A 45,113-nucleotide genomic window follows, 5' to 3' on the forward strand; every position below is an offset into this window, starting at 1 on the left:
CCCCGTCTCCCACTTCCGCGCCGTCCGAACGCTCATCCCCGCCGCCGCAGCCGACGACTCCTGGCTCTTCCCATCCATGCGCTTCCGCCTTAGCAACCGAACCTGCTCGTCTGTGACCACCCGCCGACCCTCCCTCCCCGATGGGTGGCAGGGGCATCTACGGCCAGGGGACCGGCAGTTCTAGTTGTCGTTGTACCGGCAGAAGTAATTGTCGTTGATCAGCCAGGTGTAGATTGTCTGCTCGCTCACTTCGAGCTTTACTGCGACTTCTGCGACCTTCCGAGGCGATCGCGATGATCACTGCGCAGACCCACGAAACTCTGATCCGAGGCGATGAACTTGCCCAACGAACCTCGCGGGAGCGGATTGCGACGGGAACCGCTCTGCGCATAGTAGCTATCTCGAGTCCGCGTCCTACAGGGTACGGCGCGACCTACTCATGCAACCGCCAAGAGATCCATTGAGTTGTCTCCGCGGTCGACTCGAGAATGAAGGACTCGAACTGCGTGATTTCTTCAGGCGGGATGACTGTCGTCGGAATCTCGAAGACGGTCTTTATAGTGAGGTTCCCGTCGATGATCTCGGAGCTTCGCTGAAGGCTTCCGAATTTGGACTCGAAGGTGAGATCGGGCCCCGCAAAATCGATATTGCCACAACAATGAGCGAACGTTTCTTCCGAGGAGTAACGAAACCCGAGCAAGACATAGGGGTGATGCTTGTTCGTCGAGATCATCCCGCGCGCGTAGAAGATGAGCCACGGATCGAATCTGTAGAACTCTCCCTCCGCCAACTGGAACTCGGCTGGCGATTGCGTGGAGAATTCAATCTCAAAGGGTGTCGCCGCATCCGTCAGTGACCGAAAGGTGAAGTTCGGTGCGGAAGAGCCGCCATGTGACTCTCTGTATTCGCGCCCGACCCGAGCGTCACGGTCTGCTCGCGAGAGAGCGAGAATCTGGGTTCGGTAGAGTGCTGAACCGGGCCCCGAATAGCGGCGCACGTCGCGCAGGCTGAGGCTTCCATCGGCCTGGAGGGTCAAGTCTCGCTGTAGGTGAATCTGCCAGCCGAAGGCCTGTCTGGTCAGATTGTCCAGTTTAGGTTCGAGCGACCTTCCGATTGGCAGCGAGATCGCGTCGAATAGATGGGGGGGCAGCTCGAGTCCCGAATACGCCTGAGTCGGATCGACGCATACTCGCTCTCCCTGCTCGTCGAACATGCACGCAATCATGTGATCGAAATAGTTGCTGGAAGGTCTGAGTACCTTCGCCCGATCTTTTCGATCGGAACTCGTCAGTACAGGAAAGATGTCGAGACCGGCTGCGCGGCCCATGGCGACGAGCATCGTGACCTTATCCTTGCAGTCTCCGTACCGTCGGGAAAGAGTGAGCGAAGCAGGGTGCGGAACGACCGTCGCGTCGCCGTGAGATAGACTGACATAGCGGATCTCGTCGGCCGCGAATCGAAACAGCTTCCAGAGTTTTCTCTTGTGACTATCCGCTGGATCGAGTCCGAGTTCCTGGACCTTTTCGCGCAGTGCAGGAGTGAGCGCGGCAGACGATTCGATCATCGCGGCAACCTTCTCCTGCAGCCCGCTCCATGTCAGTGCCGCTCCGACGAAGAAATGAGGCATCAGGTCGACGTAGCTCATCACGTTTGGATCGGGTTGAATGGCAGGGATGTTGGATCGGGAGCAAGACAGGTGGCGATCATCCCCTGTGCACTCGAGCTCCTCGTCGTTCGATTGCCACATGAACTCGGGTGCGTCGGCTTCACGAGAGACCTCGAGTTCGATTCGTTTGATCGGAACATTGCTCCTGAGCACCGTAATCGATGACCAGTCTAGAGGGAGATCCGCAGACTGGAATCGTCGGCTCCCAATGACGGTTGCGTTACTCCCAACCTGTAGGCCGGGAATGGGGAGTATTACCTGCTGGATGTCGGAGAAGACGTTGTTCGTATTGCCGGTTACGACCTCGATCGTGGCCGGGTCAACGAGCACCGGTTGCGAATCGGGCGAGATGGAATAGCCAGCCTCGACCGTTAACTGGTCACGCCAAGCATCCCCCCAGAGATTCATGTTTCCACCCTGGGAGATCCCAGATTCCGAAACAAAATGACGAATGAGTTCGATACGTGATTCGATCATGCCGGAATTCTCGATGCGAATGCGAATGCGCCACAGGAGGTCGACGTAACCATTCCCTTCTTCTCGCCATACTGCGCGATCCTCGTCGCTAGGAATTTCATTCGCCCGGGCATGGCCTGCTCCGGAAGAGAACGTTGGCGAAACTGAAATCCACACAGGGAGACGCGGCTCGCCCGCTTGCGCGACGGTGGAGACCACCAAGGTTGCGATAGAGAAACTGATGAGCCGTGAAAACATCAGCGCTGACTCTTGCCGCGCTCTAAGAAGCGTAACCCGCCGATCAGGTCTTCCGTCATCGTCATATCCAGCGGATACGTACCACCAGTAACGAAGACTTCGACGATCGCGGTCGGACCACGAATCACTGCCGAAATGACCGGGCGCCAACCCCGAAGCCCACCGTACTCGACACGAAAGAACGAAACAGAAACGGGAGTGAAGTCACTGTGCGCCTGAAAACGTCGCTCTTCTTCGAGCGAAACAATCGTGGAGGATTGCATGATCTGGGTACGCCGCCGGGCCACATAGTCGTCAAGAGAATTTGCTGCGCCGCGCTCCAAATACAGGAGTGCGTTCACGCCTGACTCTTCGTGCACCAAGACGAGTTCTGCGTCGGGATGAGATGGGTGCCCCTCCGGATACGTCCTCCAGCCGTGGAGCAACGGCCGCAGTGTGTAGATGGTGGAAGGGCTCGTGATCTGCGAGAGCGCCACGTGAGGCGTGGAAGCAGGTGTCGTGGCACATCCAAAGACGGATGCGGTACACGACATGACCATGGCGTAGAAGAGCCATCTACCTGATTGGCTCGCCTTGGAGATCTGTCGCGTGAAGCGAAACCTGATAGTGTCCGGAAATCGAGATCCAAGTACCTGCATCAAGCTGAGATACTACAGCAAATCGTCTGCGCGACGGGACCATTTCGTCCCCTCCCGTAGGTTCAACGCAATCCGCCCTCGTAATGCTTAGAGGAATCCACACGGAAGATGATGAATAGACTTGCGGTACTGGTTCTCATCCTGCTGACTTCGGGGGTAGCGCGGCATAGTCGCGCTGCTGACGTTGAAGACGAGGTTGTCTTCGAGTATTGGACCAAAGCGCATCGGTTGGGCATGGATGTTACGCGGGGCGAAGACCTAGCCCAAGCGCTTGGTGAAATGAGTACCGCATGTGGCCGGGCTCGAACCGATAGCTGGCTCGAGTCTCTGTACGCTGCCGAATGTAAGCGATGGATTGGTGAGAGATGGATCGTGATAGGTCGGTTCGACGCGGCTCAGAAGGAACTGGAGCACGCATACGCACTGTACGGGAGGGTCCTGGGCTCGGTGAACCCGTTGTCAGGTGAAGTCCTGCATCTCCTCGCCCGAGTGTACCTTGAGCAAGGAGCCTGGCCTGAGGCCGGCCTGGCGATGGATCGAGCGTTGGCGCTCCTTCCGCCCGTCGACCAGATCGACATCGAACGATGTCAGGCAGTCTATGGAGCGACCAAGCCTGGTCCGGCGTCGGACTCCTGCACCGCGGGGCTTGCGACTCACGAGAGGGCCGCCAGGGTCGTTCGAGTCGAGACGTCCGAGCACGAGCCGGAATTTCTCGAGTTCGGAGAACTCGTGCTGGCCGACAATAGGCTGTATCGGGGCTTTCATCGCGATGGAATACGCTCGGGTTATGGCGTCGAGATGGACGCTGGCCGACAGAACTTCTGGCGTGGCACGTATCGTAATGGGAGCATCAACGGGCGGGCTGTTTGGCAGAGGTTGACCGACGGCAAGACCAATAGCTACTACGCAGGAACCTGGAAGGACGGTCGGCATCATGGATACGGAACCCTGCTCTATGAGAACGGGGACCGTTATGCCGGCGATTTTCGCAGAGGATTCCCCTACGGCCTTGGTGAGTTTCAATGGCTCGCCACGGGTTCCTATTACGTAGGTGGGTTCGCAAGAGAGAAATTCAATGGGAAGGGCACACTCGTCGTTCCGGGATTGCTCCGGTATTGGGGAGGCTGGAAGGATGGCGAGCGGGACGGGATGGGGAGCGAGACGTTCTTCGGCGGGCTGCTGGAGTACCGTGGAATCTACGCAGCTGGGCAACCGAGCGGAGAGGGTCGACTGATCGTCAATGAACGCGAGATCTTCTCAGGCGAATTTCATCCCAAGACCGGAACTGGGTTCGGTCTTCTCAGAGTCGGACAGACAGAGACCTTTATCGGTCAGCTCATGGATGGCGTTCCGCACGGTTTTGGAGTTCAGAAGGCCGGGCTCGCCGTCACCACCGGGATTTGGCGGGACGGTCAACGCGAGCGTGGCTGGAACGATCAGGACTTCGAAGGCTTCGAAGTGCGAGTTCACGAGGAGTAGCCCGTCCTTCGAAACCCCATCGCAGGTCTACGATGCGGAGGAGGGGTCGGTTTCGGTACAATACGGGATCGCCGGGTTAGGCCAAGCGACTAGCGAGTGATCGCAGGTACTAGCTTGCGCGCCAGGCTGTCGGCAGCTGCACGCTGATCGGCAGTTAGCTTTGGGTCGATTTCGGCCCGAGCGCGCACTGCCTTCGGAAGTCCTTGATTCGCACAGAGGTTCAGCCACGCGTAGCCGCGAACGAGATCTCGTTCGCGACCTTTTCCCAGCAAGTAGACGACTGCCAGCGAGAACTGCGCATTTACCTGTCCCTGCTTCGCTGCGCGCTCGAACCACGTCGCGGCTGCAGCCAGATCGCGCTCTGCACCTTCCCCCGTGAGCAATGCCATGCCGAGGTTGTTCTGAGCCATTGCATCGCCTTGTTCTGCGGCTCGGCGGGTCCACATCGTTGCTTTTTCGAGGTCGGTCGGAACCCCCTGCCCGGTCCGGTAGAGCGTCCCGAGCATGCGCTGGGCTGCAGCCACGCCTTGCTCCGCCGCCTTGCGCGACCACTGGCTGCATTCGTCGAACCTCCTCTGCTTGCAGTAGAGCATGGAGAGATTGAGTTGCCCTTCTAGCTCGCCTTGTTTGGCGGATGCCAGAAGCCAACGCTCTCCCTCATTCTCGTCGCGCTCGACTCCGCGGCCTACGAGGTAGCATTTGCCCACCCGTGTCTGTGCGGCAGGGTGCCCTTGTTCCGCGGCCTTTCGGAACCACGGATAGGCTTTACTCGCGTTGACTTTGCCCCCACGCCCTTGCATATACGAGTCTCCCAAGGCCAGCTGTGCATTGACGAAGCCACTCTCGGCAGATCTCTTGAGCCACTTCAGATGCTCTGCCATGCTCTTTTCGACTCCCAGGCCTTCGAGGTACATGCGGGCAAGGCGCATCTGCGCAGAAGCGAGCCCCTGTTCAGCGGCCTGCCTCATCCAGAAGGCTGCCTCTACTGGATCCTTATCTACTCCTTTTCCCGTGATGTACATGATTCCCAGGGCTTCCTTCGAACCGTGATCTCCCGCTTCAGCACCCTTGCGTGCCCATTCCACTGCTGCAGCGTAGTCGGCCCCGACTTCATCCCCTTGCCTAAAAAGGAGCTTGGCAAGGTTCCCGATCGCGAGGCCGTAACCCTGCTCTGCAGCCTTGCGATACAAGCGTGCAGCCTCTGGCTTGTCTTGCTCCACACCCGATCCCTGCTCGAGCATGATGGCGTAACCGGTTTGCGCCTCGGCGCTACCTGCATCGGCGGCCTTGGCATACCAGTGGGCGGCCTCGCCGGGGTCTGCTCGCACCCCAAGGCCCTTCTTGTATACGCCTCCCAGCGCGAGCTGAGCAGCTGCATGGCCCTGCTCCGCCGCCGCACGCAGCCAGCGAATGCCCTCTCCCTTGTCTTCATCGACTCCCATTCCGTTGAACAGTGTCGAACCCACAACGTACTGGGCACGGGGCACTCCCTGTTCTGCCGCGAGCATCATCCAGTGCAGAGCCTGCTCGGGATCTTGCGGCACTCCACTGCCATGGTGATGCAACTGGGCCAGGAGGGTCTGCGCGTCGGGTCGCCCTTGCTCGGCGGATTGTCTTATCCACTTAGCTGCGAGGGCTTCATCGCGATCGACACCATCGCCTGTCAGGTAGAGATTACCGAGAAGAAGCTGGGCCAGCGCATCTCCGCGATCGGCTGCCAGCTGGAGAGACTCGATCCGAGTCGGTGAGGGGGGCGTCGCGCAAGCGAAGGTCAAGAGGAGAAGGACGAAGCACGAGGACCAACGAAACATCAGTATTGCCTCCGCAAATCGCAGGGTGACCTGACCCCGATTGCGATACCAGCTCCTATGTTAGAGCAAGATCGATGTTCGTCGTGAAACTCTTGCGGATCGGTGGCAGGGTTCTCCCCTGGTTTCACGGACACATCCAAGAAACCTTTGGACTTCCCCCGAAACCGTGTGTGAAGCGGATGATGTTGCTTTCACCGTTTGAATCCGCGCGACGATCCGGAGCCAGCATTCTACTGCACTGTCTTCTCCCTGCTGCATCCGGTCGCATGCGGGCGCCGTGCGCTGCGCCCGATGATCGGGCGCGCGTGGCATGGCGATTGCACCGCCAGGGGCGAGGCCCGGAGCATCCCGGACTACCGGGCCAGGAGGAAGAGATGAACCGACTCGCGATCGCGCTGCTCGCCGCCACCGGACTCACCGGCTGTTTGGTGGTCCATGCGACGTTACCCGACAAGCTGATGGAGGACGTGTCCGTCTCGATCGACGACGTGAGCCTGAGCGCTCTCTGCACGCAACATGGTCAGGCTTACTCCGTTGGGGCGACCCACTGCATGGACAGCCAGAAGATGCGCTGCGACGAGGATGGTCGCTGGGTCGACGAAGGAGCCTGCTGAACACGCCTCCGTCGTCCGCCACTACTCAGGCGTGCCCTTGCGGGCGATGAGGATAGAAAGCTTGAACGCCCTTGGGGAGATGTCCCCAGGCGTTCTTCCCTCGTCACCTATGCCGAGAACTGTCGAGAACGAGAACGACGGGAAGTACCGTCAGCCCGCGTCCATGCCCTCCAGTCGCTCGCAGAGCGCGTCGAGTTCGTCGAGCAGCGCCTGCGGGACACCGTCGCTGAACTGTGCGTAGTAGTCGCGGGTACTCGCGGCCTCGGCCAGCCAGGCGTCGCGATCTACTTTGAGCAGCTCGTGCAGATCCTCGGGACCGACGTCGAGGCCAGACACGTCGATCGCGTCGGGCGTCGGCAGGCTGCCGATCGGCGTATCCACGGACTTGGCCGTACCCTCGCAACGCCCGACGATCCATGCGAGCACACGGCTGTTGTCGCCAAAGCCGGGCCAGATGAAATCGCCGCCGTCGCTCTTGCGGAACCAGTTCACGCAGAAGATGCGCGGCAGGCGCGCGCCTTCGCGTGCGCCGATGGAGAGCCAGTGCGCCCAGTAGTCGGCCATGTTGTAACCGCAGAACGGCAGCATCGCCATCGGGTCGCGTCGCAACTCGCCAAGGCCGCCGGAGGCCGCGGCCGTCTTCTCGCTGCCGACGGTCGAGCCCACGAAGACGCCGTGCTGCCAGTCGCGGGCCTCGTACACCAGCGGCACCGCCGAGGCGCGTCGGCCGCCGAACAGGATTGCGCTGATCGGCACGCCCTGCGGGTCCTCCCACTCGGGCGCGATCACCGGGCACTGGTGCGCCGGCGCCGTAAAGCGCGCATTGGGGTGCGCAGCGGGCGTCTTTGAGTCGGGTGTCCAGGGCTGGCCGTGCCAGTCGGTCAGCTGCGCGGGCGCCGTCTCGGTCATGCCCTCCCACCATACGTCGCCCTCGGGAGTGAGCGCGCAGTTCGTGAACAGGCTGTTGCGGTCGAGCGTGCGCATGGCGTTGGGGTTCGAGCGGTCGCTGGTGCCGGGCGCCACGCCGAAGAAGCCGGCCTCCGGGTTGATTGCATACAGACGACCGTCGGCACCGAACTTCATCCACGCGATGTCGTCGCCGACGCACTCGACCTTCCAGCCCGGGGTCGTCGGCGTGACCATAGCCAGATTGGTCTTGCCGCAGGCGCTCGGGAAGGCGGCGCATACGTAGTTGACGCCGCCCTCGGGCGAGGTGATCTTGAGAATCAGCATGTGCTCCGCGAGCCAGCCCTCGTCGCGCGCCATGACCGAGGCAATGCGCAACGCGAAGCACTTCTTGCCAAGCAGCGCGTTGCCTCCGTAGCCAGAGCCGAACGACCAGATCTCGCGGGTCTCGGGGAAGTGGACGATGTATTTGTTGTCGGCGTTACAGGGCCAGGGCACGTCATCCTGGCCCGGCGAGAGTGGCGCACCGACGGAGTGCATGCAGGGAACGAAATCGCCGTCGCCCAGGGTATCGAGCACGGCGCTGCCCACACGCGTCATGGTGTGCATGCAGGCCACGACATACGGGGAGTCGCTGATCTGCACACCGATGTGCGCGATCGGTGAGCCGACGGGCCCCATGCTGAAGGGAATCACGTACATCACGCGGCCCTTCATGCAGCCCTCGAAAAGGCCGCTGAGTCGCTCGCGCATCTCTGCGGGGTCGCACCAGTTGTTGGTAGGACCGGCGTCGGCCTCCTTTGCCGAGCAGATGAAGGTGCGGTCCTCGACCCGTGCCACGTCGGCGGGATCGGACCAGACCAGATGGCTATTCGGGCGCCGCACGGGATCCAACGGCTGGGCCGTGCCGCCCTCGACCATGATCCGGATCATCTCGTCGTACTCGTCCTGCGATCCATCACACCAGCGGACGCTGTCCGGACTGCAGTGTCGCTGCATCTCCTCGACCCAGACGCGCAGTTTCTCATTGGTGGTCATGGTGGCTCACCTCCCCCTCGAATGTCCTCGGCGGAGCCCGTGCTCCGCAAACCGGCGCCAGTATAACCCTAAATGTGGCGAGCTTTCTTCGACTCTCCGAGCCGAATCGATGGACACATCGCCTGCGCGCTGCACCGGCCGTGGTCCTACGGTCAGACCCACCGCCGGCCTCAGACTGAGCCGTTTTCCAGGGATTGTTGATCCGGAGAAACCAGGCAGGTCACGTCCTCATCGCTCCCTGCAGTTGTCCTCAGCCATTCGCTCATTCCACCCATCTTCACTGGCCCAAGCAGGTCAGTGGATCAAGAAGACGGCGGGCAAACTCAACGACGTGAGCCATTAAGTCGCGGACAACTGTCCCTTCTACGGGTTCGGGATCTGATCAGGTGGAGCTCGAGGAGAGCGAGCAGACGGTCTTCTACTGGCGCCGCCTCGACGCGATTCCGAGGGATGCGAGAGAAGCCAGGAGGAGGAAGGCCGATCCAGGTTCGGGAGCGACGACGGTACTCGGGTCTTCATCCCACTCCACCAGGAAGCCGTGGACGGCGCTCGTGGATTCGGAGATATCGTTCCAGGCGCCCGGAACATAGGAGACCGGTCCGTGGAAGTGCAGCATTTCCGCGCCGCTTCCGTTCGGTTCTCCAGGCCCCCAATGGGTGAAACTCCAGGTTTCGCCGGTAACCCACTGCCAGCCGGCCGCGCCGCTGGAACTCGCATCGCGAAATCCGCCAAGCCAGGGACCGTGCAGTTCTGGCTGAAGGATGCTCGGAGACGCGAGGGTGAGGTTGTAAAGGAAATCGTTTTCGGCGGCCGTCGTGGGTGTGGCCAGGTAGCCTCCCATCCCTTCGGCTACAGCCTTCGCAGCCGTCCAGGTCAGGTCTGCCTCGATGACTTCATACCAGTGCTGATTTCCGGCTGTCCACTTGACGGGAACTGCGAGTGCTTCGCTGCTCATTCCCACGCACAAAACCGCCGCTGCCGCGATCGCGGTGAACGCGGACCTCCAACTATTGCTGATCTTGGTCAACATGATCTCTCACCCTCTTTGCGTGCGCCTCTGCAGCAGAAACCCAGACTCGCAACTAACGTGCAGCTTCGATCAAGCCACGTTGCGTGTCTTCTGCTGGAATAGCGCTGAATGACCTCGTCCAGGAGATGCATTCATGAAAGTAGTAGCTCCACCGAGAGAAAAGGTGTCGCCTCCGTCTCCGCGGGGAAGCCCACTCTCCAGCAAGTATTCCCGTGAGTCCGGGATTTATGAAGCGAAACAAGATTCTGCAAACTCCCACTATGGGCAGTCCGGCAGAGCAGCGCTTCCAGCTCCAGGCTCAGGTCGCGCTATGCATATGGATCAACACAACGGCGCGTCGCGACTCGATCCGATCCCGCCTTCCGGATGCAGCCTCAGGAACCGGAATCGCGCGATTCAGCCAGATGACGATCTCGGGCAAAGAACTGAAAGGCTTCCGCCGAGACACGTTGCAATGCCAGAGGATCGAGATGATACAGCGCAAAGGATTCAGCGAACGACTCTCCAGGCGTCGTACTACCATATCGAGTCGGCCCATCTAGAACACCGGGGATCGCTGAATACTCGCGCAGTACGGCACTTCTTTGGGCACCGGAATTGAGTTCCAGGGTTACGGCATTCAGATTGACCCCGGTCTTCGCAATCGTTCCCTTGAGCGCCTCGAATGCAGGGAACTCTTTCACCGTCAGGCGGCGGCCTAGATTGTTGAATTCCGCCATCGCGTCTTTGAGCTGTTCTAGTGATTCTTGCAACTGGAGTGTCAACTCGGAAACCCCGAACAGCGCGATCGCGTGCCCGATTTCGTGAAGGATCATCTGCGGCGCGGCGGGAAGCGGGTTCGAGACCTCACCGATAAAGCGCAACTCGGTGTCTTTGAAGACTCCGTCGGCAATCTCGATCCACCTTCCTTCAGCGCTGAAATGGTACAAACCAGCGGGTTCGAAACTAGCGGGAAGTCCGGCGGGCCTTAGCGACACATGATGCACACGTCGGAACGGAAGGCCCCGAATCTTCTCGAGTTCTCCGGGTGAGAGCCGCGCCAGGGCCTGCTCCAGGGCAAAAACCTCTTGGGCTTCCCAGGCCGCATCACCGTTCTGGATCGGACCGATACCGTAACGAGTTTGCAGATCACTCCGCACAAGAGGGCTGGAAGCGGCAACCCGGGGCAGCGAATCCGCTGCGGAGGCTTCGAGAATGAGGTGTCTACGCGATTCGTAAACAGCGCTCACGAACCATCTGCGTTTCTCGACATCGACTAGCGATGCATCTATCTCAATCCCGCGTTGGTTGGGTGCAACGGCGAAGGACGCAACCATGAGCGCCGCGGGAGGCAATGCTTCGAGTGTCGTCTCGTCGACGAACGGTTTCGAGATCTCGATGGGGCCTCCGGGACCCGAGTAGCTCAGTGACTCGAGTGAAGCTTCCTTGAACCGATCCGCCAACCACGACCCCATCCCTTCGCTGCTGGCCATGAGCTTTTGCCAGCGAACGCCGGTGCCCGAGTAGAAGGCGCCAGCCATCGGTCGCGTGAAGTCGAGTCCCCGTATGACTCGACGAGCGGTGCACCGAGCGCAGCCACTGCCCCTTCGAACTCATCCGATTTCTCGGCCAGAAAATGAAGCTCACCCTCTAGTCTGGCGATTCGCTCCGTCCGCGAACCTGTTCGCTCCGGCCGCGCGCCGCCCTGCTCCATCCGCGAGGCGCTCGTGCACCCCTGCGTAGCGAACATCAGCAGCGTCAGAGCAAGAATCGGCAGGCGCCGTCGCCGGACCAGGCGGATCACCTTGCTGCTCCAGCCGCCGTTGCGGATCACTCTTCTCATCGATTCACCTGCATCATCTCGTTTTCACGAGCCAGAAGGAGCTCTTGTCGCTGTAGACCTTCTGCCGGGAAGACCGGAAAAGGCGGGACAGGATCGGGATCGCGCAGACTCGGAGGTTCCGAGCTCCCTCCTCCAGAATACCTCAGTTCGATCAGAGAGTTTCGATGGCGGGAAGAACTGGCGAAGGATACGAGCCCGTGCGGCTGAAGCCTCGAAACCGCTCTCGGGCAATCCCATCCCTATGAGCTTCTTTGCTACGCTGGGACGGACCTGATCCCAAAACGGACCGTGCCCTGCCGAGAAACGATTCATCAGGCGATCGTCCGGCCGATTGAACAAACCTGGATTCCGTAGAATACTCCCGAGCGAAAACGCTAGAAGAGGCGAGAAAACGACGTGTTGAAGTACTGGATCCTGATGTTTGTGGTCCTGGGAATTGCCCTGTACTACGTCTTCCTTCAAGACCCTTGCAATAGACTGGTCAAACAGAATTTTTCCGCCCAGTATCCGAGCTATACGATTCTGGGTTCCGGTGCAGAGCAGGGATCTCCCGAGACGGTCCGCTGCAGAGTGACCTACAGGAAGCCCGACAGCCCACAGGTATTCGAAGACCTCTGGCTGTATCAGAACATCGATCGCCGCTGGAAGTTCTTTCGCGTCATTGAGACACGCGAGCAAAAAGCAACTCAGTGACAATGGTTCGCTGAATGCGGTTCACTGACAGCCGATCCATGACGAGGCTCCGACCGAGAGTCTGATCGGAGTTTTTCGGTCTGGCGAAATCCGAATCACCTAGCAACTGACCAGATCGAAATCGGATATCTTCAGTGTTCGCATTTCCGTGTGGAAGCGTTTGGCGCTCCAGGGCCACGTGATCGGAACGCCGTCCTCATCGAGATACCAGCTCTTGCAGCCCGTCGTCCAGACGGTATCCGCCATTGCGCCGAGCACCGATTCGTGAAAGGCGCGCGTTGCTTCGGCGCTCGGGGCCAGGGCGCTCGCCTTGCCTTCGCGTAGCAGTGCGATGCACTGCATGACGTAGTTGGTCTGGACTTCAGAGACATCGATCAGTGAAACATTGCCGACAGGGCTATTGGGTCCGACCAGCATGAAGAAGTTGGGGAATCCGGGCATGCCGATCGAGCGATACGTCCGCGTGCCTTCGGCCCAGGCCTGCTTCAGGCTCAGCCCCTTTTCTCCTACGACCTGATCGATACCCCAGGCATGCGCTTCGAAGCCCGTCGCCAGAACCAGAATATCGAGTTCGTGCAGCTTGCCTGCTTTGGTCACGATTCCCCTGGCTTCGATGTGATCGATGCCATCGGCTTCCAGTTCGACGTTCGGCTTCGCCAGGGTCGGGTAGAAGTCACCGGAAACGACCAGGCGCTTGCACATCGGCTCGTAGTCGGGCGTCAGCTTGCGGCGCAGATCTGGATCCTCGACCGAAGCCAGATTTGCCCGGCACTGCTTGGCGATAATCCGTCGCCAGATCCCGTTCTCGGTAACGGCAACCGAGAACGTCTCGTACATCTGCTGGTAGTACTTGCGGGTTAGTTTCCCGAGCAATGGAAACATGCGCTTCATCTTCCGCTGGCGAGGGGAGTACTCCATATTGTCGATCGGAACGATCCACTGCGCCGTGCGTTGAAACATGGTCAGTTTGCTCGCGACTTTGGAGAGCGGAGCCATCATCTGGACTGCGGAAGAGCCGGTGCCAATCACACCGATCCGTTTGGATTTCAGTTCCACGTCGTGCTCCCACGCAGCCGAATGGAACATGGCGCCTTCGAAGCTCTCCATGCCTTCGATCTGCGCGTAGTGCCGCTTGTGGAGCGGACCGCAACCGGCGATCAGGATATCCGCAGTCATCTTCTCGCCGCTCGTCGTCTCGATGGCCCAGGTACCTTCTTCATAGCGCGCGCTTGCGATCTCCTGATTGAAGGAGATGTACTCGAGAAGGCCGTACTTCTCGGCCACGCGCTGGAAGTACTCCAGGATCTCTGGGCCGGGCGGGAAGCGGTGGCTCCAGTCCGGATTCGGCTCGAAGCTATAGGAGTAGAAGAACGACGGAACGTCACAGGTAAGGCCGGGATAGGTGTTCTCCCGCCAGGTCCCTCCGACGGAATCCGCCTTCTCGTAGATGTGGAAGTTCTCGATCCCGGCCTCTTTCAGGCGGATCGCCATCAGAAGGCCAGACATACCGGCACCGACGATGCAGATCCTGGGGTCTCGAGCGCTCATCTTCATCTCCTCGTCGGAGTCCTGTCCGTCCGGGATCCGGACTCCCCGCTACTCGGTGTTCCTGATACGCGCAGACGCATGATACGCGGAACGACCTCGTTCGGGTGGCATGCGGGTTCGTTCCTGGACCGGAGATGGAGGACCCGTGCCGAAGCTTCCCGAAGTTCGCATTCCCGCAACGGAACAACGCCTGATCGAGGCGAAAGACATCCGTTCGCCTTTCGAGATCTCAATCGCTCTACCGGCCTTCTATACCCGATCGGAGAAGCATTACCCGGTCATCTACACGCTCGATTCAAATGGCATGTTCGGTCTCGTCAGCGATTCCGTGCGCTTGCTGCGACTTGGGCAGGAGCCGCGGCCTGCGCGTCGTACTGAACGAAACCTAGGAAGCCTCTGATACGGTCTCGGCAGCTCGCACGTAACTTTCGAGCTTGTCGAACTCGAGATAGCGATAGATTTCGTCCGAATTCCCGGCCAGATCTGCGGCCAGCGTCATGTACTGCTCGACCGTAGGCAGTTTGCCGAGAGTCGCCGTCACGGCCGCGACTTCGGCAGAGGAAAGGTAGACGTTGGCACCCTGCCCCAGACGATTGGGAAAGTTGCGGGTCGAAGTCGAAACTACCGTGCAACCGGGCGCCACCCGCGCCTGATTGCCCATGCACAACGAGCAACCTGGGATTTCCGTACGCGCACCGGCGGCTGCATACACGCTGTAGATGCCCTCACTCATCAAACAGCGCTCATCCATTCGGGTTGGCGGAGTGACCCACAAGCGTGTCGGAATCGCGCCTTCGTGTTTCTCGATCAGGGAGGCCGCGGCGCGAAAATGCCCGATGTTGGTCATGCAAGAGCCGAGAAAGACCTCGTCCACGTGGGTTCCCGCAAGCTCGCTCAGGGGTTTCACATCGTCGGGATCGTTGGGACAGGCGAGTAGCGGTTCTTTGACGTCGGCCAGATCGATCTCGAAGACCTTGGCGTAGTCGGCATCGCCATCCGGCTGCAGGAGTTGCGGATCTTCGAGCCATACCTCCATGGCCTTCGCCCTGCGTTCGAGGGCCGCGGCATCGCCATAACCTTCGGAAATCATCCAGCGCAAGAGCGTGACGTTGGAGCGCAGATAGTTGCTGATTGAGTGTTCTCCGAGTCGGATGCTGCAGCCGGCCGCTGAGCGCTCGGCCGTTGCGTCCGATAACTCGAACGCCTGCTCAACGGTGAGATCGGGCAGACCTTCGATCTCGAGGATGCGTCCGGAGAAGATGTTCTTCTTGCCTTCCTTGGACACGGTGAGATCGCCGCTCTGGATCGCTGCATAGGGGATCGCATTGACCAGGTCCCGCAGGGTGATGCCTTTCTGGAGCTCACCCTTGAAACGCACCAGTACCGATTCGGGCATATCGAGTGGCATCACTCCGAGCGCCGCCGCAAACGCGACCAGCCCGGAGCCCGCGGGGAAGGAAACTCCCAGCGGAAAGCGAGTGTGCGAATCTCCGCCGGTTCCGACCTGGTCGGGCAGCAACATGCGATTGAGCCAGGAGTGGATGATCCCATCCCCGGGCCGCAACGCGATCCCTCCCCGTTCGGTGAAGAAGCCGGGCAGGGTCTGGTGGGTTCCGACGTCCACGAGCTTTGGATAGGCCGCGGTATGACAGAAGGACTGCAGTACCAGATCGGCCTGAAAGCCCAGGCAGGCGAGTTCCTTGAGTTCGTCTCGGGTCATCGGGCCGGTCGTATCCTGTGAACCCACAGTCGACATGCGGGGCTCACAATAGGCACCCGGTCGCACGCCATCAGCACCACAGGCGCGACCCACGATCTTCTGCGCAAGAGTGAATCCCTTGCCCGTGTCCAGAGGTTGCTCAGGCGTTCGGAAGACCTCGGAGGGAGCGAGGCCGAGTTCCTCGCGCGCCTTCTGCGTCAGACTTCGTCCAATGATCAGGGGGATGCGCCCACCGGCCCGAACCTCGTCGAGCAGCACTTCGGTCTTGAGCGAGAACTCCGAAATCGTCTTCCCCTGCTCGTCTTCGACCTTGCCCTGATAGGGGTAGAGCGTGACGACGTCGCCCATGTGCATCTCGCTCACATCGCATTCGATCGGCAGAGCACCAGAGTCTTCCATCGTATTGAAGAAGATCGGGGCGATCTTCCCGCCGATGCAGACGCCGCCACTGCGCTTGTTGGGAATGTTCGGGATATCATCCCCGATGTGCCATAGCACCGAGTTGGTTGCGGACTTGCGCGACGATCCGGTCCCCACCACGTCGCCCACGTACGCGACCGGGTGGCCCTTCTTCTCGAGTTCGACGATCTGCTGCGGCGCGTTGCTTATGCCCTCGCGCGGATTGACCAACATGGCCCGCGCGTGCAGTGGGATGTCCGGACGAGACCAGGCTTCCGTGGCCGGAGAAAGATCATCGGTATTCGTCTCACCGACGACTTCGAAAACGGTGACCGTCATGGTCTCGGGAACCTCCGGCCGCCGGGTAAACCACTCCGCGTCGGCCCACGACTGAAGCACGGCCTTGGCGTTCTCGCCTCCATCTCTGGCCCGAGCGGCCACACTCTCGAAAGCATCGAAAACGAGCAGCGTTCGCGAGAGTTGATCGGCGGCCAACTGGCCGAGTTCGGAGTCTTCGAGCAACTCGACGAGAGGCGCCACATTGTAGCCGCCTAGCATCGTACCCAGGAGGCGCACCGTCTCCGGCTTATCGAATAGCGGTGAACGGAGTTCACCCCTGGCCACCGCAGAGAGGAAACCCGCCTTGACCTCGGCGGCCGGATCGACTCCCGCGGGAACCCGATCGCTCAAGAGTTCCATCAGGAATTCGCCTTCGCCCGAAGGTGGGGCTTGCAGCAACTCGACCAGGGCTCGGGTCTGTTCGGTATTCAGAGGCAGGGCCGGGATGCCCTGGGCGGCGCGTTCTTCGGCGTGTCGTCTATACGCTTCAAGCATCGTCTTCTCCCGAGAGGTGGGTGATGGGATTCGGGGCCCGTGCCGCCGCCCAGGGGCAAGCTAGTACGCTCGCTGCCATGCGTAAAGTGAACTCTTTGCATAGTATTCATGCTATTCTTGCATGATGGAATTACTTCGCATCCGCTCGTTGATCAGCGTTGCCCAGCACGGGGCAATCACCGAAGCCGCCGCAGCCTTGGGCCTGTCTCAACCCGCTCTTTCGCGGCGCATCAAGCAACTCGAAAATGAATTCGGCGCAGAACTTTTGGAACGAAGCCAGCGCGGGGTGGCCCTGACGGAGATGGGGCGACTGGTCGAGAGCGAAGGCCGGGCGCTGGTCGAGCGTTACCAACGCCTTCAGGAGAGCGTCGAGGCTCATCAGCGACTGGACGTGGGAATGGTCCGCATCGGCGGGGGAGCAACGGCGGTCGCATTCGTGGTCCCGCCGACAATCGTCAGCTTCCAGGCCAGTCATCCCGGGATCGTTTTCAAGCTCAAGGAAGCGGGCAGTCGCGAGGTCGAAGAGGATGTGGTCGCTGAACGACTCGAACTGGGCGTCGTCACCCTGCCCGTTCACTCACCCGAACTCGAGGTTCAACACCTTTGTGACGATCGGATCGTCCTGGTGGCGGCGGCGGAACACTCGCTGGCCCAGCGCAAACGGCTTCCCGTGCGCGCATTGCACGGCCAGGCTCTGGTGGGTTTCGAGGCGGGCAGTGCCATCCGTCATCTCATCGACGGTGATCTGCGCGAAGCGGCAGTTGAAATGAACGTCGTCATGGAATTGCGTTCGGTCGCCGCGATCCTGCAGATGGTTGCCACGACCCGGAGCCTGGCGTTCGTCAGCGAACTGGGCGTCGCAGGCGCAGATCCGCGCGTTCGCGTGTTACGCGTTCAAGGTCTGAACATCATCCGCCAGCTGGCGGTGATCCGAAAACGCGGTCGCCCACTTTCGAGTGCCGGGGAAGCCTTTGCCCGGGCCTTGCGAGCGAGTATCGCGAAACGCTGAGAGTTCGATGTCCATCGATCCTTCAGCTCGGGCGACGGAGCATCTCCTCGACCAGCGAGTCGGCTCGCGTGCGGTCTCCCGCCAGATGCGCCATCCCCATGTGCCGGGAACCCGAGCCGAAGTAGTAGCGTTCGTAGAGTTCGTTGCGATTGCCGAGCTCCGAACCGACAAAGTCCCAGGCCATCCGGAACACCGCGGATCTCTCTTCCGCATCGATTCCGTTGGCGCCGTGCAGGTAGGAATCGAGCAGCTTGCGCGTCTCCGGGTGGTCGAGTTGAGCGCGCGATGGCGTCGCCAGTAGATTGTGGCTTCCGATCAAGTGGAATATCTCATTGACGCGCGGGAACCACTGCGGCGCGAGCGCGCGCAACGGCACGAAGGGACGTCCATCGGGGAACCAGTAGCCCTCGCCCCAGTCGTAGGCATTGGCTTCGGCGAGGCGTAGCGCGCTGTACACGAGTTCGGAGTAGCAGTGAATCTCTCCCAGCAATCGCTGAGTTGCGGGTCCCGTATCATTGATGGCTTCAGCCATGCGCGAAGCCAGTCCCCAGGCAAACTCCAGCTTGGTCTGGGCGCGAATCATGGTCTGCTGCATGACGTTGGCCGCCCAGGTGCCGAAGAGTATGGAATTGTAGACCTCGAGGTTGCCGTCGATGAAGACGCGCTCGCGCGGAATCTCGACGTCGTCGAAGATCGCGAAGGCGTCCTGTTCGTCGAACCGACTCGAGAGCGGTCGGTCGAAGTGGTCTGCGCCGGGTGCCGAAGCGCTGTCGCGGCACAGGAAGACCAGACCCGGCGTGTTCATCGGAATCGAGAACGCGACGCAGTACTCCTCTGCACCCGCGGGGGCCGGGTGGCTCGGGTAGACGGCCAGTTCGTCGGAAAACGGGGCCAGTGTTGCGAGGATTCGCGCACCTCGAACCACGATTCCGTTCTCCGTCTCGCCCACCTTGTGAAGCGGCACGGGATCTCCGGCCGCGGCGAAGTCGCGATCGCGCATCTTGTCGATCGTCGGGTGAACGATCGTGTGTGTGAGCGAGAGGTCCCGGCGCGCGATTTCGCGCTGGTAACGGATCAGGTTTTCCGCACCTTCGTCGTTGCCATTGGCCACCCAACGCTCGCGACCCGCCGCGAAGCCGGCAAAGGTGACGTTGATGTAGTCGGGGCTTCGGCCCATATGTCCGACGGAAGCTTCCGCGAAGGTTTCGAGACAGCGACGGCGTCGTTGCAGATCGTCCTTCGAACGCGGCAAAGTGTGACTGATATTGACGGGCTCTCCGGTCTCGGGATCCGCCTCCAGACAAAGATCGGCACGCTCGTGTTGCAAGTCGAAGAGACGGGCAATCGCCTGCGCGGCTCCGGCCAGTTCCGGGTGTTGCGTCACATCTTCGACGCGTTCATCTCGCAACCAGAGAACGCGTTCGTCCTTCAGTCCCTCGAGGAATTCCTTCCCGGTTCGAGCGCCCATGTCCAGTTCTCCTATTTCGCGCCATCGCGGCGCGTTCGGGCATCCGAGCCCAGCGCGACACCGCGTACGATTGGCGTATCCGTGGGTTGATGGCCGAGTTTGTGGATCGGGGCCGGAATCTCGACCACGCGATTGCTCAAGCGGCCCAGACCGCTCACTTCGACCTCGACGACATCGTCGAGTTGCATCGGCCGAGAGAAAGCCGGAGTGCCGGTCAGAATCACATCGCCCGGCAGAAGAGTGATGTGCCGGCACAGATCGGCGAGCAGATAGTCGATCCCGAAAGCCATCTCCGAGACCTTGGCTTCCTGGACGATCTTTCCGTTGATCCAGGTACGCAGAGTGGACTCCCGCACATCGACACCGCGTACGACGCCTGGACCCACCGGACAGAAGCCGTCCATACCCTTGACTCGCGTCATGCCACCGCGATCCGTATCTCGGTAGTCGTGGCAACCGACGTCATTCGCAGGCGCAAAGCCCGCCAGATACTCCCAGGTATCGGCAGGAGCGATATTGCGCATGGGCTTGCCGACGATCGCGGCGATCTCGCCTTCGTAGTTCAGGTACTGACAGTCCGCGGGGCGGTGAAGCTTGCCGCGATGCGAGTTCATTGCGGTCGTCGGTTTGTGAAAGTAGGTCGGTGTGTCGAGCGGTGCTCCGCCGAACTCGGCGACGCGCGAGTCGTAGTTGAGATGTACGCAAAGGATCTTCGTAGGAACACACGGAGCCAGGTAGTGCGCGTCGGCATCGGCGATCCGTCGGCCATCGCCCAGGACGAGTTCCTCGCCGTCCGGTCGCACCCACTGCTCGACGCCTTCATAGAGGATCCGCCGCCACTCCTCGCGCTCGCCTTCGAGCGCACTCCTCGGATTCTCGGCTGCCATTCGCCCTCCCCCTATTCCTGAAGATCGAACCAGACGTGCACCTGTCCGGTTCCCAGTGCGTTCTCGTAGTCCGACATGCGACGGCCCTTCGCCGTCCAGTCCCGACTGCCCAGCGCCCCGGCAATCGCAAGGTAGTGCCCGAAGAAGCCCTCCGGCTTGAAGGCCTGATACTCCGGATACAGATCGATCACGGCCGCATGATCGCCCCGGCTCCAGAGATCCAGGATTCGCTCGTCGATCGCTCGAGCTTCCTCCGAGATCACACACTCGGCCCCAAAGGCCATGTGATCGTCACTTCGATCCATCGCCGGGAATCGGTGGCTCATGCCACCCGCTCCGAGCAATGCCGCGCGCGACCCGCTGCGCGCAATCGCCTCGCCCAGGACTTCACCCAATTCGATGAAGTTATGGCGTTCCGCTTGCTGGCAGATCCCGACGCGCAATACGCCCTCGCCCCGGTGCAGGAAATGCAGCAGGTTGAGCGGCGGGTATTGCATGGCGATGTTCGGATTCTCGGTATTGTTCAGGCGAATCCCGCGCTCTGCAGCCACTTCACCGGCCAGCGCGCCCAGCGCCGGCGCTCCGGCGAAGTCGTACTCGAAGTCACTGATGAGTCGCGGCAGTTCGTCCGAGGTATAGACCCCCTTGTAACGCTCGGCCCCGGCGACCACGTGTTCCAGCGTCGTGAACCAATGAGTGTCGAAGATGATCAGCGTGTCTGCGCGCGCAGCGTCGAGCGCGGCGCGCAGATCTGCGAAACCCGCGACCAGGGTCGTGTCTTTCCCGTTCGACAATGCCTTGCGGGCGGCCTCGGGCACCATGATGCCGGGCTGGTGACTCACGACCGCGGCGGCAACGATCTGTCCCATGCTGTCTCTCCTCATTGGAATGAGTTCTTGCGGATCGCGATGTTCTTCACATCGCAGAAGAAATCGAAACTCCAGTCTCCGCCTTCGCGGCCGATCCCCGAGTTCCGCGAGCCTCCGAACGGTGCGGCGAGATCGCGGATGAAGTAGCAATTCACCCAGACGGTTCCGGCGACCACGCGCTCTGCGACGCGACGCGCGCGCTCCTCGCTACCACTGAAGAGCGTCGCAGCGAGCCCGTACTCCTGGTCGTTGGCGAGGTCGACGGCTTCCTCTTCATTCTCGAAGGTGTGCCAGCTCAACACCGGGCCGAAGACCTCCTTGCGGAAGAGTTCGGAGTCGCGCTCGACATCTTCGAGCAGTGTGGGCTCGAAGTAGAGCTCGCCTGCAGTGTGTCGGTCCCCGCCCCACACGGCTCGGGCTCCGGCCGCCTTCGCGCGTTCCACGAAACCCGAAACCCGTGCGAAGTGATCCGCGTGAATCAGCGGCCCCACGCGGGTTCCCAGTTCTCGCGGATCGCCAACTCGCATGCCCGCGACCGCGGCCGCGACCTTCTCGCGCAGAGCCTCGGAGATGCTCGCCTCGACCAGAATGCGCGTCCCGGCCAGGCACACCTGGCCCGCGTTCATGTACTGCGCGACCACCGTCTGCGCCGCAGCGTCGAGGTCCGCATCGCCAAAGACCAGTAGCGGCGACTTGCCTCCGAGTTCGAAACTCACCGGGCAGAGGTTTTCCGCCGCCGATTTTCCAACCAGGCGCGCAGTATCGGTCGAACCGGTGAAACTGATCCGCGCCACACCCGGATGCCGCGCGAGTGCCGCACCGGCGTCCTCTCCGATGCCTTGGACGACATTGAAGACCCCCGCGGGAAGTCCCGCCTGCGCGGCGAGATCGGCGAGAAGCGAGCAGGAGAGCGGTGCCCACTCGGGCGGTTTGAGCACAACGGCCGAACCGGAAGCGAGCGCCGGGCCGAGCTTCCAGGTCGTCAGCATGAACGGCGCATTCCACGGAGTGATCAGAGCGGCCACGCCACTTGGTTCGTAGCGCACGCAGTTCTCGACCGGCTCCGAATCAATGACTTCACCGAGTTTCTTCGCTCGCTCCGCGAAGAACGAGATATTGTGCGCCGAGCGCGGAACCACGGCCTTCTGATTTCCGATCAGGAGCGAGCCCACATCCGCAGTTTCGACGGGAGCGATCTCGTCGACTCGTTCGACGATGGCTTCCGCAAAGCGTTGCAAGATCGGCGCGCGCCCCTCCGGCCCGAGCTCGGCCCAGGCCGGGAAAGCGCGGCGTGCAGCCTCGACCGCCGCGTCGACCTCAGCAGCCCCGCCCGCCGACACTTCCGCGAGCTTCATTCCGTCGATGGGAGAGCGCACCTCGAAGCGTTCCTGCGATGCGACTCGCTCTCCGCCGATCCAGTGGTCAGCCGATACTTCGACACCTTCAACCTTGACGACGTGAGGGGCCATCGAAACTCCTTCAGGAAGACTGCCTTCTCGGTCGCGCACGGGTTCGAGTGCTCGACGCCGGTGATTGCGATCGCTCGACGAGTTCCTGTGCCGCCGCGCGAATCGCAACCTCCATCAATTCGATCAGGGACTCGACATCCGTCGTCTGGGGATGGAGTTGGGATGCGATGAAGATTCCGTCCATCTGGGCGATGACGAGTTCGGACAGAAGCCCCGCAGCCTTCTTGCGCTTCCGCGAATCCTCGATTCCGGTGAGAAATTGCTCCAACGTCGCACTCCAGGCCTGCTTTGCGCGTTGCCGGATGCGCTCGACAGCGCCGCGAACCTCATCGGCGGGATCGCGGCGTTCGAGTGCGAGCAGAAGGAGCAGACGCAAGAACTCGGGCCGATCGCGGAACAACGCACCCAGCACGCCGGAACGCCCCGCTTCGGCGACTCCCTCGTCCTGAACGAATTCCTCGAACCAGCGTTCGGCAGCGCGCTCCATGACCGCGGCGACGAGGCCCTCTTTGTCCCCGAAATGCCAGTAGAGAGTCGGCGGCCGCACCTTGGCCCGCTCGCAGATCGCCGCAATCGTGGCACCGGCGAACCCCCGCTCGCTCATCAGAGCGGAACCGGCATCCAGGATCCTCTCCCGGTTCCGCTGGCCGTTCTCGATGTGAGTGACAGGGGAAGCCAAGGCCTTTAGCTATCACTAAAGGAGCATGGGGTCAAGCAGAATAGGCCTCCGAGAGTTCACTCATTTCACGAGTTCACCCAAAGGATCAGAGTGCGAATTCGGTCCGTCCGATGATTTCCATCTGAAGATCTTGCTGCATGCGCGTGTAGTAGCCGGTATAGCCGGAGACGCGCACGATCAGATCGGGATAGTGCTCTGGATTCGCCATGGCATCTTTGAGAGTGTCGGAATCGACCATATTGAATTGGAGTTGCATTCCGCCGCTGTCGAAATAGCTGTCCACGTAGTGGGCGATCATGGCGATGTTATTCGCATGGCTGCGATTGCTCGAGAACGCCAGGCGCACGTTCAGCGTATAGCTATTGTCGGCGGTGCGAGGGTCGATGCTTCCCACATCGATCAGATTGTCGAGCAGGTTCTTGCTCGCGATGGGACTGGGGGTGAGCCCCGAAGTAAACGGCGTGTTCGCAAGCCTTCCCGATGGGGAGGCCCCGGAGACCCGGCCGAAGACCGTGTGGTTGTTATTGGTCCGATAACCCGTCGTGTACGGACCCCCGCGATTGTTGCTGTGCCGATTGAAGAACTCGCGAATCATCCGGGTCACGCGATGGGCCATCTCCCGAGCCTCTGGATCCCCGGAACCGAATTTCGCCGCTGAGAACCGAGCAGAGGCGTAGATCCGCTTGTAGCGTCTGTCCTCGTCACTCCCGGGCACCTCGCCTCTGAAATCGTGGTCAACCGCATCCATCAGTTCGCGAAACCCGATTGTCTTGCCGTCCTGACAATGGGTGCCGTCGAAAACCAGCTTCTTGATCGCCAATAGCGAATCGACGACATCGGAAAGGCCAATGAACGAGGTCCCCGAAGAGTTGTACCTGGCCCCTCCCTGGGTCATCCCCCGGCCTGACTCGATGCACCCCTCCAGCAGGGCGGAATAGAGAGGCGCCGGTATGACTTCGGGATGGATCTTCACCAGTTCATGGGAGATCTCATCGATCAGCGGCTCGTAGATGAAGTAGAACTGTCGCTCGAAAGCCGCAAAGAAGGCTTCAAAGTCGTTGAAGCTCTCCACCTCACCGGTGGTCGGAGTTCCCAGAGGTTCATCCGCGGGCGACCGGTTCCACTTCGAGTGGCGACCGTTGTTCAGAGCCACCTCCAGCGGCACCATCAGATTGGAATCGATGTCACCGGTGGCGGCGAAGTGCTTACCGGAGATGACCGGCTCCACGCAGCCGCAGGGAACCCAGTCGCGGACATCCTCCAGAGCCCAGCCGTGCTGGCACAGCCCCTCGATTACCTGTCGGTCATTGTGGATCGCCGGGGTGCCAGAGGTGATGTAGTTCACCTCACAGACTCGCCTCAGATAGGTCTCGCTATTCACCCCCTTCATGTAGCGAGCATCCATATCCGGATCGTCCAGCGATAGCATCTCGGTTAGTTTGAGGATGATGTAGGTCATGTCGTTGACCGCATCCTCCCCGGAAGGTGTAACGCCGCCGACGGTGATGGAGGCCACGCCCGGCGCACCTGAGTTCTGCCAGGAGGCGATGGTGGCTGCCGCGAGACGGTGACTGGTCAGTCGCAAGAAGAAACAGCCCACCAGTTCCAGGGCTCGCTCGAGATAGGCTTCCCGCTCCTTCTCGCCACTTATCCGCTGCATGTCCGCTTCGAAATAGGGTTGCAGGATCTGATCCAGTCGACCGACGCCGATGTCATCGTCCATGCTGTCCAGTCCGATACCAATGAACAGAATCCAGATCGCCTGGAGAGCTTCGTGGAGAGTCGCGGCCGGCTCGTTGCACAGCTTGCGCAGAATGCGTTCGATCTCTTTCAGTTCCGCCCTTCTCGAATCCGATCCGGCTTCCGCGCGAGCCTCCAGGCCGACCTGGTCGGCCAGTCGGCGGGTATAGAGCGAAACGCCTTCCAGTGCGGTGTCCATCGCGTCGAGAGCTTTCAGCTTCTCGTCTCGAGTGGCGTCGTCGAGAACGGCATCCTTTTCGAACTCCGTCTTCTGCCGCTGGATCTGCTCGCGAAACCCCGGCAGGCCCTTGCGCACCGCCGTGCCGAAACCCGGGCTACCCGGGTTCAGCGAAACCAGCCCCCAGGGAATGAGGAAGAACATCCGGTCGTAGATCCGGTCCGCGCGCACTGATTCACCCCGCTCTCGCCTGGCGCGCAACCTCTGCTGCCAGACGTAAGGCAGGTGACGATTCATCCAGAACGGGAGGACTTTCTTGTGCAGGGTCCGGGCGGTCTCTGGCGTGATCGCAAAAGGATCCAACTCTCGCTGGTCAAGGGTGTTGAGCTCGCCCCAGATGGACCAGCCGATGGTGAAAGGATGGTTCACCGCGCCACATATGGGGTTGGGCGTCAAGGTCCCAGCCAGCAGATCTCCGTTGCGCAGTAGAGGCTCCCGGTGGCGCATCACGTGACAGAACGCTTCGGCCGTGCGCTGGGCGGGATCCCAGGGCGTACCATCGTTGCGGTTTTCGTAGCCGTTCTCCTGAAAGAAGTCGGTCAAGAGTTCGCCGTACTCGGCGGTGACCTCGGGAAGCTCTTCGAGGTGTTCCTGCTTGAATCGCGCCAGGCGTGGAAAATCCCCGAGGGAGGAGTCGGCCAGATAGGCCTCTTTCAGCCAGTGCACGCCCGAATCGACCGGCTCGGCCCTGAGACGGTCGGCGGTACGGGCTTCGCGCATACGCCGCTCCGGTTTACCGGCCTTCGCGGCGACTTCGAAAGCGACGGCGCGGTTCTTTCTCTTCTGCTCCTCAATGGCAGAGAGGCCTCCCCCCGGATCGACGAGGCTCATCAGATAGCTGTAGTAGCCGAAAACGGCAGGGTTCCCTTCGAGCCGTACATCGGACGCGAGGAATTTTCGCACTTCGTCATCCGGTCCGAGCTGTTCCATGGCCGCAATTTCGTCCTCAGAAGCGAAGACTAACGTCGCCTCGGCCTCTTCAGCGGATCCCTCGCCTCTTTGGACCCGGATCTGTCCATTGCGGATCACGACGACGATGTTCACTGACCCGTCTTCGGTCCGAAGACAGACGACAGCATCGATCGGACAAGGCCTGGCGGCGGCAGACTCCGGCTCCCCGAATAACGCATCGCGTAACTCGGGAACCGAATCGAATAACCCGGCGACACCCGTGAGATTCAGAAACAGCCGCTCTCCCGGGGTAGCTATGTCCTCTGCCTCGCATTCCATGGCGTATTGATGCCTCGATTCGGTGTATAGTATTCGAACGCACTCATCGCGCCAGGCTCGGCAGGAAAGTCACCACTCATGAATCTTGCTCGAGTATTCTGTCTCGCGATAATTCTCATTCTCGTCCTGGTCGCGTCCGATTCTCGAGCCAAAACGGTGACCTATACACTCGACGATGTCGTTCTGGCGGAAAATAGCTCCCAGATGACGGGCAGCTTCACCTGGACTTTCGATGTCGGCGATTTCGAGAATGGCAGCGAGCAATTCATCTCCCTGGAAGTCCCCTTTACCCTGCATGATCACACAAACCTGAAAAGCACCGTTGACGTCGGCAACTCCATCGAAATCACACTCGAAGGCAATGCTCACGACGACGGGGTCGATATTACACTCTTCCTGCTAGCGCCCCTGACGCCCTCGGCCTCTTCATCGCTCGATCTGGCCCGAAGCGAGTACGACATCGGCGGCAATGGGTTTCACGCTGGCTCGTTCCTCTCCGGAAGTATCTCGCCGATGGTCTCGGCCCCATCGCTCTCGGGGCCTGCCCTTTTGGCCCTCGCCGGACTGCTGCTGGCCATCAACGGGTACAACGCGCGGCGATTTCACCTTGCCGGTGGAAGCGGGAACCGAACTGGGCCGATCGCTCCATCTCGAGGATGAGCATCAGCCGAACTCGGCTGGCGGATCGTTGCGCTTCCCATCCGATGTAGGTTCACTTGGCCTCAGTCGAGGGATTTCAGGAAGTCGATCATGGCGCGGTTCACCGCGTCGGGCGCCTCCTGCTGGGTCCAGTGCCCGATGCCGGGCAGGATGACCGGATCCTGCAATCCCGTACAGACCGCGCGCATGTTCTGCTCCCAGAACGGGTTACCGGCGATCAGGTCGCGATCCCCGCTGATGAACAGAGACGGCTGCTCGATCTTCTTGCCCTGAAAAGCCGCCGAATACTCCCAGGTGCGATCCATATTGCGGTACCAGTTGAGGCCACCGCGGAAACCGTTGCGCTCAAACTCGCCGACGAAGAAGTCGAGATCCGCTTCGGAAAGCCAGTCGGGCAGCTTCTCGCTACTGGGCATCTGGTCGAGGAAGGCCGCACGCTTGCTCTGTGTGCGGAAAATCCCGTCGTCCTCGGGCCGGTCGCCGGAGGCGGCGTACATGAAGTCGCGAACGCTCCTGCGCACATCCCTGCGAAGTTCGTGCTCAGCCACGCCCGGAGTCTGGAAGTAGAGGATGTAGAAGAAGGTGTCGCCGAACATATTCTTGAACAGTTGAATCGGCGTAATCGGTGTGCGTTCCGACATGGGCACCGACAAACCGATCACTGCGCGGAAAACATCGGGACGCCACTGCGCTGCGTTCCAGGCGACGGGCGCGCCCCAGTCGTGGCCGGCGATCACGGCCTGCTCTTCTCCGAGAGCAGCGACGAGGCCGACGATATCGCCGACGAGGTGGAACTGCGTGTACTGCTCGACCGCTTCAGGTGCCGTCGTCTGACCGTATCCGCGTTGGTCGGGAGCGACCACGTGATACCCGGCCTCGGCCAGAGCCGAGAGTTGGTGACGCCACGAGTACCAGGATTCGGGAAAGCCGTGACAAAGGACCAGGAGGGGACCCTCCCCCGCCTCGGCGATGTGCATCTGGATGCCGTTGGTCTCTACTGTGCGGTGTTGGATTTCGTGCATGAGTCCTAGTCTGCCAGAAACATACGGGTGCAACCTGAAACGGGTAGAGTGGCACCTCGACGGAGGCTTCGATGACAGCGAAAACGCCTGGTGAATTCACGCGCTATCGGGAGAGTGCGATCGAGTTTCTGGCCGAACTCAGCGTGAACAACGATCGCGACTGGTTCAAGGCGAACCAGACGCGCTACGAGGAACAGGTGCGCGAGCCTACCCTGGCCTTCATTCGAGCGATGGAGCCACGCCTGCGAAAGCTGTCGAAACACCTGGTCGCCTGCAATAAGAAGGTGGGCGGTTCGATGATGCGACCGCAGAGGGACACGCGCTTCGCAAAGGACAAGACCCCCTACAAGACCAATGTGGGCGTGCAGTTCCGTCACGAGGCGGGCAAAGACGTACACGCTCCAGGGCTCTACGTGCACTTCGATCTCGACGAGGTGTTCATCGGCGTGGGTATGTGGCATCCCGATGGGCCCACGCTCGCAGCCATGCGCGAGTACCTGGACGAGCAGCCGAGGAAGTGGCTCAAAGTCCGGGACGAGAAGACTTTCAACCAGTACTTCAGTCTTGGCGGGGAAAGCCTGAAACGACCTCCGAAAGGCTACGACGCGGACCACCCACTGATCGACGATCTCAAGCGCAAGGACTTCATCGCGGTCGCGGACCTGACCTTGACAGACCTGTTCAAGCCCCGATTCACCGACAAGGTGGAGACTCACTTCAAAGCGGCCCGGCCGTTCATGAAGTTGATCTGCGAAGCGCTCGACCTCCCCTTCTGAGGAAGTCGACTCCAACACGTACACGCGAATCCGGCAGCGATTCGAGTTGCGGACTCCCGAGCTAGTTCGACGCTTGCGTCAAGAAGATCGGCGATGACCAGGCTCGTGGCTCTACCTCGTCCAGGCATTCGTCGCCCGGATCGAACTTCGGCCCGTTCGCGTAACACGGCCTCGGTCGGATGCACTGGCCTCGCTCGTCGCGATCACAGCGAAGCGGATCTCCGGCCACCATCGGTTTCGCTTCCTGAATCGCGCGAACGTAATAGATCGTTTCGCGCCCACTGTGGGAGAAGTCGGGATCTTCGAACTCGACCCGACAACCGCCACCAGTATCGCTACAGGGCAGAATCCGCCACGGGTCTTCGATCAGGGGAGCCACCGGCTCATCGGGACTTTTCTGCGGACGGATGCGCACGACTTCGATGCGCGTGATTTCGTTTCTCGTGTCGCTGGGGAAGTAGCATTCGCCCAGGCAAAGACGTTCGGTTCGCTCCCTACCGAGGCTGGACACCACGTCTTGCGGACACCCGGGCTTCTGCTCGAAAGAGCCGACTGCACGAACTTCGAAACGCGGATTCTCGGATAGCTCGAATTCGCTTCCCATGGGTTTCGATGTGCCGTCGGGCAGCAGGAGATCAAACCAGAGGAGAATTCGATCACCCGAGGTTCCATAGACCTCGCGCCGAACGAGCGAGTCGAACAGAGCATCGCGTCCGCGCCCCTCGGCGTGTGCCGCAACGAGACCTCCGGTGTAATAAAAGGACGCCCCCCGTTCCGGCATGAAACCCGTCAACGGGCGAACTTCGTCGAGCGCGAGCGTTCCCTTCTCGCGTTCGGCAGCGAGCACCTCGGGATCGGGTTCGAGGCGCTCGAGTACGGCGCCATCGATACCCCATGCGTCCGTCATCGCCTTGCGCCCGAACTCTTTGTAACCGGTACCCGCCCGAGCCTTGTGATTGTCACTCGAGCCAATCAGCCCGTAGCGATAGCGACCGGGTTCCCGGCCCTCTCCGAATGCACCCAGCGCCAGTCCGTACTGCGCACTCATCATCGGCCGGTACATGAAAGCGGGCATGAAGCCGCCGGGCAATTGACCGCATTCACCCCAATCCTCCGGCGTTGCACCGGGAATCAAGTGAAAACGGGAACTGCCGTATGACCCCGCAATGAAATCGTCGCGCACACGCCGGACTCTGTCCGCGCATTCCTCGGATTCCGGATCCGCACAGGTCCGACGCGCGAGGATTCCAGCGCGATGACAGCACGGTTCGTAGCCGTCGCTGGGCTCCGGGCACACGAGTTCGCCATTCTGATCTCTGGTAAGGGCTGCAAACGGACCGTAGCGTTCCGAATTTCCATGACCGGAGAAGACCTCGAACAGAGGTTGCCTCTCGGACAGTTCGCCACCCGTTCCCATCTGTGAGGCGAGCGAGGACAGCGCGGGTGAGTGGATGCCCCAGCTCGTGCCGTGCGGGATCACGAGGTTGTCAAAACCCCAGTCGTCGAGCTTTGCGAACAGAGTCCCGGGCGTCCGTGCCGTCTCGATACAGTTCTCCGGAAGTTCGCGCACGGGGACGCCTTCTTCACACAATGGCGTGGCCATGGCCTCGGTTACCCAGCGGTTGAAATCCATGTAGTAGCTGAAGTTCTCGCGATCCAGAACCGGCAGGGCCACGCGCATCGGACCCATTCCGGCAATGGCGTCGTTGAGCAGATTCTGACCGGCACCGATCGGGCGCGTCGGGACTTCGCCTGCACCAATCCCCCGCAGAATGACGTTCTTGTGGCCGTAGTGGTTCTCCGGTTCGCTTCCCATCTGGGTCCACTCCCAGCCGAGCAGCGATACGAGATCCGGATCCGACCCTCCGCCGGAAACCTCGTTGCACTCGCGAATCGAAGCGATCGTCTCCCGCCATTGTTCGGGCGTCAGCATCTCGGCGTGGTCGTTGATCGACCAGAAATCGAGCGCGGAACAATGGCGGGCGAAGTCGCAGGCATCCGCGGGCGGATGGGCACCCTCGCCCTGAATGAGCGGCAGACTGAACAGAAAAGCGTCGGAAGACCACGTCGTGTGCACGTGAAGATCGCCGAACAGAATCTGTCTGTCGGCGGACGCTCCCGCATGGACCTGAGTGGCTCGAGACCGGGATACGGAAAGCGGATCACGCGCGGTCCGGGAGATCTGAGGTTGGCTGATGTAGTCGCCACCGGTTCCGCGCAGGAGCATTGCGTAGGCCGCCGCCACGATCAGAACGGCGCCGACCGTGAAGTACACAACACCCAACAAGATCTTCTTCAATCGGGACTCCCCGGATTCGCGAAATCAGGCCCTGGGCCGAATCGCGCCAATCGTATCGAAGCGCGCATCCTCTTTCCACGGAATTACGTCACCACTCATGCACATCCAATCGAGTAACTGGGCGCGCAGATCCGCGACGACCGCAGCGTGCTTCGGATCGCCGGCCAGATTCTGGCACTCACCGGGATCCTGTGTGCGATCGTAGAGTTCGTCCGCCTCGTAGAGCCGATGACAGTAGGTAAAGCGATCGGTGCGAATCGTCAGCACTCGGCCGTTCGTGAGCGGTTCTTCGTTCTGGAGTGCACCTTTCAGGTCGTAGGGATAGTCCGGCTGCTCCAATAGATGTTTCTCGTTCTTGCCGAAACCACCCTCGCTGAAGGCGGCGTCTCTGTGGACCAGAGAGGCATCTCCCAGCAGGGGAACCAGGCTCCTGCCGAAATGCGAGTAGTCCGCTTCGAGTTGCGCCATTTCGAGCAAGGTCGGAACGATGTCGATGAGTTCGGCAAAACTGTCCGTGACCGCTCCTTCCGCTGCGTCCGGGGACGCGATGACGAGCGGATTGTGGAGCAGGCTCTCGTGCTGCCCGGCCGGCCATTTCTCGATCAGGCCGAAGTCGCCCAGATACTCGCCGTGATCGCTGAAGAAGAACGTCGTTGTATTGTGAGCGAACCCGGCGACGTCGACGGCGCGATTGATCCGTCCCAACTGATCGTCGATACGGCTGACCATCCCCGCGTAGGTCGCGCGAATCTCCGCCCAATCGTCGGCACCGAGACGATTGGTTCCGTAGCGGTCCACGATCGCCTGCATATAACTCGGCTTGTCGGCGAGGTCGGCCGCAAGAGGAGGCGGTGTCGCCGCGCGGTCGTGCATTGAAAACCAGGGTTCTTCGACCTCAAAAGGAGGGTGAGGAAACATGAGCGGCAAGTACAAAACAAAGGGTTCGGGAATTCCTTCCTGCAACCACAGTTCAGCCGTTCGTATCACCGCCTCGTCGAAATCGAGCGACACTCCGGAGCGCTCGCGAAGTCCGTGATAGAACGCACGGGAGAGCGGATGTTCTCTTTCATAGGGCGAAGGCGAATAGAGCATCTCGGGCGACACTTCGAAGCCGAAGCGACTCGTACTCTCCTCCGTCATTCCCTTTGCAAAGGTATCGCCGCGCAACCCCGCATGAGCGACGTGATAGCCGGCGTTCTTCAGGATCCGCAGGATATTCGGCTCTTCGGGCTGGAGAAGATGACCCAGTGTGCGATGACCGCGCACGTGCGGATACCAGCCCGTCAGAAACGAAACTCGACTCGGAGAGCAGACGGAATGCTGTCCGTAGGCGCGAGTGAAGCGCGTACCGCGAGCCGCGAGCGCATCGATATGCGGGGTGCGTGCGAGTTCGTTTCCGAAGCAGCCCACCGCATCGAAGCGCAATTGATCCGGGATGAAGAGTACGAAGTTCGGTCGTGTCACGAGGGTCTCCGTCACGAGTGCGGTTGCATCGGCCCACCTGGTCCGAGCAATTGTGCCTGACCCGAGTCTCGTTGTCAGAAAAGGACGGAACTGCGATAGCCCGATGCGTGCCAATCAGACGATTGCGAAAGCGGTAGAGACGGTCCAGAATGCGCCCGGACGGAGCAGGAAATCTGCTTGCGGGAAGCCTACAGCGATCTAGATGAGAGGGATCATGATCAAACTCTACGGCCTGCGCATGAGCAACTACTACAGCCTGACCAAGGCCCTGCTGATCGAGAAGGGGCTCGACTTCGAAGAGGTCAAAGCGCCACCTTCCCAGGACGAAGACTATCTGCAGCGTTCACCGATGGGCAAGATGCCCTCGATCGAGGTCGACGGCCGGTTTATGTCCGAGTCGCTGGCGATCTTCAACTATCTAGAACGCCTGAAGCCTGAGCCTGCGCTACTGCCGAGCGATCCGTTCGCGGCGGGCAAAGTCATTGAGCTGGTCTGCCATCTCAAATTGGACATCGAACTCGTCGCCCGGCGCTGCCTCCCTGAACTCTTGTTTGGCAAGCCGGTTAGTGATGAGACCAAAGAGCAGGTCAAAAAGGATCTGGCGACGGGGATGAAGGCGGTGGCTCGCTTGTGCGTATGCGACCCCCACGCTGCGGGAGCGGATTTCACGCTGGCAGACCTCTACATCTTCTACACGTTTGGCCTGGCCGGCACCCTGGCCAAGAAGGTCGCCGACGTAGACTTGCTGGCCGACCATCCGCAGATCACTGAATTGATCGGGCAGCTCGCGAAACGTCCGAGTATCGCTCAGGTTGCTGCAGAGATGGCCGGATGAAGCGAAGCGCTGGACTGACCTCCAGCGCTTCGACAAAACCATCCTCTCGGAGCACTGACTCCCGACTCAGACGGCCGCTTCTACTCGCTTGCCCAGACCCGACGCCAGGATCTCGGCCGCCTCGGCCACCATCTCGTCGAGGATTTCCGCAGCCGGGCGCTTCTTGTGCAGCATGCCCGACGTCTGCCCCGCGGCGTTCATCAGCAGGTCTTCGCGACCCGCTTTCTGAATCGAGTAGCTGAGATCGCGAATCAAGATGGCCTGCGCGCCCATCGGAAGGGCATGGATGTTCTGGCGTTCCCAGGCTTCGATCAGTGGATTGGAGATATTGCGCATGGTCTTGCCGCTGTAGAGGCGCGTCACGATGGTCTGCTCGGCCGCAGCTTCGATGATGCGCTGTTTCTGCAGATCGGGCTGGTTGGCCTCTTCAGAAACCAGGAAGGCGGTGCCACACCAGGCGGCGACGGCCCCGACGGCGAGCACGCCTGCCAACGCGCGGCCACTCGCGATCCCGCCGGCCGCGATGACCGGCAGTGGCGCGACCGCGTCCATGACCTGCGGCAGCAAGGCCAACGTACCGATGCGACCGGTGTGCCCGCCCGCCTCGGTACCCTGAGCGACCACATAGTGCGCACCGTCGCGGGCGACCTGTTCGGCGGCACGGACGTTGCCCACCAGTGAGAGGATCGTCGTGCCGTTCGCCTCGAGAGCCTCCACGAAAGGACCGGGCGTTCCCAGACCGGACGCGAACACGGGAACTCCTTCCTCCAGGATCACCTCCATCTGCGAACCCGCCCAACTCTTGCCCTCGGGTATCCACGAACCCATCTGGTCTTGTTCGGGTGGAGCTTTCTCCAGGACGATTTCGAGTTCGTCGGCGACGCGCTGCACGGCATCGCGGTGTTCCTGAGGGAGCTTGTCAGCGGACGGAGCTGAAAGTGTCGGACCAGCGGAACGCGAAATCAGAAACGTTTGAGCCAAAAGCAGGTCGATACCGAAAGGCTTGTCGGTGAGCGAGCGGATCTTGCGGATCTCGGCGCGCAGTTCATCGGGGGAGTAGGCCACCCCGCCAAGCACGCCCAGGCCGCCTGCATTCGAGACAGCCGCGACGAGTTCGGCAGAGGCCACCGGGGCTCCGGTCCCCGCAACGGGCCCCATGCCCGCAAGCACCACCGGGTATTCGATCCCGACTCGTTGACAGAACTCCGTTCGAAGCATGGGTCTGGACACTTGCGATGGCCTCCTGTTCTTCACTTGTGGTCTTCGACTAACGTCCTCTGTAGACCGGCTTGCGCTTCTCTACGAACGCCGCCACGCCCTCGAGCGTATCCTTGGTAGAGAAGTTCACGGTCTGTGAGACGCCTTCCCGACCGAGCGCCTCCGAAAGGCTCAGCGACAGAGAGTTCGCGAGCATCTTCTTCGTCATCTGCAACGCCAGAGGCGGACCCGCGGCCAGACGCTCCGCCCAATTGGCCACGAAAGCGTCCAACTGGTCATCGGGAAGAACGCGGTTCACGATGCCCATCTCTCGCGCTTCCTCAGCGGAAATGATGTCTCCGAAAAGCGCCAACTCCTTGGCCTTGTGAAGGCCGACCAGGCGCGGCAGCAACCAGGTCCCTCCGAAATCAACCGAGAGCCCGCGCTGCGCGAATATCTGCGAGAAGCGCGCGTTCTCGGACGCGACGATCAAGTCGCATCCCAGCGCCAGGTTCATGCCCGCTCCGACAGCCGGGCCACGTACCTTTGCAATCGTCGGTTTCGAAACTTCGTGCAGCGCCATGGCCGCGGCGTTCACCGAGTGCATGGAATTGAGCGGGTGGGTTCCCGCTCCCATCTTGTTGCTCAGTTCGGCCCCCGCACAAAAGGCTCCGCCGGCCCCGGTGATGACCAGGACGCGATCGCTCTCGGTGCGCGTCACCTCCTCGAAGACGTGCTGCAACTCCTCCCACATCTCACCCGCAACCGCATTCTTCACCTGCGGTCGATTGAGCGTGAGGGTCACGACGCCGTTTTCTTCGCGATCTACGAGGATCTCGTCCATGCACCCTCCTCTTCCCGGCTTCTACGGTACCGGGTCGGGTCTGTGGTGGTAATTCGCGCACATCGTGCTTACCTCAGAGACCGACACTTTGTCAATCTTCCCCTTCGTGTCCCGCAAACCTGGCCAGTTGAGTATTCGAAAAAGGGCTGCATTCACTCGATTGCGATGTCGTTCGGAACTTGCACCGAGATCGCGGAGAGCCTCTCCAAAGGTCCCCTAACAGCCAGCCATTCGGGGCACGCTTCTTGCGGTAGCCTATTCCCATGTCCCCACAAATCGACCCTGGACGACGTTCTCTCCTCCGACTTTTCCTGGCGAGCCCGCTCCTGCTCTGCCCACAACCGGTCGCCGCATTCGAGCATCTGCTTACAAAACTGGGAGAAACCTCTGCAAGTCCGGAGGAAACCCGCGAGATCATCACGGCCGCTGCGGATGCAATCAACGTTTTTGACTTCGAGGCCGTAGCCGAACGGAATTTGTCCCCAGCGCACTACACCTATCTGTCGATGGGCGTTCAGCACGAGGTCACTCTTCGAGCTAACCGATCCGCATTCGACGACTTCCAGTTGCTGCCGCGGCGTCTGGTCGATGTTCGCGAACTGGACACCTCGACGGAACTCTTCGGAACCAGGTTCTCCAGCCCAATCGTCCTGGCTCCGATGGGCACTCAGAAGGCATTCCATCCACAGGGGGAACTCGCCGTTGCGCGAGCCGCCCGGCGCACGGACCAACTGCAGATCCTGTCGACGGGTACATCCGTGCCGATCGAAGAGGTGGTCGAGGCGCGAGGCACCCCGGTCTGGTTCCAACTCTACACACCCGGCATCTGGCCCGCGACGCGCATGCAATTGAAAAAGGCCGAAGAGGTAGGCTGCCCCGCCGTCGTTCTGACCGTAGACATGACGGCCACCCCCTTTGGACAGAACCGGGATCGGATTCGCCGCTTTCGCAGATCGAGCAATGAGGAGTGCCAGGCGTGTCACAAGTCCTTCGGCGACGACATCCTTCGCGGAGCGATTGGCGCAGCCGATGCGGTTGGATTCGATCTGGGAAGACGCCTCGAGAATCTCATGCTCCTGGACTGGGACTACGTGGACAGGATTCGCGATGCGACGTCGATGAAGTTGCTGCTCAAAGGGATCCTCACACGCGAGGACGCGCGCCTGTGTATCGAGCACGGAGTCGACGGGATCGTGGTTTCCAACCACGGGGGTCGAGCTGAAGACAGCGGATTGTCCACGATCGAAGTCCTTCCGGGAATCGTCGAAGAAGTTGGCGGACGCATCCCGATCCTGATCGATAGTGGCTTCCGCCGGGGGACCGACATCTTCAAAGCCCTGGCGCTGGGTGCCGATGCCGTGTGCGTCGGCCGGCCCTATGCCTGGGGGTTGGCGGCCTTCGGTCAACCTGGCGTCGAAGCCGTGCTCGAGATCCTGCGAAGTGAACTCGCGACGACCATGAAGGGAGTCGGAACGCCAGACCTGAAGTCGATCACCCGCGCACACGTGACCAGGCGAAGTTCGGCCTGCGAGGTCCCGGGTTAGCGGGAAGCCCTTCGTTCGTTTGCCGGTATGGCTTCGGCTCACGTATCCTCAGGGGAACAGATCACCTGAGAGCAGCCGCATCGTGAAGCTCTACGTTTTCATCATCGCCCCGAATCCCACCCGCGTTCGCCTCTATCTGGCCGAAAAGGCCGCCATGGGAGGGAAGATCGACGTCGAAGAGATCATGGTCAATCTGCGCGAGGGCGAGCAGAAGAAAGCCGAGCACTTGAGTCGCAATCCGCTGGGAAAGCTACCCGTTCTCGAATTCGAAGACGGGAGCTTCCTGACGGAGTCGGCGGCGATCATGGAGTACTTCGAAGAGGTCTGTCCGGAACCGCCGATGATCGGAGTCGGGATTCGCGAGCGTGCGCGAGTCCGCGAACTCGCACGCATCGCGGATTTCGGCGTTCTGTTTCCGATCGCACGCGTCGTTCACTCGACCAACTCGCCCCTCGGTCTTCCGCCCTCACCCGAGATGGCGGCCCATTTTCGCGGTCTGCTTCCAGATGCCCTCAACATCCTGGACCGATTGCTCGCAGATGGCCGTCCGTTCCTGGCCGGAGATCGCCCCACGATCGCCGACTGCAACCTGGCGGCGGGATTCCAGTTCGCCCGCGTCGGAAAGGTCGAAATCGATCCGTCCTTCGAGCACCTGGCTCGTTGGGACCGCGACTACCGGGACCGGGATGCGGTGCGCTCGGTGCTCATTCAGTAACCGATGAATTCAGGGAGAGCAGTTTGACGAATCCGGCCTCAAGCGATCCAGCTCCGCTCGTCGACATGACCGATCCCGAACTCTGGCGTCAGCCCGGAGCCCACTTTACGCCCTGGTTTGGCGATGGGATTCGAGCGGGACGCGTCCCGGCCATGGACTCGATCATGCTCTTCCACCACGCCGACGTGCGCGATGCGTTGTGTGATTCGCGTCTCGGCGCCATGGGTACCCGAGCCTTTGAATCCATGGGATGGGAGTCCGGCCCCTTCGTCGACTGGATGCGAAACAACGTCGTCGCACTGGACCCACCGGCACACACTCGCTTGCGTTCTCTGGTGAGTCACGCCTTCACGCCGCGGCGCGTCGCCAAGATGGATGCAATGGCAAGAGGCGTCGCCCACGAACTCGCCGATGCGATGGCCGAAGCGGGCGAAGTCGATTTCTACGCCGCCTTCGCACAGCGCTTCCCCCTCAACATCATCTGCTCGTTGCTCGGCATTCCCGATGTCGATCACGCACAGATGCAGCGCTGGACCGAAGCGATCAATGTGGCCACGGGAATTCCGCGGCCCTCGGCTCGCGCCGCCGCAGACGAAGCAGTCGCGGGCATCGTCGACTACGTGAACCGCTTGATCAACGAGCGGCGCAAGAAACCCGCCGAAGACCTCCTGAGCGGATTGATCCGCTCGAGAGACGATGGCGAGAAAATGAGTGCCGAAGAACTCCCGGCAATGGTGATCCAGCTACTGGTCGCGGGACACGAGACCACGCGCAATCTGATCGGCAACGGGCTGTACACCCTGCTTCGCAACCCCGCTCAACTGGCGCGCCTGCGACAGAATCCGGAAAGGGTTGGCAATGCCGTCGAGGAAACGATTCGCTTCGAGCCCTCGCTGATCTGGGTCGCTCGCACGGCCCGCGAGGACCTGGAACTCGCAGGCTTCGAGGTCAAGCGGGACCGACTCGTCCTGTTGAACCTCGCCGCCGCCAATCGCGATCCCCTGGTTCATCCCGAACCCGAGAAATTCGACATCGATCGAGAGAACATCCAGGTGCTGTCGTTCGGAATGGGCACGCACTACTGCATCGGAGCCAACCTCGCCCGCCTCGAAGGCCAGATCGCCTTCGAAGTCTTGCTGGAGCGTTTCTCGAAAATCGAGTTCATCGGCGATCCGCCAGAGTTCGCGGCCTACACCGCATTGCGAACGCTCGAATCACTGAATCTGCGCGTCACCCCGTCCTGACCCGCCGGATCTCGACCCGCTCGATCGTGTGCGCGGGTTCCTATTTCTTGGCTCCGAAATCCTTGTACTTCTCGAGCAAGCGCTTGGGCTGTTTCAATGCGTCGCGCCGGAAGGGATCGCCGAGTTCCTGGGTGACCATGATTTCCAGAACCGTCGCCCGATCGGACGAAGTCGCTTCGCGCAGCGCGTCGCCGATCTGATCGGGAGAATCGACGCGGACGCCCTGCGCACCCATCGCGCGTGCGATCTCGGCAAAACTCGGATTCTCGAGGTTCACACCGAGGTATCGGTCGTCGTAGAAGTCGATCTGGTTGCGCTTTTCCGCGCCCCACTGGCCGTTGTTGAAGACCACCGCGGTCACCGGAATGTTCTCGCGCACACAGGTCATCACCTCGGTGAGGCTCATGCCCCAAGCACCGTCTCCCACATACGCAACACACGGACGCTCCGGAGCAGCGACCTTCGCACCCATGGCGGTGGGAAAGGCGTATCCGCAATTGCCGAAACTCATCGCGGCCAGGAAGCTATTGGGACGTTCAAAACGCAGATAGCTATTGGATACCGAGCAGATATTGCCGATGTCGGTGGCCACGATGGCGTCTGCAGGCATCGCCTTTTCGAGTTCGCGCAGACAGCGCCGGGGCGGGATCGGAGATCCGTCTCCGGAAGACATCTGATCGAGTTCCTTTTCCCAGCTCTGCTTCTGAGCTTCGACTTCCTTGCGCCGGGCCTCCGCACCGTCGAGCACAGGAGCCTTGCGGTCGGGGGAAGTCAGACGAAGGAGCAGATCGGCAGCCGCAGCCCTGGCATCGCCACAGATTCCCACCTCGAAGGGGCGAACGAGACCCAGCGATCGCGGATCGCTATCGACCTGGATGATCTTCGCGTTCTGCGGCCAGTACTCCATGCCGTACTGGGGCAGAGTTCCGAAGGGGCCGAGCCGGGAACCGAGCGCCAGAACCACATCCGCCTTCTCGACGATACGCATGGCAGCTTTCGAACCCTGGTAACCGATCGGGCCGCACAGGAGCGGATGGCTGGCGGGAAACGCGTCGTTGTGGAGATAGCTCGTGATCACCGGAGCCGAGAGGAATTCGGCAAGGGCCACCGCTTCCGCACACCCCCCGGACATGACCACGCCACCTCCCGCCAGCAAGACCGGGAACTTCGCGTTCGCGAGAAGTTCGGCAGCGGCCTCGAGACTCTCGGCACCACCGGCGGAACGCTCGATGGGCTTGGGTGTCTGAATCTCTGAGTCGAATTCCCCGTAGAAGTGATCGCGGGGGATATTGACCTGCGTCGGCCCCCGCTCGAGCTGCGCAATCGAAAACGCGCGATGAGTGAGTTCCGCGATCCGCTCGGGCCGACTCACGTGCGCCTGATACTTGGTGATCTTGGAGAAGATCGGCATCTGGTCGGTTTCCTGGAAACCGCCCAGTCCCATGCCCATGCTGCCGGTCTCGGGCGTGATCGCAACCACCGGGGAATGGGCCCAGTAGGCCGCCGCGATGGCGGTCACGAAGTTGGTGATACCCGGTCCGTTCTGCCCGATGCAGACTCCGTGGCGATCCGAAACGCGGGAGTAGCCATCGGCCATATGGGCCGCATTCTGTTCGTGGGCGACGGAGATGAAGCGGATGCCCGCTCCGGGAAACAGATCGAGCGCATCCATGTAGGCCGAGCCCACGATGCCAAATACATCCTTCACACCATGCGCCACGAGTGTTTCGACAAAGGCTTCGCTCGCACTTATCCGGGGCATCGTCACCCTCCTGTATTCCGGTCTATTCTTGGTTTCGGGTGCTGGTTTCCGGTCTTGTCCTGGACCGTGCAGAATCAGCGGTCCCGGCTCCGAGCGGACCCGGGACATCCCGGCACTCGGATCGACGAGTTCGTCTATGATGCTGGCATCGTACAACAACGAGGCTCGTCCGTTGGACGATAGCTTGCCCCGATGCCAGGCGAAGCCAGGAGTAGGCCCATGACCGATCGCGAAGCCGAGCTGAACGCACTCGACGTGGAATGTCTCTGGCATCCTCTCACCCAGCACAGGGACATCGAGTCCGCCCCGCCCAGGCTCATCGAACGCGCTCAGGGATCGCTCCTTTTCGATGCCAGTGGGAATCAGTGCTTGGATGGGGTCTCGGGACTTTGGTGCGTCAATATTGGCCACGGACGCGAAGAACTGGCGGATGTCGCACGGGAGCAGATGGCCGCACTCGCCTACGTCCCGATGACCATGAGCCACGAACCCGCCGTCCGCCTGGCTGCGAAACTAGTCGAACTGCTCGGCTATCCCGGCAAGGTCTACTTTTCGAATAGCGGATCCGAAGCCAACGAAGCGGCGTTCAAGATCGCGCGTCAGTATCAAGCCCAACGCAGCGGCGGTACTTCCGATCGCTTCAAGATTATCGCCCGCACCCGCGGCTATCATGGAAACACCCTGGGGGCCCTCAGCGCCACCGGTCAGCAGCAACGCCGAGCCGGTTACGAACCCCTGGCTCCCGGATTCGTCTTCACCGACGCACCCGATCCGTATCGCGACACGGGCGACTGCGCGGAGAAACTCGAACAGACCATCCTGCAAGAAGGTGCGGATAGCGTCGCCGCATTCATCATGGAGCCCATCATCGCCGGAGGCGGCATCCTCGTTCCGCCCGACGACTATCTGCCGCGAGTTCGCGAGATCTGCGATCGCCACGGAGTCCTGCTCATCCTCGACGAGGTGGTGACGGGTTTCGGCCGAACGGGAAAGATGTTCGCCCACCAGCACTGGGGCGTGGAAGCCGACATCATCACCTTCGCCAAGGGTATAGCCAGCGGTTACATGCCACTGGCCGCGACCGTCGTGCGTCAAGAGATATTCCAGGCCTTTGAGGGAGAAGTCGAGAGCGGTCGGCACTTCCGCCACGTGAATACCTACGGCGGACATCCCGTCGCCACGGCGGTGGGTTTGCGCAACCTCGAGATCATCGAGCGCGAACAGCTCGTCGAACGGGCGAGTGTGATGGGCAAATCCATCTTGTCGAAACTGCAACGACTCGCGAAACACCCCTGCATCGGAGACATTCGCGGCAAGGGTCTTTTGATCGGGATCGAACTCGTCACCGACCAACAGAGCAAGCAACCGGCGGAAAGCAGCACAATCGCCGCGATCCTCTCCTTCTGCGCTGAAAGAGGTCTGATCATCGGACGAACGGCGCAGACGACCCCGGGATTGATGAACGTACTGATCCTGGCACCGCCCTTCGTTCTGAGCGAATCGGAAGCGGACTTCCTGGTGGACACCGCGGAAGCGGCGATTGAACACGTGTGCGGTGCCCGCGATCGAGCCGGCGATTGAACACTCTGGTCGTCAACTGCGGCAGTTCATCTCTGAAGATCCGCCTTTTCGATGACGAGCACGCTGTGCTGGCGAACGGCATCGCAGAACCACTTGGCCGGGCCGACACCGAACTGCGCTGCCAGGCGGGAAGTCAGCAGACCGCGCAGCGACTGGAAGACGCGACCCACGAAGGGGCTTTCGAAGCGCTCTGCAAAGCCTTGCTCGAACTCTCTGCCGGGTCCGCCGATATCGGAGCCGTCGGGCACAGGGTCGTCCACGGGGGAGAGCGCTTTCGCAAAGCCGTGCTCATCGACGAGCGCATCGAACGCGAGATCGAAGCCCTTGCACCTCTGGCGCCTCTGCACAATCCGCTGTGCCTGCAGGGAATCCGCGCAGCTCGCAAGCATTTCCCCGATGCGAGCCACGTGGCGGTCTTCGATACGGCCTTCCACCAGACCTTGCCAGAAGAAGCCTTTCTATACGCCCTCCCGTACGAGTTCTATACCCGGGATCGGATTCGTCGCTACGGATTCCACGGCAGTTCTCACCGTTCCGTGTCCGAGCGGGCGATCGAGTTACTCGGCCCGGAAAGTCACCGTTCGCGCATCATCACCTGCCACCTCGGCGCCGGCTGCTCGACCGCTGCGGTGCGAGACGGCCGTTCGGTCGACACTTCGATGGGAATGACCCCACTCGAAGGGCTCGTGATGGCCACGCGCTCTGGAGATCTCGATCCCGGGATCCCTGCCTTTTTGCAGGAGCAAGGCGATAGAAGTGCGCGAGAGGTCGAAGACCTCTTGCAGCACAAGAGCGGCCTACTCGGTATCTCGGGACTCTCGGGGGATATTCGCGAACTCACGCGGGAAGCCGAGGCGGGCCACGCCAGAGCGGAACTGGCTCTTCGAGTATTTGCACATCGCGTCCGCAAGTACATCGGCGCCCATCTCACCGTACTGGGCGGGGCCGACGCAATCGTGTTTACCGGCGGTGCGGGAGAGAACAGTCCGTCTTTGCGGAACCGCATCTCGAGCGGACTCGAGGAACTGGGAATCGAGATCGATCCCAGAGCGAATGAAACCGGCGCGGGAAGCGACCGGATGATCTCGACGGAGGGTTCCCGGGTCGCGATCTTCGTCATCGCGTCGAATGAAGAACTCGCAATCGCACGGGATACACAGGACGTCGTTCGCAATTCCCGATCAGAGGAGCAACGATCATGAAACCCGAACAGGTCGCGGAGGCCTACTTCTCCCGCATGCGCGAACAGGATATTGGCGTGGTCGAACTCTTTCACGAAGACGCCGTGCTCCTGGGCCTTGGCATGCGTGTCTCGGGTCATGAAGCCATCCGGAAATTCTATTCGACAGCCATCAAAGGCGGCGGACCGAGCCCTCGAATGGCCGGACCGCTGGTCAGCGATGGCCAGCGGGTGTTTGCCGAGGTCTTCATCGACCTATCCATCGGGTCGACCGTGCACGCCGTAGATGTGTTTCACATCGAAGACGATCGCATCCGAATGCTCAACTACTTCATTTCCGATGAACCCGCAGAGCAATAGAACAGGACTGAGGAAGCGTTCAATGGGAAATCCGATCGAAGAACTCGAGAAACACCGCGACCTGCTCGAGAGTCCCATCCTCGCCCAGGTGGCGTTTCGCCTGCCCGACGGTCTTCTCGCCAATAACGTGGTGTCGTTTCTCTGGGATGGTGAACGAGTCGGATTCAGTACGCTGAAATCCTATTTCAAGTATCGCTGCCTGCTGGCCGACGACCTGCTCACCATGCTGCTGATCGACCCGAAGGACCCTCGTCGCTATCTCGAAATCCGCGGGCATGCCGAACTCAGCGACGACGCGGACCACCGGTTCATCAATCGCATCGCCATGAAGTACTTCAGCCTCGAAGAGTATCCCTACCACCAGCCTGGGGACGAGCGGGTCACCGTGATGCTCAACACCCAGCGCTGTCGAGCGGCACAGGTTCAGCACGGGGAGAGTTGAGCCTCCGGCAAAGGGCTTCCGGATGTCCAATCGACTCCCTTCTGCTACTGTCGGCCCGGCAATGCTCTCGATTCACCTCCTAAGAAAGAGCTGCGGGCTCGTTCTGTCGATGCTTCTGCTCGCCGTATTCGTTGGCGGAGCAGCCAACCCCTGTAGCGTGGCCAATGCCTGGGCTGTTGCGGACCGGAACGCATCACTGCGCGGCCCGGCACACGATGGTCCAGCAGCCGCGCACGAGCACTCCAGAACTTCCCATGAGAATCACTCCTCTCATGAGAATCCCTCCTCCCACAAACACTGTGGCGAGGCCGATGGAGCCCCTGGGGAGATTCAAGAGACCTCGAACGAGGATCCCAAAAAGAAATCCTCGAATACCTGTCATTGCATCGAAGTTCCCGGCTACGGCAGCGCCGGAATGCAACTCGACTTCATCACTCCAACGAGCAACCCCATTGGGCTTGCATGCTGGCGCATAGACGAAGACCCGGAAACACCCGGAGAGCTTCCGAACCCGCCCCTTCTTCCGATCGACCACGTTCCGGAGTTCGCCTAGGGAATCTCTGCACAGGGAGGATTCGAGCGAGAAGCGGGAGTCGCCGCCTGAGCAAGAAGCGTGATCCGATCGCAGATCCGTAGATCTGCAGAGGGTCGCGCGACGCAGCGCAGGCGGATGCATCGCGCTTCGCA

At 61.0% G+C, this 45,113-nt stretch carries 36 protein-coding genes; 16 read left to right on the top strand and 20 right to left on the bottom strand.

What is annotated here, in order from left to right; genetic code table 11:
- Positions 1 to 433 precede the first annotated feature (433 nt).
- Together GY725_18040 and GY725_18045 are read right to left on the bottom strand one after the other, a co-directional pair.
- Positions 434 to 2,143, bottom strand: coding sequence for a DUF3857 domain-containing transglutaminase family protein (locus GY725_18040; protein MCP4006087.1), 1,710 nt, complete (start codon positions 2,141 to 2,143; stop codon positions 434 to 436).
- A 236-nt stretch (positions 2,144 to 2,379) separates the two neighbouring features.
- The gene (locus tag GY725_18045) at positions 2,380 to 2,721 is read right to left on the bottom strand and encodes a hypothetical protein (protein ID MCP4006088.1); all 342 of its coding nucleotides are present in this window, start codon (positions 2,719 to 2,721) and stop codon (positions 2,380 to 2,382) included.
- A 669-nt stretch (positions 2,722 to 3,390) separates the two neighbouring features.
- Between GY725_18045 and GY725_18050 the strand changes: the two genes are divergently transcribed.
- Positions 3,391 to 4,497, top strand: coding sequence for a tetratricopeptide repeat protein (locus GY725_18050; GenBank protein MCP4006089.1), 1,107 nt, complete (start codon positions 3,391 to 3,393; stop codon positions 4,495 to 4,497).
- Positions 4,498 to 4,586: 89 nt separating this feature from the next.
- On the opposite strand, the gene GY725_18055 is transcribed toward GY725_18050, so the two are convergent.
- A complete protein-coding gene (locus tag GY725_18055) occupies positions 4,587 to 6,308 on the bottom strand; it encodes an SEL1-like repeat protein (GenBank protein MCP4006090.1) in 1,722 nt (573 codons plus the stop codon).
- Positions 6,309 to 6,682: 374 nt separating this feature from the next.
- On the opposite strand from GY725_18055, the gene GY725_18060 reads away from it, so the two are divergent.
- Positions 6,683 to 6,922, top strand: coding sequence for a hypothetical protein (locus GY725_18060; protein ID MCP4006091.1), 240 nt, complete (start codon positions 6,683 to 6,685; stop codon positions 6,920 to 6,922).
- A gap of 150 nt (positions 6,923 to 7,072) precedes the next feature.
- Here the strand turns inward: GY725_18060 and GY725_18065 are convergent, their stop codons facing one another.
- The 3 genes from GY725_18065 to GY725_18075 form a co-directional block, all read right to left on the bottom strand.
- Complete coding sequence (locus tag GY725_18065; protein MCP4006092.1) at positions 7,073 to 8,866, bottom strand: phosphoenolpyruvate carboxykinase (GTP); 1,794 nt, start codon at positions 8,864 to 8,866, stop codon at positions 7,073 to 7,075.
- Positions 8,867 to 9,284: 418 nt separating this feature from the next.
- A complete protein-coding gene (locus GY725_18070) occupies positions 9,285 to 9,896 on the bottom strand; it encodes a PEP-CTERM sorting domain-containing protein (protein MCP4006093.1) in 612 nt (203 codons plus the stop codon).
- Between the two features lie 374 nt (positions 9,897 to 10,270).
- A complete protein-coding gene (locus GY725_18075) occupies positions 10,271 to 11,416 on the bottom strand; it encodes a hypothetical protein (protein MCP4006094.1) in 1,146 nt (381 codons plus the stop codon).
- Between the two features lie 698 nt (positions 11,417 to 12,114).
- On the opposite strand from GY725_18075, the gene GY725_18080 reads away from it, so the two are divergent.
- Positions 12,115 to 12,411, top strand: coding sequence for a hypothetical protein (locus tag GY725_18080; protein MCP4006095.1), 297 nt, complete (start codon positions 12,115 to 12,117; stop codon positions 12,409 to 12,411).
- A gap of 99 nt (positions 12,412 to 12,510) precedes the next feature.
- On the opposite strand, the gene GY725_18085 is transcribed toward GY725_18080, so the two are convergent.
- The gene (locus GY725_18085) at positions 12,511 to 13,965 is read right to left on the bottom strand and encodes an NAD(P)/FAD-dependent oxidoreductase (protein MCP4006096.1); all 1,455 of its coding nucleotides are present in this window, start codon (positions 13,963 to 13,965) and stop codon (positions 12,511 to 12,513) included.
- Between the two features lie 139 nt (positions 13,966 to 14,104).
- On the opposite strand from GY725_18085, the gene GY725_18090 reads away from it, so the two are divergent.
- The gene (locus GY725_18090; protein MCP4006097.1) at positions 14,105 to 14,359 is read left to right on the top strand and encodes a hypothetical protein; all 255 of its coding nucleotides are present in this window, start codon (positions 14,105 to 14,107) and stop codon (positions 14,357 to 14,359) included.
- Here GY725_18090 and acnB read toward each other — a convergent pair.
- Entirely contained in the window at positions 14,345 to 16,912 is a 2,568-nt protein-coding gene (acnB, locus tag GY725_18095; protein ID MCP4006098.1) for a bifunctional aconitate hydratase 2/2-methylisocitrate dehydratase, read from the bottom strand. The genes GY725_18090 and acnB overlap by 15 nt on opposite strands.
- Before the next feature lie 121 nt (positions 16,913 to 17,033).
- On the opposite strand from acnB, the gene GY725_18100 reads away from it, so the two are divergent.
- The gene (locus tag GY725_18100) at positions 17,034 to 17,921 is read left to right on the top strand and encodes a LysR family transcriptional regulator (protein ID MCP4006099.1); all 888 of its coding nucleotides are present in this window, start codon (positions 17,034 to 17,036) and stop codon (positions 17,919 to 17,921) included.
- Between the two features lie 22 nt (positions 17,922 to 17,943).
- Here GY725_18100 and GY725_18105 read toward each other — a convergent pair whose 3' ends face one another.
- The 6 genes from GY725_18105 to GY725_18130 form a co-directional block, all read right to left on the bottom strand.
- A complete protein-coding gene (locus GY725_18105) occupies positions 17,944 to 19,389 on the bottom strand; it encodes a 4-hydroxyphenylacetate 3-hydroxylase (protein ID MCP4006100.1) in 1,446 nt (481 codons plus the stop codon).
- Positions 19,390 to 19,400: 11 nt separating this feature from the next.
- Positions 19,401 to 20,276, bottom strand: a complete 876-nt coding sequence (locus tag GY725_18110) for an FAA hydrolase family protein (protein ID MCP4006101.1) — start codon at positions 20,274 to 20,276, stop codon at positions 19,401 to 19,403.
- A gap of 11 nt (positions 20,277 to 20,287) precedes the next feature.
- Positions 20,288 to 21,145, bottom strand: a complete 858-nt coding sequence (locus tag GY725_18115; GenBank protein ID MCP4006102.1) for a catechol 1,2-dioxygenase — start codon at positions 21,143 to 21,145, stop codon at positions 20,288 to 20,290.
- 11 nt (positions 21,146 to 21,156) lie between these two features.
- Positions 21,157 to 22,614, bottom strand: coding sequence for an aldehyde dehydrogenase (locus tag GY725_18120; protein MCP4006103.1), 1,458 nt, complete (start codon positions 22,612 to 22,614; stop codon positions 21,157 to 21,159).
- A 10-nt stretch (positions 22,615 to 22,624) separates the two neighbouring features.
- The gene (locus GY725_18125) at positions 22,625 to 23,218 is read right to left on the bottom strand and encodes a TetR/AcrR family transcriptional regulator (GenBank protein MCP4006104.1); all 594 of its coding nucleotides are present in this window, start codon (positions 23,216 to 23,218) and stop codon (positions 22,625 to 22,627) included.
- Positions 23,219 to 23,378: 160 nt separating this feature from the next.
- The gene (locus GY725_18130) at positions 23,379 to 26,315 is read right to left on the bottom strand and encodes a hypothetical protein (GenBank protein MCP4006105.1); all 2,937 of its coding nucleotides are present in this window, start codon (positions 26,313 to 26,315) and stop codon (positions 23,379 to 23,381) included.
- Positions 26,316 to 26,579: 264 nt separating this feature from the next.
- Between GY725_18130 and GY725_18135 the strand changes: the two genes are divergently transcribed.
- On the top strand, positions 26,580 to 27,161 hold the full coding sequence (locus GY725_18135; protein ID MCP4006106.1) for a hypothetical protein: 582 nt from the start codon (positions 26,580 to 26,582) through the stop codon (positions 27,159 to 27,161).
- Positions 27,162 to 27,223: 62 nt separating this feature from the next.
- Here GY725_18135 and GY725_18140 read toward each other — a convergent pair whose 3' ends face one another.
- Positions 27,224 to 28,183, bottom strand: coding sequence for an alpha/beta hydrolase (locus GY725_18140; protein MCP4006107.1), 960 nt, complete (start codon positions 28,181 to 28,183; stop codon positions 27,224 to 27,226).
- Positions 28,184 to 28,254: 71 nt separating this feature from the next.
- On the opposite strand from GY725_18140, the gene GY725_18145 reads away from it, so the two are divergent.
- On the top strand, positions 28,255 to 28,959 hold the full coding sequence (locus GY725_18145; GenBank protein ID MCP4006108.1) for a DUF2461 domain-containing protein: 705 nt from the start codon (positions 28,255 to 28,257) through the stop codon (positions 28,957 to 28,959).
- 61 nt (positions 28,960 to 29,020) lie between these two features.
- Here GY725_18145 and GY725_18150 read toward each other — a convergent pair whose 3' ends face one another.
- Both GY725_18150 and GY725_18155 read right to left on the bottom strand, forming a co-directional pair.
- Positions 29,021 to 31,258, bottom strand: a complete 2,238-nt coding sequence (locus GY725_18150; GenBank protein MCP4006109.1) for a DUF3604 domain-containing protein — start codon at positions 31,256 to 31,258, stop codon at positions 29,021 to 29,023.
- A gap of 24 nt (positions 31,259 to 31,282) precedes the next feature.
- Entirely contained in the window at positions 31,283 to 32,722 is a 1,440-nt protein-coding gene (locus tag GY725_18155; protein MCP4006110.1) for a sulfatase-like hydrolase/transferase, read from the bottom strand.
- 214 nt (positions 32,723 to 32,936) lie between these two features.
- Here GY725_18155 and GY725_18160 point away from each other — a divergent pair, with 214 nt between their 5' ends.
- A complete protein-coding gene (locus GY725_18160) occupies positions 32,937 to 33,557 on the top strand; it encodes a glutathione S-transferase family protein (protein MCP4006111.1) in 621 nt (206 codons plus the stop codon).
- Positions 33,558 to 33,623: 66 nt separating this feature from the next.
- Here GY725_18160 and GY725_18165 read toward each other — a convergent pair whose 3' ends face one another.
- A complete protein-coding gene (locus tag GY725_18165; protein MCP4006112.1) occupies positions 33,624 to 34,787 on the bottom strand; it encodes a nitronate monooxygenase in 1,164 nt (387 codons plus the stop codon).
- A gap of 37 nt (positions 34,788 to 34,824) precedes the next feature.
- Positions 34,825 to 35,598 (bottom strand): enoyl-CoA hydratase, encoded by a 774-nt coding sequence (locus GY725_18170; protein MCP4006113.1) that lies wholly within the window; start codon positions 35,596 to 35,598, stop codon positions 34,825 to 34,827.
- Positions 35,599 to 35,861: 263 nt separating this feature from the next.
- On the opposite strand from GY725_18170, the gene GY725_18175 reads away from it, so the two are divergent.
- The 3 genes from GY725_18175 (at position 35,862) to GY725_18185 (ending at position 39,101) form a co-directional block, all read left to right on the top strand.
- Entirely contained in the window at positions 35,862 to 37,142 is a 1,281-nt protein-coding gene (locus GY725_18175) for an alpha-hydroxy-acid oxidizing protein (GenBank protein MCP4006114.1), read from the top strand.
- An 82-nt stretch (positions 37,143 to 37,224) separates the two neighbouring features.
- On the top strand, positions 37,225 to 37,857 hold the full coding sequence (locus tag GY725_18180; GenBank protein MCP4006115.1) for a glutathione S-transferase family protein: 633 nt from the start codon (positions 37,225 to 37,227) through the stop codon (positions 37,855 to 37,857).
- 23 nt (positions 37,858 to 37,880) lie between these two features.
- Entirely contained in the window at positions 37,881 to 39,101 is a 1,221-nt protein-coding gene (locus tag GY725_18185) for a cytochrome P450 (GenBank protein ID MCP4006116.1), read from the top strand.
- A gap of 40 nt (positions 39,102 to 39,141) precedes the next feature.
- Here GY725_18185 and xsc read toward each other — a convergent pair whose 3' ends face one another.
- Positions 39,142 to 40,863, bottom strand: a complete 1,722-nt coding sequence (gene xsc / locus GY725_18190; protein ID MCP4006117.1) for a sulfoacetaldehyde acetyltransferase — start codon at positions 40,861 to 40,863, stop codon at positions 39,142 to 39,144.
- 219 nt (positions 40,864 to 41,082) lie between these two features.
- On the opposite strand from xsc, the gene GY725_18195 reads away from it, so the two are divergent.
- The 5 genes from GY725_18195 to GY725_18215 are packed head-to-tail and all read left to right on the top strand — an operon-like array spanning position 41,083 to position 44,979.
- On the top strand, positions 41,083 to 42,444 hold the full coding sequence (locus tag GY725_18195) for an aminotransferase class III-fold pyridoxal phosphate-dependent enzyme (GenBank protein ID MCP4006118.1): 1,362 nt from the start codon (positions 41,083 to 41,085) through the stop codon (positions 42,442 to 42,444).
- The gene (locus GY725_18200; GenBank protein ID MCP4006119.1) at positions 42,441 to 43,646 is read left to right on the top strand and encodes an acetate kinase; all 1,206 of its coding nucleotides are present in this window, start codon (positions 42,441 to 42,443) and stop codon (positions 43,644 to 43,646) included. Before GY725_18195 ends, GY725_18200 begins: the two co-directional genes overlap by 4 nt.
- Entirely contained in the window at positions 43,643 to 43,984 is a 342-nt protein-coding gene (locus tag GY725_18205) for a nuclear transport factor 2 family protein (protein MCP4006120.1), read from the top strand. The genes GY725_18200 and GY725_18205 overlap by 4 nt, the downstream gene beginning before the upstream one ends.
- A 22-nt stretch (positions 43,985 to 44,006) precedes the next feature.
- Positions 44,007 to 44,426 (top strand): PPOX class F420-dependent oxidoreductase, encoded by a 420-nt coding sequence (locus GY725_18210; protein ID MCP4006121.1) that lies wholly within the window; start codon positions 44,007 to 44,009, stop codon positions 44,424 to 44,426.
- A 22-nt stretch (positions 44,427 to 44,448) separates the two neighbouring features.
- Positions 44,449 to 44,979, top strand: coding sequence for a hypothetical protein (locus tag GY725_18215; GenBank protein ID MCP4006122.1), 531 nt, complete (start codon positions 44,449 to 44,451; stop codon positions 44,977 to 44,979).
- Positions 44,980 to 45,113 lie beyond the last annotated feature (134 nt).

It is taken from the genome of bacterium (assembly GCA_024226335.1).
GTDB lineage: Bacteria > Myxococcota_A > UBA9160 > SZUA-336 > SZUA-336 > JAAELY01.

Bases quoted from the DNA above. Each gene is read 5' to 3' on its own strand.
- GY725_18040 (MCP4006087.1), bottom strand. From the start codon at position 2,143: ATGATCGAATCACGTATCGAACTCATTCGTCATTTTGTTTCGGAATCT.
- GY725_18055 (MCP4006090.1), bottom strand. From the start codon at position 6,308: ATGTTTCGTTGGTCCTCGTGCTTCGTCCTTCTCCTCTTGACCTTCGCT.
- GY725_18060 (MCP4006091.1), top strand. From the start codon at position 6,683: ATGAACCGACTCGCGATCGCGCTGCTCGCCGCCACCGGACTCACCGGC.
- GY725_18065 (MCP4006092.1), bottom strand. From the start codon at position 8,866: ATGACCACCAATGAGAAACTGCGCGTCTGGGTCGAGGAGATGCAGCGA.
- GY725_18070 (MCP4006093.1), bottom strand. From the start codon at position 9,896: ATGTTGACCAAGATCAGCAATAGTTGGAGGTCCGCGTTCACCGCGATC.
- GY725_18075 (MCP4006094.1), bottom strand. From the start codon at position 11,416: ATGGCTGGCGCCTTCTACTCGGGCACCGGCGTTCGCTGGCAAAAGCTC.
- GY725_18085 (MCP4006096.1), bottom strand. From the start codon at position 13,965: ATGAAGATGAGCGCTCGAGACCCCAGGATCTGCATCGTCGGTGCCGGT.
- acnB (MCP4006098.1), bottom strand. From the start codon at position 16,912: ATGCTTGAAGCGTATAGACGACACGCCGAAGAACGCGCCGCCCAGGGC.
- GY725_18100 (MCP4006099.1), top strand. From the start codon at position 17,034: ATGATGGAATTACTTCGCATCCGCTCGTTGATCAGCGTTGCCCAGCAC.
- GY725_18105 (MCP4006100.1), bottom strand. From the start codon at position 19,389: ATGGGCGCTCGAACCGGGAAGGAATTCCTCGAGGGACTGAAGGACGAA.
- GY725_18110 (MCP4006101.1), bottom strand. From the start codon at position 20,276: ATGGCAGCCGAGAATCCGAGGAGTGCGCTCGAAGGCGAGCGCGAGGAG.
- GY725_18115 (MCP4006102.1), bottom strand. From the start codon at position 21,145: ATGGGACAGATCGTTGCCGCCGCGGTCGTGAGTCACCAGCCCGGCATC.
- GY725_18120 (MCP4006103.1), bottom strand. From the start codon at position 22,614: ATGGCCCCTCACGTCGTCAAGGTTGAAGGTGTCGAAGTATCGGCTGAC.
- GY725_18125 (MCP4006104.1), bottom strand. From the start codon at position 23,218: ATGAGCGAGCGGGGGTTCGCCGGTGCCACGATTGCGGCGATCTGCGAG.
- GY725_18135 (MCP4006106.1), top strand. From the start codon at position 26,580: ATGAATCTTGCTCGAGTATTCTGTCTCGCGATAATTCTCATTCTCGTC.
- GY725_18140 (MCP4006107.1), bottom strand. From the start codon at position 28,183: ATGCACGAAATCCAACACCGCACAGTAGAGACCAACGGCATCCAGATG.
- GY725_18145 (MCP4006108.1), top strand. From the start codon at position 28,255: ATGACAGCGAAAACGCCTGGTGAATTCACGCGCTATCGGGAGAGTGCG.
- GY725_18160 (MCP4006111.1), top strand. From the start codon at position 32,937: ATGATCAAACTCTACGGCCTGCGCATGAGCAACTACTACAGCCTGACC.
- GY725_18170 (MCP4006113.1), bottom strand. From the start codon at position 35,598: ATGGACGAGATCCTCGTAGATCGCGAAGAAAACGGCGTCGTGACCCTC.
- GY725_18175 (MCP4006114.1), top strand. From the start codon at position 35,862: ATGTCCCCACAAATCGACCCTGGACGACGTTCTCTCCTCCGACTTTTC.
- xsc (MCP4006117.1), bottom strand. From the start codon at position 40,863: ATGCCCCGGATAAGTGCGAGCGAAGCCTTTGTCGAAACACTCGTGGCG.
- GY725_18195 (MCP4006118.1), top strand. From the start codon at position 41,083: ATGACCGATCGCGAAGCCGAGCTGAACGCACTCGACGTGGAATGTCTC.
- GY725_18205 (MCP4006120.1), top strand. From the start codon at position 43,643: ATGAAACCCGAACAGGTCGCGGAGGCCTACTTCTCCCGCATGCGCGAA.
- GY725_18210 (MCP4006121.1), top strand. From the start codon at position 44,007: ATGGGAAATCCGATCGAAGAACTCGAGAAACACCGCGACCTGCTCGAG.
- GY725_18215 (MCP4006122.1), top strand. From the start codon at position 44,449: ATGTCCAATCGACTCCCTTCTGCTACTGTCGGCCCGGCAATGCTCTCG.